This window comes from Kribbella antiqua (genome assembly GCF_004345665.1).
Classification (GTDB): Bacteria; Actinomycetota; Actinomycetes; order Propionibacteriales; family Kribbellaceae; genus Kribbella; species Kribbella antiqua.
In genome coordinates this window covers 397,354-450,743 of the sequence record NZ_SLWR01000007.1, presented here as the reverse complement: position 1 = coordinate 450,743, position 53,390 = coordinate 397,354, and the positions used below count along the sequence as shown (strand labels likewise).

Here is a 53,390-nt window from a genome sequence, read left to right as displayed (position 1 = left end):
ACGCCTCCACTGGCGCACCCCCGCCGAAGCCCTCGACAAGCTACTATCCGACCAGTCAAAACCACCCGGTGTTGCAACCACCGCGTGAATCCGCCGGGGTTCCCCGCCCGTATTCCAGCGGGGAACCCACAACCTCGTGGGCCAACCCACCAAATTTGGCAGACCTGGGTGGGTCAGGAGGGGGTGGTTTCGGTGGCGCCTTTGGCGGTGATGTCGTAGATGTGACCGCCGACTCGGAGGCCGGTCAGGCGAGCGTCGGGATCCAACGCGCTGACCTGCGGGGTCGCCGTGACAGTGCCGTCTAGTGAGACCTCGACACCGAAGACGCCCTCCAGAATCAGACTGACCCAGGCGCCGGACGACGAGCAGGACCAGTCGATCAGGTAGGGGAACTGTGGCGGCGACTTCCGCGCTCCACCGGCCATCGCCGGCGCTGCCTCTTCGACGAAGTGAGCCTGACCGCACGGACCCTGGTTGGCAGACCGGGCCAGCCCAGGCAGCCAGTCCAGTACGACGTCGCCCCGGCCGAGCGCGAACAACGCCCGCCCAGCGTCCGCCGGCCAGGCCGGATAGGCGCCGTTCCACTGGTGGTCCGGTCGCACGCTGAACGCGGCATCGGCGTCGTACGGCGACAGCGCCCGCATCCAGGTCGGTGTCTGCAACTCCCGCTGGAAGAACTCCACCATCTCGGTGCGCTGCGTCTCCGACAGGTCGGCGGCCATCGTCGTACCCACGATGTTGAAGTCGTAGCAGTGCCGGACCGGGATCAGTGAGCCATCCGGCTGGCGTGCGTGCCAGAAGCCGGCGCCCTCGATGTACAGCTCGTTGACGTGGCCGGCCTGCTCGTCCGCCTCCTTGCGCAACAACGCAGCCTGGTCAGCGTCGCCAGAGACCTCAGCAGCAACCCGCAGGCACCACACGTTGGCGGCATTGAAGCTGGCGACCTCGTGCACGTAGCTGCTCACGCACTCCAGCAGGTTGTCGATACCGCCGTAGTCGGCCAGTGCGTGGTCGCGCCGCAGGCCGCGCCACGCCGTCGCCCAGTCGTGCAGGTGGTCGGCCACCGGCTTGGGACCCACTGGAGTGCCCAGGAAGTCGGTGTCGCCAGTGAAGCGCACGTAGTCGCGCACCAGCCGCGTCATGGCGAAGTCGTTGACCGAGTACCAGTAGCCGACCGGGCCACCGGTCAGCCACTCGGTGCCGAAGTGCTGGTGGATGTCGAGGTCGATCCAGTGCTCGATGTGCTTCCGCATCGGCTCCGGGTCGAGCAGCGCGTGGGTCAGAGAGGAGAGGCTGTAGTCCCAGATGAAGGTCGTCGTCTGCCAGTACCGCGGCATCAACGTGTCGTACGTGCGTCCCAGGACACTCGCCGGGTTGTCCCGCCGGAACCAGATCACCCCGAGCACGCCCCACCAGTACAGCTTCCGCAGCGCCTCGTTCGACGTCTCCAGCACCGGCAACGACCCACTGAAGCCGTCACTCGAGTGGTCGAACGCGTCGGCCAACGCCTTGTCCCACAGCTGTTCGGCCGAAGCAATCACCGCCGACACGTCTGCGATGCACGCGTCGAAGTGCTCCGTCGCCTCGGGCAACGAGCCGGCCAGCACGTGGACGTAGGCGAGGCGCGCCCGCCCGTCGGCATCCAGCTCGATTGGTGCCTCAAGCATCGACCGGTCCGCGACCGCCGGGACGTCGAGACCCTGCAGACTGACTGCGGACGCGGACTCGCCCGTGCCGACAACCCGATTGTCGACAACCTTCAAGCTATTGGGTTCCGACGGCGGCTCCGGCTTCAGCCAAGCACTCGGCGATCGAGTCGCCGTGCTGTCCAGAGCGAGACCGAGGCGGACAGAACGGCCGGGCGTGCCTTCCAGATCGAGCTGTACAACGACAGCCGGGCGGCCGGGAGCGCAGGCGGTCGTCGTGCGGAGGGAGAGCCCGTCGACGGTGGTGGATCGGATGACGTGGTCAGGCCTCCACGCCACGTCCACGGTTCCGCCGTACGAGCGGGCCAGCCGGCCGTCGACGTACAGCTGACCGGTGATGCAGTCGCCGTGCGAGTACGGCGGGAAGTTCACCGACCGGATCGCGAACACGTCCAGGTCCACCTGCGCCGTACCGAGGAAGTTCGTCAGGCCCGGCGGGTTGAACATGTCGTCGTACGTGTGGGTCAGGACATCGCTGGCCAGATCGGCGCTGCGAGGAATGGTCATGAAGGGTCGGCCCAATCGGTGTTCGGCAGCAGCGGATACCAGTCCGGTCTGGCCGGGTCGCGGTCGTATGGGTACGGGCCGAGCTCGCGGAACAGTTCGGCGTACTCGGCGAGTTTGTCGCGATCCAGCTCGACACCGAGCCCGGGACCATCCGGTACGGCGATCGCGCCGTCGACGTACGGGAGCTTGCCGCCGGCAATGATGTCGTCGCGTAGATGGTGGTAATGCGCGTCCGCCGCGAACGACAGATTCGGTACGACGGCGCCGAGGTGCAGCATTGTCGACAATTGGATGCCGAGCTCGCCCGACGAGTGGACGGCGACGCCGAGCTGGAACGTCTCACAGACCCCGGCGGCCTTGATGCACGGCCGGATACCGCCCCAGAAGGTGGTGTCGAGCAGGATCACGTCGACAGCCGGGTCGCGCACGTTCGCGGCGAGCTGTTCGAAGTTGACCACCACGGTGTTGGTGGCCAACGGGATCGAGGTTTTCGACCGGACCCGGCGCATCCCGTTCAGACCCCAGGTCGGGTCCTCGAGGTAGTCGTTGTCGAGGTCCTCGATCCCGCGGGCGAACCGGATCGCCTCCTCGACGCCGAAGGCGCCGTTCGGGTCGAAGCGGACGCGGTGCCCGGGGAACGCCTCGGCCAGCGCGCGGAAGCATTCGCGCTCGTAGTCCGGCGGGAAGACTCCGCCCTTCAGCTTGTGCACGCTGAAGCCGTGCCCGTCGACGAGCGCCCGCGCGTGCTTCACCAGCTGCTCGGCGGTCCGGATCTCGCCGGTCCCGTCGTCGGCCGCGTGCCGGAAGAACAAGTAGCTCGCGAACGGGACTGTCGAGCGGACCTTGCCGCCGAGCAGCTCGTGCACGGGTACGCCGAGGTGCTTCCCCTGCAGGTCGAGACAGGCGAACTCGACGGCCGCGAGCAGCTGAGTGCGGTTGTTGTAGAGGCTGGCCGTCGGGTTGGCGAGCATCCAGCGCAGCGCTTCGGTGCGGGCCGGGTCGTGGCCGACGAGATACTGCTTCAGGCCCGTCACGGCCGCCTCGGCGCTCTGGCCGCCACCGCCCAGCTCGCCGAGACCGATCAGGCCGTTGTCGGCCTCGATCTCCACGACCGTCCGCACGAACCGGCCCCAGTGCGCGCCGTTGCTGTGCCGCAGCGGCGCCTCCAGCGGCATCGTCACCGTGGTCGCGCGTACGTCGACGATTTTCATCGGGCGTCCTCCGGCAGTACGACGGCCAGTCCCGCAGTGAGCCCGCCGTCGACTTTCACGTCCGCGCCGGTCACGAAGGCCGCGGCCGGCGATGCCAGGAAGTGGATGACCTCGGCAACTTCTCCGGGTGTCGCCACGCGGCCGAGCGGATGCGATCGTCCCCACTCCGCAACCACGTCGTCCGTCGACCGCCCGCCACCGAACTGCGCAGCCGACGTACGCAGCATCGGAGTGTCGACCGAGCCGGGGCAGACCGCGTTGACCCGGATCCCATCCGCCGCGTGGTCGACGGCCATCGCACGTACTAACGAAAGCAGCGCGCCCTTACCCATGGAGTACGCAGCGACACTCTTCTGCGCCGCGTAAGCCTGCACGGACGCGACTACCACCACGCTGCCGCCGCGCGACACCTTCGGCACGAACGCCTGACACGCGAAGAACACGCCACCGACGTTCACCGCCATCACCTCGTCGTACACCGAGGCAGGTGTGTCGACGACCGTCCCGTAGCGCTGGATGCCGGCGGCACACACCAACGCATCGACACTCGAGACCTCCTGCGCGGCCACGGCCAGCGAATCACGATCTCCGACATCCACGGCGACACCGCGAACGCCCAACTCGTCCGACAGAGCAGCCAGAGCGTCCGCATCCCGGTCGAGGACCACGACTTGATCGCCCTCGGCAACAAACCGTTCCACCGCACCACGGCCGATGCCCGCAGCTCCCCCGGTGACTACAACTGTGCGACTCATATCCGCCTTTCAGAACTGACCCAGGGCGAGGCCCCGGGAGAAGAAGTGTTGTGCGGCAAGGAACAGGACGACGGTGGGCAGCGAGACCAGGAGTCCACCCGCGAGTACGGTCGGCAGGGCGGCTCCGCCGTACGTGCTCTGCAGGCCGGTGAGCGCGGGCATGATCGGGCGGACCGACTCGGACTGACTCAGTGTCAGGCCGAGTAGCAGGTCGTTCCAGACGAAGGTCGCCTGCAGGATGAAGATCGCCGCCAACGCGGCCCCGGCCATCGGCAGGTAGATGCTGCGGAAGATGCGGAACAGCCCGCCACCGTCGACCACCGCCGCCTCGAAGACACTGCGGGCGATCCCGGTCAAGAAGTTGCGCATTACAAAGGCCGAGAACGGCACGCTGATCGCGGTGTAGACGATGATCATCCCGGTCCGGGTGTCGTACAGCCCGGAGTCGGCGTACCCGGAGAACAGCGGCATCAGGATCATCTGCAGCGGGAAGATCGTGCCGCCGAAGATGAACACGAACCACAGGAAGCCGTACCGCAGCTTCAGTACGACGATCGCGTAACCGGCCGCGGCACCGATCAGCACCGCGAGCACCGGCGACACCACGCTGTACAGCGTCGTCGCCACCAGCGTGTCACCGAGCGAGGCCTTGCTCCAAGCGTCCGCGAAATTCGTGAACAGCGCGAACCCGGCGGGCTTCCACACCGTCTTCGCGTCGTACTCGTCGACGGACTTCGACGCGTTCACGACGAGCAGGTAGACCGGCGCCAGCCACAGCAGCCCCAGTACGACGAGGACCGCGGTTCTAACCTTGCTCACGCGACTCCCCCAACTGGTAGCGCAGGTAAAGAATCGACGCCGCGAAGGTGACCAGGCTCAGGAACAAGGCGATCGCAGCGCCCTGGCCATAGTCGTTCAGCACGAACGTCTCCTTGTACATCGAGAGCGCGAGAGTCTCCGACGACGTACCCGGACCGCCCTGCGTCATCACCCACACCACGTCGAACGTCTTCAGGCTGCCCACGATCGACAGCCCCACCACCACGGTCGTGATCGGCCGCAGCTGTGGCCACAACTGATGGAAGAAGAGCCGGAAGCCTTCAGCGCCGTCCAAGCGGGCAGCCTCCAGCGGCTCGGCCGGGATGGATTGCAGCCCGACCACGAACAGCAGCGCGTTCACCCCGGCCGCCTGCCAGGTCACGGCCACGATCATCATCAGCGTGTTGCCCGGACCTGCCTGCAGCCACCCGGTGTGCTCACCAGGCAGTCCGAAGAAGCCGAGCGCCTGCCCAAGCGCGCCATCCGGCTGCAGCACAAACCCCCAGATGACACCGACGGCCACACCGGAGATCGCATACGGCAGCAGGAACGGCAGCCGCAGCCACGTCCCCCACCGATGCCCATACGTCAGTACGGCGACCAGCAGCCCCAGCACGACCGGCAACGTCACCATGCCGACGACCCACAGCAGCGTGTTGACCAGCGCCCCCACCAGGTCCGGATCGCTGAACATCGCCTTGTAGTTGGCCAGCCCGGTCCACACCGGCGACGCCAGCCCGTCGTACGACGTGAAGCTGACGTACGTCGTCCAGAGGAACGGCAGGTACAGCAGCAGCGCCACCACGGCCGCGGCCGGCAGCCCGAACAGCGGCGCCACCCGGGCACCGGTCCGCGCCGAACGCTCGCTGACCGGCCCCCGCTTCACAGGGGCCGGTCGCTGGAGAGTGGAGGAAGTCACTTCTGCTTGGCCCAGTACGCGTCCGCCTCGGCCTGGATCTTCTGCAGGCCCGGCATCGGGTCGCCCGGCTTGGTGACGAACGCGCCGAACACCTCGAGCGCCTTGTTCGCGACCGGCACTGGCGTCGCCTCGAACCAGCGGTTGATCAGCCGGTAGCCGTCACCGCCGACATCCTTGTTCAGCGCCGCCAGGCCCGGATCCTTGATCTCGGCCTTCGGGTTGAAGGACAGGTCGCCGCGGGAGTTGGCCCAGGCGGTCTGCGCCTGCGGGGTGACCCACCACTCGGTCCACTTCTTCACCGTCGAGGAGTGCTCGCTCTGAGCCGCCGAGCACACCGGTCCGGTTTCGAAGATCATCGAGGTCTTCGGCAGGGCTGGGTTCACGTTCGGGATGATGAAGAAGTCGTAGTCGGTGCCGGCCTTCATCTTCAGCGTGTTCAGGTTGCCGCTGAACCAGGTGCCGAAGTTCTCCATCGCGACGTCGCCGTTCTTCAGCTGTGCCTGCGGCTCGGTCTTCGAGCCCGGGTCGCTGAAGTAGCCGGCGTCGATCATCTTCTTCCAGTCGTTCATCACCTCGACCACGCCCGGGTCGGTGTACTTGGCCTTGCCCGCGGCCAGAGCGTCGTACAGGTCGGGGTCCTTGCCGGCCAGCAGGGTCTCGAACCAGACGAAGGAGAACAGGATGTTGGTCTGGTAGAACGGCTTCACACCGGCTGCCTTGACCTTGTCGGCGACCTGCAGGAGCTCGGCCCAGGTCTTCGGGGTCTGGGTGATGCCGGCCTTCTTGAAGACGGCTTTGTTGTAGTACATCACCCAGTAGCCGGCGTTCAGCGGGACGCAGTACTGCTTGTCGCCGAAGGTGAAGTACTGCTTGAGCTGCTCCGGGATGTTGCCGTCGGCAACCGCCTTGGTCCACTGGTCGGTGGTCTCGGCGACCAGGTTCTGGTCGACCAGGTCCTCCAGCTCCTTGCCGGTGTGCCAGGTGAACAGGTCCGCCTTCTCCTTGGTCCGGAACGACGACCGGATGAACGCGGTGTACGTGTTGGAGTCGGAATACCCGACGGGTTGCATCCCGACCCCGATGTCCTTCTTGCTCGCCGTACCGACCTGGGTGAAGGCGTCTTTCCAGCCGCCCTTGTCGTTGTAGAACTTCAGCGAGTCGACCGGCTTGTCCTCCGGCTTGGCGGCGTTCGACCCGCCGCCGTTGCCCCCACAGGCGGACAGCACGAGCGCACCGGCCACCGCCAGGGCGGTCAGCGCTTTCCGATTGGTGATGCGTTGCATTGCTGGGTCCTTTCAGCTTCAGGGGTGCTGAAGTCGTTCGTTGATGACGGCAAGGACTCCGCCGAGGTGCTCGCGGGTGAGGCGTTCGGCCAGTTCGGTGTCGCCAGTCCGGACCGCCTCGAGGATGGCCCGGTGCTCCTCCAGGTCGGTACGGCGATCGCCGTGGATCCGGAGGATCTCCAACTGCTCACGAACGTTGACGACGGTGACGGACTCGACCACCTCGGCCAGCGTCGCGTTCCCGGATGCCTGCGCGAGGTTGCGGTGGAAGTCCATGTTGACCTCGGCCAGCTGGGCATGATCGCCGGACGCGATCAGCTCGGCCGCCGTGGTGAGGTCGGTGTCCATCCGCTCCAGCGCCGCCTCGTTCCGATGCTGGGCAGCCAACGCGGCGACCGGCGGCTCGATCAGTGCACGGGCCTCCAGCAGCTCGACCAGACGATCAGCTGACGGAGTGGGCGCCAGCGGGTTGGCGAGAACCAGCCGGCCGATGTGCGGACCGACGTATACCCCGGATCCGTGCCGGAGCTCGACAGCACCGGTGGCCTCCAGCCGCCGTAAGGCTTCCCGGACAGTCGGTACGGCGACTTTGAAGCGGTCCGCAAGTGATCGAACCGACTCGAACTGGTCGCCGGAGGACAGCTTGCGGTCCGCGATCAGTGACAGCATCGACGTCGCCAGATCGTCCAGCAAGCTGCGGCGTACGACGCCCCCCGAGGCGCTCACTTGGCTGCCGCCAGAGTGACGGTCAGGAAGCGCGGGCGGTAGATGCTCACGTCGGTGTACAGCTCGTCGCTGACGAGGCTGTTCACGTTGTAGCTGACCAGGAGCTCGTTGCCGCGGCGCAGGTCCGTGTGCTCGTGCGAGTTGTAGGTGATGATGTTCCCGCCGGTCTCCGGCGTCTGGTAGAGCTCGACCGGGTTCACGAACGGGCCGGTCGGCGAGCAGGAGAAATACCCGAGGACGCGCTTGCTGAAGAGCTCCGTCGTGTCGTGGGTGACCAGGAGGTAGCCGTCGTTCCACCGGGTCACGCTGTGCTCGTTCGCGACACCCTCGAGGATGCGGACCGACGCGGTCTCGTCGGAGGACCAGCCGGAGCCGGTCCAGTACTCCCACGGCTTCGCCGTCAGGTCGTCACCGCGGACTCGTGCGACGTGCTGGTACTTGGACGCGCCCAGGTCCTCGACGCCGTAGATATAGGTGTAACCGCTGTCGCGGAGCAGCCACGCCGACCACTGCACGTTGGCCGCGGATGGGAGCGGGGTGAGCTTCTTCAGCTTCAGCGTGGCGCTGTCGAAGCGGGCCAGGTAGTTGCTGTGCCAGCGCCAGTCCCACTGGCCCGGGCCGGTCTTCTCGAACCGCAGCGCGACCACATCGAGGTTGTTGCCGGCGTTGCTGGTCTGGGCGGCGCCGAACCAGTACCAGCCGTGGGCCGGCGGTGGTACGAGCGCTGTCGGGTTGGCCGCCGTACCGCCGGTCACCGTCTTCAGCGCCGAGCCGCGCTGGACGACGAACGAGTTGTTGATGAACGGCGTGGTTTTGGGCCGGCTGCCGTCGGGGTTGACCGGGCCGAGGAAGGTGTCGGAGAAGATCCACGCCGTACGGCTGCCAGACAGCGGAACCGAGTAGGTGCTGTCGCCACCGGTCCAGCCCTTCCCGGTGTCGCTGTAGGCGTTGAGAAGGCCTTCGGGCGCAGCGTGCGGCTGGGCCTGGGCAGTCCAGTTGGTCTGCACGGCATTGCAGCTCGAAGGGCTGGCCGAAGCGGCAGGGACGGTGAGTCCGGCTGCCAGGAGTGACGACGCGGCTACCGCAACCAAGGGACGGAACATGAAAATGATCAGATCACTTGGTCATTTTGGTGTCAAGAGTCAGGGACCTCTCCGGGTGCGTCAGGGGATTGGGTGCTACCAGCCGGGTGGGAGGATCGACGGCATGTGGAACTTGATCATCAGGTTGTTCGCCAACGCGGTCGCCCTGGCGGTGGCGGCCTGGCTCGTCGGCGGGATCACCCTCGAGGGCGCGACGACCGGCCGGCGGGTCCTCACGCTGCTGATCGTCGCCGCGGTCTTCGGCATCGTGAACGCGGTGGTGAAGCCGATCCTGGAGTGGCTGTCCTGCCTGGCGATCGCGCTGACGCTGGGCCTGTTCCTGTTCGTCATCAACGCGGCGATGCTGCTGCTCACCTCGTGGATCACCGGGAAGCTGGACGTCCAGTTCCACGTCGACGGTTTCTGGTCCGCGCTGTTCGGCGCCGTGATCATCTCCGTCGTCGGCATCCTGCTGAACATCGTCCTGCCGGACAAGGCGGAGATCAAGTGACATGAGACGGGTCGAGATCATCTGCACCGGGAACATCTGCCGGTCGCCGATCGGTGAGGTCGTGCTGCGCGCGAAGCTGGCCGAGGCCGGGATCGACGACGTGGTCGTCACCAGCTCGGGGACCGGCAGCTGGCACGTGGGCGACCCGATGGATCCGCGCGCCGCGGCGGTGCTGAGCCGCCGCGGGTACGACGGTTCGGCGCACCGGGCTCAACAGTTCCGGCCCGGGTGGTTCGCCGAGCGTGACCTCGTACTGGCGATGGACTCCGGCCACCTGGCCGCGCTGAGGGGCGAGGCCCAGCTGTTCGCCGAAATCGACGTACCGGATCCGTACTACGGCGAGGACGACGGCTTCGAGGAGGTCCTCGACCAGATCGAGAAGGCGGCCGACCGCTGGGTCGACCGCCTCCGCCAGGCTGACTAACGCAAGACTGACTAGCCCAAGGCTGACTAGGCCTGGCCGATCTCGGCCTTCAAACCGACGAACCAGTCGACGCCCGGGTCGAACTCCTTGCCGCCGGCGATGCGCGGGAACTCGATCGCGCGCAGCTCGTCACCGCGCTCCTCGTCGTGCCCGACGACGCCGCTCTCGCCGCGCAGCGCCGCGTCGACCGCGTAGTCGGTGCACTCCTTGACCAGCGCCAGGTCGCGGTCGTTCGCGGCCGCCGAGCGGCTGAAGTAGCCGCTCTTCTGCACCATCGTCTTCTCCGCGCCGATCCGCTCGGCGAACTGCTTGGCGAACCATGCGCCCGGGTTGATGGTGTCCAGCTTGACGTGCCCGAACGGGTCCCGGCCGACCTCCTCGCCGCGAGCCTCCAGCTCGGCCACGATCGACTCCACGCCGGCACCTTCGGACAGGAAGATGTTGACGCAGTCCGTCTCGTCCATCACCTTGCGCAGCCGGTCCGCCTCGGCGTCCAGATCGATCGTTGCCTCCGGCACGTACACCGCGTGCACGTCCCAGCCGGCCGCGTCCAGACCGATGCCCGGGTTCCACTCCTGCTGCTTCCACCACTCCCGGTACGACTGGGCCGTTGCCGCGGTCAACCAGCCGCAGTTGCGTCCCATCACCTCGTGGACGATCAGCATCCGGGGGTTCGAGGAGTGCTCGGCGATGATGTTGCGTGCGTACAACGCACCTTGCTCGGCCGCGGTCCAGGCGCCCAGGCTCTGCCGGATCGGGATCACGTCGTTGTCGATCGTCTTCGGCAGGCCGACCACGGTCAGGTCGTAGTCGTGCTCGTGCAGGTACGCCGCCAGGTCCGCGGCGGTGGTGTTGGTGTCGTCACCACCAATGGTGTGCAGTACGTCGACACCGTCGGCGACCAGCCGCTCCGCGGCGACCTGGAGCGCGTTCTGGCCGTCGGCGATCAGACCGCGCTTCACCAGGTCCGCGGTGTTGGTCAGCTTGACGCGACTGTTCCCGATCGGGCTGCCGCCGAACTTGTGCAGCAGGCCGGCCTTCTCCCGTACCTCGGGCGTCACGTCGACGTACCGGCCGCTGAGCAGGCCGTGGTAGCCGTTCAGGTAGGCGATGATCTCCACATCGGGCGCCACCGCGGTGTAGCGCTCGATCAGCCCGCCGACGGCGGACGACAGGCAGGGCGCGAGCCCGCCGGCGGTGAGCAGAGCAACTCTGCGGACAGACTTGTCGGCAGCCATGGGTCAGGGTCCTTCCAACGTCGCTGAAGTCGCCACCAGACTAGTGATGCAGACCACTCCTGAGACTGGTTGGGGCCCATCCTTCGGACAGCGGATCAGTCCAGCGGGACCGAGCGGGGTGGCACCGGGGTCGAGACGATGAACGAGCTGGTCGTCTGGCCGTGCACGAGGAACTTGTCCAGGACGTCCTCGAGGCCGGCGATCGCAGCGACCTGGACGCGCATCAGAAAGCAGTCCTCGCCGGAGATCCGGTGGCACTCGACCACCTCGGGCGTCCGGGCGGCCAGCTCGATGATCTTCGGGATCTGCCCCGGCCCAGGCCGAAGCCGCACCCACGCGGCGACCGGCAGCCCGAGCGCGGCCGGATCGACCTCGAGCCGGTAGCCGCGGATCACGCCGGCCTCCTCCAGCCGGGTCACCCGCTCGCGGATCGTCGGCGCCGAGACCCCGAGCCGGCGAGCCAGCTCGGTGGTCCGCAACCGAGCGTCCGCCATCAGCTCCCGCAGGATCCTGGTATTGAGATCATCCAGGAGTCCAGCCTTCATTTCGGTAAGCAAGATCGCCTCTCAGGGTTCGTTTCGGCATGGCGATGTTCTCATTGTCTTTCTACCGTAGTCCGAGTGACTAGCATCGTGGAAGCTCCTCCGCAGCGCCTGGCGGCGACCGGCGCCGCGGCCGTGACCGTGGTCCTGTGGGCCTCGTCGTTCGTCGCCATCCGGCAGGCTGGCACCGAGTTCTCGGCCGGCGCATTGTCGCTGGCCCGCCTCGGGCTCGGCAGTGTCTTTCTCGGCGCACTCCTCTTCGCCCAACCCAGGCAGCCGCAGGTACGTCGGTGGCCCGCCAAGCGCGATTGGCCGCAGCTACTCGCCTGCGGCCTGCTCTGGTTCGGGGTCTACAACGTCGCCCTCTACGCAGCCGAGCGCCGCCTGGACGCCGGCACCGCCGCCATGCTCGTCCACATCGCGCCGTTGCTGATCGCCGTACTCGCCGGTCTGGGCCTGGGCGAAGGCTTCCCTCGGCAGCTCGTCATCGGCGGCCTGGTCGCGTTCGGTGGCGTCGTCTTGATCGGTACGTCGACGTCGACCGGCCGGGCGGAAACCTGGGGCGTGGTGCTGTGCATCATCGCGGCCGTCTCGTACGCCGTTGGTGTGGTCACGCAGAAGCCGTTGCTGAGCCGCCTCCCCGCCGCCGAGGTGACTTGGCTCGCGTGCACGATCGGAGCGGTCGTCTGCCTGCCCTTCGCGCCCGACCTGATCGCCGAGCTCCGCACAGCGAGCGCCGGGACGATCTGGTGGGTGATCTACCTCGCCGCTTTCCCCACCGCGCTCGGCTTCACCACCTGGGCCTTCGCCCTCCGGCGAACCAGCGCCGGCAAGATGGGCGTCACCGTGTACGCCGTACCCGTCGTCGCCATCGCCCTCGGCTGGCTCTTCCTCGGCGAAACCCCCGCCCTCCTCGCACTGGCAGGCGGCGCCCTCTGCCTCGCCGGCGTCGGGATCTCCCGGAGGACTCGATGAGATTCGGCGCACCTGCTGTCAGGTGAGGGTGGCGGCCTGGGAGCGGAGGTGTTGGTGGATGCCGTTGTAGGCCTCGGTGGCTGGGAGTAGGCGCTTGGGGATCTTGGTGGCGACGCTGTAGTTGGCGTCGACGACGTTGGCCAGGGGGACCTCGCTGATCTGGCTGAGGAGCTGGTAGGCGTCGAGTTTGTCGAGGCCGTACAGCGAGCCGAGCCAGCCGACCATGTCGACCTGGCCAGCCCGCCACGCGTCCTCGAGCGGTCGGCTCGAGCCGATGACGGTCAGGTAGTCGTCGTTCTCGATCCGCGGCCAGGCCGGTCCGGGCGTCTTCAGGAGCTCGACGATCAGTACGACGTTCATCGCGCCCTCGACCGCGGTCCCGCAGGACTCGCCCTCACCCTGGCGGTAGTGGCCGTCGCCGACGGAGAAGAGGGCGCCTTCGACGTTCACGTTGAGGTAGCAGGTCGCACCTGCTCGCATCTCCGGCGTGTCCATGTTGCCGCCGAACGTGTCCGGCACCAGCGACGAGCGGACCTCACCGGCCGCCGGGGCGACGCCGACCGTGCCCAGCATCGGCTCGATCGGCAGGGCGATCTCCAGGTCGCTGCCCTGGGCCTGGAAGCCGACGGTCTGCTTCGCGGTGTCGACCTCGTAAATCCAGGTCCGCTCCGGCAGCGGGTCCTGCAGGGTGGCTGTACGGTCGGTGCTGGTCAGGCCCCCGAAGAACGGGATGGTGGCCGACGCACCCCAGCTGCGGGCCGGGGTGAGCTCGACGAAGTGCAGGACCAGCGTGTCGCCGGGCTCGGCGCCCTCGACGTAGAACGGGCCGGTCTGCGGGTTGACGAACGGCATGGTGAGCGAGGCGCTGGCGAGATCCGTCGTACTGCGCAACGTCCCGCAGAACGCGTCCTCGGTCCACAACCGCAGCGCGGTGCCAGGCTTGATCCGCCGTACTGGCGCGGCGCCGCCGAAAGTCCAGGTGTAGTCGTTTGGCTCCGGGCTGAATTCGAGGACGTCCACTGCGCAAACTTAAGGTGCGCAGGAGGTGTTGGGGGAGCGATCAGGGGGTTCTCAGGCGATTCTCAATCAGACGGCCTAATCTCACGATGATGGAACTTCTAGCGGAGCGGGGCACGATCATGCGCGTACTGGTGGTGGACGACGACCGGGCGGTCCGGGACTCGCTGCGCCGTTCGCTGGAGTTCAACGACTTCGAGGTGGTGACCGCCTCCGATGGCGCCGAGGCGCTCGCGGTGATCGGCAACGTCGAGCCCGACGTCGTGGTGATGGACGTGATGATGCCGCGGCTGGACGGGCTGGAGACCACCAAGGCCTTGCGGGCCGCGGGCAACAACGTGCCGATCCTGGTGCTCACCGCGCGAGACGCGGTGGCCGACCGGGTAGACGGCCTGGACGCCGGCGGCGACGACTACCTGACCAAGCCGTTCGCGCTGGAGGAGCTGCTAGCCCGACTACGCGCACTGCTCCGCCGCAGCAGCACGCCCGGCGAGGGCGGCCAGCGCGGCGAAGTGCTTCAGTACGCCGACCTCGTCGTCGACGTGGACGCACACGAGGTGCACCGCGGCGACACCCCGATCCCGCTCACCCGGACCGAGTTCTCCCTGCTCGAGCTGCTGATCCGCAACCCACGCCGAGTGCTCGAGCGCGCGGTGATCCTGGACGCCGTCTGGGGTTACGACTTCCCCACCACCGCGAACTCCCTCGAGGTCTACATCGGCTACCTGCGCCGCAAGACCGAGGTGAACAACCTGCCGCGGCTCATCCACACCGTCCGCGGCATCGGCTACGTCCTGAGAGACACCCCGCCGTGAGCCCGTCCAACCCCGACTACCCCTCGTACACCGAACGTCCGAACCAACCGTCCGGCCAGTACCACCCAGGCCCGCAGTCAAGTCCGCAGCCAGGACCACGGCCCGGGTCGCCGCCAGGGCCGCGGCCGGGTCCGCCCGGTGGCCGGCCCGGTGGTCAGCCCATTGCTAATGGCAACCGGATGGCGGCGACCGCGGCCCGCACCCAAAGCTGGGCGCAGGAGAAGCTGCACCAGCTCAGCCTGCACGCCCGCGTCACGCTGCTAGCCGCCGTCGCGGTCGGTCTCGCCGTCGCGTTCGTGAGTGTGGCGGCGTACCTGACCGTCCGGCAGCAGATGTACCGGAACCTGGACGAGAGCCTGATCCAACGCTCGACAGCAGCGGCCAAGAGCGGCGTGATCACCGAACCCGACATCATGCGTCAGCTGCCACCCGAGGCGCTCGGCCTGATCGATATCCGGATGGGCCTGCTGGCCGCTGACGGCAGCACGCTGGTCGGCCCACGCTCGGCCACTCCGCCGATCGGCCCCGCCGAACTGGCCGTCGCGAGCTCGCCTTCGAACGGCGACGCCAGCATCCGTACGGCGGGCTCACCCAACAACCAGCACTATCGCGTCATTGCGATCCCACTCGGCGGTGACCAAGCTCTGGTAGTAGCCCAGTCGCTCGAGCCGATCGACCACACCCTGCACAACCTCGGCATCGTGCTGTGGTCAGTCGGGCTGCTCGGTGTCATCGGTGCCGCACTGGCCGGCAACGCCGTCGCCGCCTCCGGTCTGAGACCGCTCGCGCGATTGACGGGTGCTGCGGAGCACGTCGCTCGTACCGAAGACTTGAACCCGATTCCGGTCACCGGCTCGGACGAGGTGTCGCGCTTGGCGCAGGCGTTCAACGCGATGCTGGCGGCGCTGGCACGGTCGCAGGACCGACAACGCCGGCTGGTCGGAGACGCCGGCCATGAATTGCGTACGCCGCTCACCAGCGTCCGGACCAACCTCGACCTGCTCGCCCAGGCCGACAAGCGCGGCGGCCTCCGTCCTGAGGACCGCAAGCAGCTGCTGGACGACGTACGCGCGCAGATGGACGAGCTGACCACGCTGATCGGTGACCTGACCGAGCTCGCCCGCGACACTCCGCAGGTGCGCAACGCCGAGCTGATCGAGCTGGCGAACGTGGTCGAGGACGCGGTGATCAAGGTACGGCGCCGCGCGCCCGGGCTGGAGTGGGACGTCCAGCTCACTCCGTTCCCGGTGTGGGGCGACGAGCGGCTGCTCGGCCGGGCAGTGACGAACCTGCTCGACAACGCCGCGAAGTACAGCGTCCCCGAGGGCGCCATCCAGCGCAGCGATGGTCAGCCGGTCGGCCGGGTCACGGTCCGGCTGCTGGACGGCGTACTCACGGTGACAGACTCCGGGCCGGGTATCGCCGAGGCGGACCTGCCGCATGTGTTCGAGCGGTTCTACCGGTCCAGCGAGGCACGCAGCAGGCCGGGCTCTGGGCTCGGCCTGGCGATCGTGAAGCACGCGGCCGAGCAGCACGGTGGCATGATCTACGCCCGCAACGCTCCCGGCGCCGGAGCCCAGTTCACCCTGTGGCTCCCCCACGCCGCCACCCAAACCCGCTGATCATCCAATCAGTCCGGGATCCATCCGTACGACGTGCCGAGAACGGGTGTGGACCCGCTCGACCCCTGTCTCGTCAGGGAGTCAGCTCTCGTCGTCCGGCTCGCGCAGCTCCGCGTTGATCCGCAGTGCCTCAGCCAATTGGTCTTCCAGGATGATGATCCGGCACGCGGCGTCCAGGGACGTCCCGCCGTCGACCAGTTCGCGGGCGCGGGCGGCCAGACGGAGCTGGTAGCGGGAGTAGCGGCGATGTCCGCCTTCGGAGCGCTGCGGGGTGATCAGCTTCGCCTCGTCCAGGCTCCGCAGGAATCCAGGCGTCGTACCGAGCATCTCGGCGGCCCGTCCCATCGTGTAGGCGGGGTAGTCCTCGTCGTCGAGGTTGGTCGGCGGATTCTCGGGGTCGTCGTGCGTCATCGTCTGCTCCACGTGCTGGTCTGGGGTCATCGCACCTCCGTGTCGAGGGCCCCGGTGCCGAAGCACCGGGGCCCTGGGTTTGGATTCTCACCATCTACTGGCTCTCGAGCCAGCCTCTACTTCCGCGGTCCGCCCCTTTCGGGGACTGAGACGGCGGGGATCGCACATTGCGTAACCGAGAACCACCTTCCAATCACGATGGGACTGCGGTACCCGCCCGGCGAAACACAGCCACAGCGGGCGATCCTGATGATGTAATCCTCTCCTTCTCTCAGCGTTCCGACTTCCGACTGCGCCGGCCGAGTACTGCGACTTGCAACTTCGGTACTGCGACTTGCAACTTCGGTACTGCGACTTGCAACTTCGGTACTGCGTTACTTCTGACTGCTGAACTTCTACTTCGAACTCCTCGGCCGGTTCCTGCTGCAACTCCCGGAACCCCTTACCTTGAACGGTTCCGGCAGCGCGGTCCTGCGTACTGCTGGTACTGCTGGTACTGCTGGACGGTCGTTGGCCGTCCGCGTCGGCTTGCACTGTTCTCTCTTCGCAACGAGAAAGACCTTAGCCCGGTCATCCGCGAATGTCTACTTTCGCCACCATAGATTTTCGTAAGCCCCAGGTTAAGGTTTCCGCTCGACCGGTCTGACGGCGAGCTGACTGGACCTTCAGGGGATCTTCACAGAGTTCTTCGGTAGCTCTGACGGGATCTTCAGGGGGTTCTCAGGTGCGGCCAGCAAAGTACTCGTCATGACCGAGAACCAGCCGCACCAGCCGCGAAACCAGCCCGGCCAGGGCTCTCAGCCCGGCCAGAGCTCTTCTGCGCAGAATTCTGGGCAGCAGCCGGAGCGGACGCAGCAGCTGCCGATGTACGGGCAGCATCAGCAGCAGCAGTTCGCGCCGCTGGGTGGGCAGGAGCGGTCGGGTCAGCACCCTTCAGGTGGGAGCGCTTACCCGCAGTTCGGGGCGCCAGGGACGCATCAGGGGACGTCTCCCGGTCCGAGCTGGCCGTTCGGCCCGCCGCCGCCGTACTCCCAGTCAGCACAGCCCGCCAAGCCCAAGCGGCGTGGCGGTCTGGCTCTGGTCGCGGCGACAGCGTTGCTGGTCGGCACTGCCGGTGGTGTGGGTGGTGCGGCTGTGTACTCGGCGACCAACGAATCCAGCGCGAACAGCCCGTCAGTGACGGCGCCGCTGAACGGCAACCAGGCCGCGCCCGCCGCGGCACCGGACGGCTCGGTGCAGAGCGCCGCCGCGAAGGTGCTGCCGAGCACGGTGAAGATCGGAGTCGCGACGTCGCAGGGCGCGGCGACCGGCTCCGGGATCATCATCAGCAAGGACGGGCTGATCGTCACCAACAACCACGTCGTGGCCGGTGCCGGCAGCAACGCCCAGATCACGGTGATGCTGCACGACGGCCGGACGGTTCCGGCCACCATCAAGGGCACCGACCCGCTCACCGACCTCGCCGTGATCAAGGCGGACGCGACCGACCTCACCCCGGCCACCCTCGGCCAGAGCAGCAAGCTCGCCGTCGGGCAAGGTGTGGTCGCGATCGGCTCGCCGTTCGGGCTGGAGGAGACCGTGACCAGCGGCATCGTCTCGGCGCTGAACCGCCCGGTCACCTCGGGCGACGACGAGCAGGACAGTACGACGGTTTTCCCAGCAATTCAGACGGACGCCGCGATCAACCCGGGTAACTCCGGCGGCGCCCTGATCGACCTCGCCGGCCAGGTGGTCGGAATCAACAGCGCGATCAAGACCGCCGGCGGATCGGGACAATCCGAAGGCGGCAACATCGGCCTGGGCTTCGCAATCCCGATCGACCAGGCCAAGCCGATCATCGACGAGCTGGTGGCCAAGGGCAAGGCCACGCATGCGCGGCTCGGAGTACAGGTCGGCGACGCGCAGTCGTCCTCCGACGGGCTCTCGCAGGGAGCACGCCTCGGCGAGGTAACGTCCGGCGGTGCGGCGGACAAGGCCGGTCTGCAAGCGGGTGATGTGGTGACCGCTGTAGACGGCAAGGCGATCGCGTCAGGGGACGCGCTGGTCGCCGCGGTCCGTTCGCACCGCCCGGGCGATGAAGTGAAGATCACCCTCACCCGGGCCGGCAAGTCCATGACGGTGACAGCAACCCTCGGCTCCGACAACGGGAACCCCACCGGCTAAGCCACTCGTTCATCCCTTCCCTGGTTGGTACTGCGGCCGCCCACCGAGCGGCCGCAGTACCTCTTTCATTGCCGTCATCGGCAGGGCTGACAACTTTCTGGCCGGAGCGTGCATCGAGGTTGGTAAGACCACCTTGGAGGGGTTGCGATGTCCCGGTTGCGCACTGTCACGCTCGCGCAGGTCTTGTTCCTGGCGCTGGCCACTCTGGGCGTAGGCACCCCCGCCCACGCCGTCGACGAATGCCTGCACCCGCCGGTACTCGGTGACATTCACGCCCAGGGCGTGGTGCCCGACCTGCTGGCCGGCGACGGACAGGCGACGATGTTCATCGCCTACTCCGGTGACTGGTATCCGCCTGACTACTGCTCGGGGGTGACGGCCACCGTGCAGAAGACCGACGGGTCACTGCGCCGCGAGATCGCCTTCGACGGTCGCGACGGCACCGGCATGCCACCGGCGATCGCGATCACCGCGACCCTGCCGATCCCGCTCGTGAACGGCGCCGGGGACTGGGTCGTGACCAAGGTGACGCGCGGGGCCGAGTCGATGGCTGTGTCGGTGCCGTTCCGGATCCGTCGCGGCACCACCGCGACGATCGAGCAGCCGGCGCGGGTGACCAGCCCGACCAAGACCACGGTCACCGGAGTGGTACGCAACTACACATCCACCGGCAGTCTCGCGATCAGCTCCGGCCGCACGGTGCAGCTGTACGGCGGCGGGGCGCAGAGCGCCCAGCTGCACTTGCTCGGATCGGGCAGGACGGACACGACCGGGCGCTACCGGTTCCAGCTCCCGATCTCCGCACCCGTCCTGTTCAAGGTCGCGGTGGTCCAGAGCGCCGGCTACGGCCCGGCCGGGTCGGGCACCGTGACCGCGCGGGTGCTCGCGAGCCTTTCGCCGCTGATCGCTTCGACACGCGCCTACATCGGGGTGTGGTGGCGTGTCAGCGCCAAGGCCTTCCCGACGACGGTGTTCACCAACCTGCAGCGGTGGGACGGCGCGTCGTGGACCTCGACGCAGTCCTTCGGCAACCCGGCCGCCGATGGCACTTTCACGCGCTGGTGGAAGCCGGATACCGCCGGCACCTACCGGCTGCGGGTCGAGCTCGCCGGAACCGGCCCGGACAACCTGCCGATCGACCGTGAGGTCAGCCCGGTCACGGTCACCGCCCGGCCGGCGACCATCACCGGGTCCGCCCGCCCGACCAACGCGACGGTCATCCGGCCGGGTACGAAGATGTCGACGTACGGCCACCTGACGGCTATGTACACGACGGGTGCCACCGGCCCGTTCGCCGGTCAGCGGGTCGTAGTGCAGACCCGGCCGCACGGCCAGACCTCGGTTCCGTACAGCACGGTCGCCAGCGCGACGACGACCGGCACCGGGTACTACTACACGAACTGGTTCGCGCGATCCGACGTGGACGTGCGGGTCGCGTTCATCTCGCCGTATCAGTCGGTCGGCTCGGCCTTCCGCTGGCTGCGGGTGGTGGACGTCAGGTAGGGCGCACCAGCGGGACACAGACGACGAAGCGGGCACCGCTACCTGGGCGGTCCCCGGCCGAGACGGTGCCGCCGACCCAGCGGACGTGCCGGAGGCCGGGCTCTCGGGCCGCCACGACATGTCGGAAACTCGCCTCGTACCTTGTCTGTCATGGGTGTGGAGATCCGGCCGGCGGACGAGCGGTTCCGGACGTCGAGCGAGTGGCTCGACTCGCGGTATTCGTTCTCGTTCGGGCCCTACTACGATCCGGCGAACGTCGGGTTCGGTTTCCTGCTCGCGCACAACGACGAGACCGTTGCCCCCGGCACCGGTTTCGGCACGCATCCGCATCAGGACCTGGAGATCGTCACCTGGGTTCTGCAGGGCGCCCTGGCCCATCAGGACTCCCGGGGACACCGCGGCATCGTGTATCCGGGCCTCGCGCAACGAATGAGCGCGGGCTCCGGCATTCGGCACTCTGAACGCAATGACGGCACTGACCCGGTCCACTACGTGCAGATGTGGGTCCGGCCGGACCAATTCGACCTCGAGCCGTCGTACGCGCAGGCCGAGATCGATTTGTCGACCGGTGAGCTGGTGCCGATCGCGTCCGGACTGGCCAAGCACGCTTCGAGTACCGCGATCCGCATCCACCAGAAGTCCGCCGGGATGTCGGTGGCCCGGCTCGACCCGGGGCGGGCCGTTCAGTTGCCGTCGGCGCCGCACGTGCATCTCTTTGTTGCCCAAGGCACGGTCAGCCTGGAAGGCGCCGGCGACCTCGGTACGGCGGATGCCGCCCGGCTGAGCGGTGCCGACGGACCACGCGTCACCGCGGGGCCGGCCGGTGCCGAACTACTGGTGTGGGAGATGTACGACTAGTCCTGCTGCTCGCTCATGGTCCAGACGTGGCGGAGGGATTGGCCCGCGATGCCGTCAGGGTTCTTGGCGAAGCCCTCGACGAACTGGCTCATGTGCTGCTGCCAGCGCTGGTCGACCGGGTCGTCCTTGAGTTGTGCCACGGCGGCCTCGAAGTCCTCGCACTCGACCAGGTGGAAGAGGTCCCGGCCGCTGCGCCAGATGGACCAGTCGGTAATGCCGGCCGCGCGCATCACGGTGATCAGTTCCGGCCAGACGCGGGCGTGCTCGGTCTCGTAGGCCTCTTCGGTACCGGGGATCAGCCGGCTGTGCAGAGCTAGGCGGGTCACAAGTGAGCAGGATACGCCGGTGGGTGTTTGTCGCGCGGTGACCGAACCGTTACGCACTACGGCGCGCGGCTCATCTCGACGGAACCGTTCGGTTGCTGGCATTTTGGGGGGCTGATCAGGGATTCGGGGCTGATCAAGACTGCGGAGGACTGATGCGCGAGCGGACCGAACCATGGCCGGGCGGCACCCCCATCTGGGTCGCGATGGCTGCTGACGACCCGGCGACGGCGATGAAGTTCTACGGCGAGCTGTTCGGCTGGGACGCCACGTATCAGGGCGCCCGGGACTATTGGGTGTGCGCGCTGGACGGCCGCGACCTCGGCGGGGTCGGCCCGAAGCACGCCGGCACCGAACACCTGCCCAGCCGCTGGACGACGTACCTCGCGACCGAGCAACTCGAGCGCACTCTCGAGGCGGTGACGACGTACGGCGGCCAGGTCGTGGTCAAGCCACGCGATATCGATCAACATGGCCGGATGGCGCTCGCGACAGACCCGAGCGGCGCGATCTTCGGGCTCTGGCAGGCGGCCGAACACATCGGGAGAGGCCGTGGCATCGACCCCGGATCGCTCGTCTGGAGCGAGGCACTGACCGACGACTTCGATCGAGCCAAGGAGTTCTACACCGCAGTCTTCGGCTACCGGGCCGAGGAGATCCGCGACTTCGGCCCCCGGTACGCCGCCTTGTACGCCGGTGGCCAGCCGGTCGCGGGCATCGGCGAACTCCGCCCGGAGCTCCCGGCCGGGAATCGCCCGCCACAGTGGTTGCCGTACTTCGCGGCTGCGGGTGCGGACGCGTTTGTCGCCGATGTCCGGGCGACGGGTGGTGACGTGATCAGTCCTGCCTTCGACACCGACTTCGGGCGGGTCGCCATCCTCACCGATCCCGAAGCGGCGCCGTTCGGGATCATCCAGCTCGAGTGCTGAGCGATTCGTCCTTGCTCTTGCCGGCGATTCACTCGAGCGATCTGCCAACTCCCGCAGGCGTACGGACGTCGTACTTGCACTGGTTGAGTAGCGTGGCACGTTGCCACACGCCGAAGACTGTGCCCCGGTGTCCATCAATCGTCGTGCGAGAGTTGGGAATGTGAAGCGAACCACTGCGATCGTCTGTCTGAGTAGTCTGCTGATCACCGCCGGTTGTTCCGACTCCAAGTCGGGCAGCGACGGCAAGCCGGACCCGAACGACGAGAAGCAGGCGTCCGCCGAGGTGGTGCAGAAGTTCGCCGCCGCCTGGATAGCGGCCTGGGCACCAGATGGCAAGCCGGATGCGGCCGCGGCGCTCACCGACAGCCCGACGACGTTCGGCAAGCGGCTCGACGACGTCGACACCGCCCTCGTCGCCAGCACCGTGAAGGTGACGCCGCAGGGCGAGCCGAACTGCACCGATGGCAGCACGTGCACGCAGGAGCTCGCCGTCGAGGCGGTGCTCCGCGGTATCGGAACGATGAAATGGACCAGTACGGCGACCGCAGTCAAGGTCGCGGACGCGTGGAAGATCAAGGCCTCCGGCGACACGATCTACCCCGGCCTCGGCGACGCGAACTACCTCAAGCGGGTCCGCGCCGTACCCGCGCGCGCCTCGATCCTGGACCGCAACGGCACCGCGCTGACCACCAACCAGCCGGTCGTCATCGTCGGTGTCGCCTCGGGCAACGTCGCGACAGCGGCGACGTACGCCGCCTTCACCAAGAACCTGGACGTCGACGGCAAGAAGCTCGCTGCCCGCGCGAAGGCGTCGCCGGCCGGTCAGTTCGTCGACGCGATCACTATCCGCGCCGCGGAGTGGGAGAGGCTGCGGCCGACCATGGGCAAGCTGCCCGGGGTGCTGACGATGGGCGGCACGCAGTCGCTGGCCGAGTCGTCGTCCTTCGCCCGCTCGGTGCTGGGGACGATGGGTACGGCGACCGCGGAGACGCTGAAGAACGCGGGTCCGATGGCGTCGGCGCAGGACCAAGTGGGTGCGACCGGGCTTCAGTACGCGTTCCAGCAGCAGCTCGCCGGGACGCCGGGCGGGACGGTCACGCTGCGGGACGGCAAGACCAAGATGACGATCAAGGTCGTCTACCAGCAGAAGGGCACCGTCGGGAAGCCGGTCAAGACCACCCTCGACCGGAACCTGCAACGCGCTGCCGAGGCCGCGCTGGCGACGAGCAAGCTGCCCGCGTCGCTGGTCGCCGTACAGGCCTCGACCGGTCAGATCCTGGCCGTGGGGAACGGGCCGACGGCGACGAACTACAACCGCGCGTTCCAGGGCCGCTATGCGCCTGGGTCGACGTTCAAGATCGTCACCTCGGCGGCGTTGCTGGGCAGCGGCGAGACCGCCAACAGCACGCTGCCGTGCACGAACACGATCAACGTGTTCGGCAAGTCGTTCAAGAACTACGACGGACTGGCCGCGTACGGCGCCGGGACGATGCAGAAGGCGTTCATCAACTCGTGCAACACCGCGTTCATCTCACAGCACGGGCGGCTGCCGGCCGACGGGATGACGAAGGCGGCAGCGATGTTCGGGGTCGGGCGGGACCTGGACCTGTCGATCCCGGCGTACGGCGGTGAGGTGCCGGCACCGAAGGACGTCGTCGCCGAGGCCGCGTCGATGATCGGCCAGGGCACGGTCACCGCGAGCCCGCTCCAGGTCGCGCTGATCGGCGCGGCGGTGGACCGGGGCACGGCGATGAAGCCGGTGCTGGTGCCGGGCAAGGACGCAGCCGGACCCGCCGCCTCTCCGTTGCCTGCGGCAACGGTCGCCGCGCTGCGCACCTTCATGCGGGCCAACGTCACCGGAGGAACCGCCCGTGTCCTGGCCGGCAACGGTGCCGTTGCCGCCAAGACCGGAACCGCCGAGGTCGTCCAGAACGGCAAGGTCGTCACCAACGGCTGGATGGTCGGCTACCGCGGCGACGTAGCCTTCGCCGTCATCGTCGAAGGCGGCGCCTCCGGCGCCAAAGCCGCCGGCCCCATCCTGAAAAACTTCCTCACCCGCTTCAAGTAGGAGTGTCGGTAGCGCGTACTAGCGTGCGCGCCATGGAGGAGACAGAACTGGCCGGGCTCGCGACTCCCTGAGAGTTGCGCTCTGAAGTCCCTGAGAGTTCCCTTAAGGCGCGGCGTTGCGGGGAAATTGTCACCTAGGGTGGTCGGATGGAGAGCTTGATTTGTCCCAAGTGCCGTGGCGCGATGCGTACGTACGAACGCAGCGGCATCACCGTCGACCAGTGCGGTGAGTGCCGCGGCATCTTCCTCGACCGGGGTGAGCTGGAGCGGCTCGTCGACGCCGAGCTCCAGTACAACGCTCCGGCCGCGCCGCCGCCACCACAGCAGCACTACGAGGAGAAGCGGCACGACGACCGCCGCTACGACAACGATCGCCGCTACGACGACCGGAAGTACGACAGCGACCGACGCTACGACCCCCGCTACGGAAAAGAGCAATACCGCGGCAAGAAGAAGAAGTCCTTCTTCGAAGAACTCTTCGACTGACAGGCGGCAGCTCGCCGGTTCCTGGTGGTCCGGTGGTGTGGTCGTACGGCGTTCAGACGCGGCGCGCGTGGAGGACGGGTTCGCGTTCCTCTTCGGTCGTGCCGCCCCAGACGCCGTACGTCTCGCCGACGACCAGCGCGTGCTCGCGGCACTCCCGCCGTACGGGACACGTCCCGCAGAGCGACTTGGCGAGCAGCTCTCGGGCGTGTTTGCGGAGGCCGCGCTCGGATTCGGCGGCGAAGAACAGATCGGGGTCGACGTCGCGGCAGGCGGCCCGGTCCTGCCACGCCCAGTTCTCGATCAGCGGATACGGCAACCCGGCCGGCGCTTTCGTCACCGCTCCAGCGGGCGGCTTGCGCCGGCTCACGACGACTTCCTCAATGACGTCATCGCCAGACACCTCGGACTTCGGTCAGTCACCCGGGGCGGGGTGAGTCTCTACATTCCCCGGCCGCGCGACCCCATCCGCAACCGCGGGGTACCCCTCCTGGTACCCCGCCCCCAAACTCGCCCCACCACCATCCCAGCACCCCCGCCAGGCAACCCGACCTGGCCGAAGCCGCCGCTGTGGGCGGCGCGGGGGTGGGGATCGGGGCTAGGGTCAGGGGCGTGAGTACGCCTGGGGTGAGCCTTCGTCCGATGACCGAGGCCGAGTTCGAGGTCTGGAAGCGGCGTAATGCCGAGTCGTTCGCGGCCGGGGTGGGGCCGGCCCGCGGGCTGAGTCCGGAGAAGGCGATCGAGTTCGCCCACACCGAGGTGGCCAAGCTGCTGCCGGACGGCCGCGACACCGAGCACCACCTGGTCTGGATGGCGTGCGCCGGCGACGAGCCGGTCGGCAGCCTGTGGATCAGCACCAAGCCGCGCATCCCGTTCATCTACGGCCTCGAGGTCGACGCCGCCCACCGCGGCAAGGGCTACGGCCGCGCGATCATGCTCGCCGGCGAGGAGGAGATCCGTCGCCTCGGCCACACCCACCTCGACCTGAACGTCTTCGGCAACAATCCCACCGCCATCAACCTCTACAACTCCCTCGGCTACACCGTCACCTCCCAGCAAATGCGCAAACAGCTCTGACCGCTGTGGTAACCCTGAGGTAGCCGAGTGCGGAGGGGCGCGATGAGCTGGTGGGTCCTGCATGTGGACATGGATCAGTTCATTGCGGCTGTGGAGATCCGGCGGCGGCCGGAGTTGCGGGGGTTGCCGGTGGTGGTCGGGGGCTCGGGCGATCCGACGCAACCGCGCCAGGTCGTCGCCACAGCGTCGTACGAGGCTCGTGAGTTCGGTGTCCACTCCGGGATGCCGGTGCGGGCGGCGTACAAGCGTTGTCCACAGGCCGTTTTCCTGCCGTCGGACCCCGCTGCCTACGAAGCCGCTTCAACCGAGGTGATGGACACGCTGCGTGCTTTCCCGGTCGTGGTCGAGGTCTGGGGCTGGGACGAGTGCTTCGTCGGCGCCGAAACCGACGACCCCGAGCAGCTCGCCGCCGAGCTTCGCGCCGCCGTCCACGACCGTACGACGCTCACTTGCTCGATCGGCATCGGCGACAACAAGACCCGCGCCAAGCTCGCCACAACCTTCGCGAAACAGCCCCGGTCACACGCGGCGCCCTTCGAAGGTACGACGAACACGCGAGACGGCGTCTACCGCCTGACCGCGGAGAACTGGCGTCAGGTGATGGACCACCGACCGGTCCGCGAACTCTGGGGCATCGGCAGCCGGATGGAACGCAACCTCAACGAACTCGGCCTGGTCACCGTCGCCGACCTCGCCGCCGCCGACCTCGACGTACTCCGGAAACGCTTCGGCCCGAAGATGGGTGCCTGGTATGCCGCCCTCGGCCGCGGCCTGGGCGACACGGAAGTCACCGACATCCCCCGCGAACCGGTCTCCCGAAGCCACGAGGAGACCTTCCCGCAAGACCTGGTCGAACGATCGGACATCGAATCCCAGGTACGCCGGATCGCCCAGGAGGTCACCCGCGAGGTCGTCGCCGACGGCCGCACTATCCAGCGCATCTGGGTGAAGGTCCGCTTCACCACCTTCTACACCCCCATCAAGAGCCGCAAACTCGCAGATCCCACGCAGGACCCAGAGGTCGTCGCCACCACCGCACTCGAACTACTCGAGAAGTTCGAGCTCCGCAGACCCGTCCGCCACCTCGGCGTCCGCGTCGAGTTCGTCCCGAGCTAGAGGTTGTAGATCTGGGTGGCGGTTGTGGTGAAGACGGCCTCGCGCTCGTCGGCGGTCAGGGTGGCCGTCAAGGCTTCCGCGGTTTCGACCACGTCGGCGTAGCCGGCGGCGAGGAGGCAGACAGGCCAGTCGGAGCCGAACATGACTCGGGATGGGGTGAACGCGTCGAGCACTACGTCGGCGTAGGGCTGGAGGTCGGAGGGTTTCCAGTTGGTCCAGTCAGCTTCGGTGACCATCCCGGAGAGTTTGCACGTGACGTTGGGGAGCGCGGCGAGTTCGCGCAGTTGACCGGCCCATGGCTCAAGCGGATCACCGATCACCGGTTTGGAGATGTGGTCCACGACGAAAGTCAGCCCTGGCAGGGCCCGGGCGGTTTCGATCGCTGCGGGTAGGTGCGGCGTCTTGGTGAGCAGGTCGTAGACGAGCCCGGCGTCGGCGACCGCGGCCAGGCCGCGCTGGACGTCTGGGCGGAGGAGCCAGTTCACATCCGGCTCGTCGTGGACCTGGTGGCGGATGCCCTTCAAGAACGAGCCGTCTGGACGCTGCTGCAGGCCCGTCAACACGTCGGAGAGGTTTGGTGCGGTCAGATCGACCCAGCCGACCACGCCGGCCACCAGTTCGTTGCTAGCAGCAACTTCCAGGAACTCCACAGTCTCGTCGACCAAACCAACTGTCTGCACCAGGACGGTCGCGGTGATGCCGGCCGCCGCGGCCTGAGGCGCGAGGTCGTCGATGGCGAAGCTGCGCCGGATCGGATCCATCTCAGGGCCCGCCATCCAGCTCTGCTCGCGGACAGTCAGGTCCCAGATGTGGTGGTGAGCGTCAACTCTGTTCACTATCCGACCCTCCGATCGTCGATCGCATCAGCATTCCAGTCGATGCCGAGGCCGGGGACATCCGGCGCCACCGCGTGTCCGTGGTTGACTTCCAGCTCCGAGCGCGTGATCGCCCGCAGCTGGGGGATGTGCTCTACATAACGCCCGTTCGGTACGGCGGCCGCCAGGCTGACATGCAGTTCCATCAGGAAGTGCGGGCACACCTCGAGATTGAACGTCTCGGCCAGATGCGCCACTTTGAGCCACGGCGTGATGCCACCGACCCGCGCGACGTCGACCTGGATGATCCCGGCGGCCCCGGCGGCGGCGTACTCGCGGAACTGCGAGACGGAGTACAGGGACTCCCCCACCGCGATCGGGATCGACGTGGATGCGGCCAGCCGGACATGCCCGGTCAGATCATCGGCCGGCAACGGCTCCTCGAACCACGCCAAGTCCACCGCCTCGAAGGCCGCAGCCCGGCGGCGAGCCTCGGCGTACGTCATCGACTGGTTGGCGTCCACCATGATGTCCAGCGACGGCCCGACCGCCTCCCGTACGGCGCGCAGTCGCTCGAGATCTTCATGGACGCGGGGTTTGCCGACCTTGAGCTTCACGCCCGGCCAACCCGCCTTCTGCGACGCGAGCGCGCCGGCCACCAGCTGATCCGTTGTCAGGTGCAACCAACCGCCCTCGGTGTCGTACAGCGGCACCTGCTGCCGGTACCCGCCGGCCAGCCGCCACAACGGTTCCCCTGCCCGCAGGCAGCGCAGGTCCCACAGCGCGGTGTCGACGGCCGCCAGCGCGAGCGACGTGATCGCTCCGACCGTCGTCGCCCGGGTGGACGCGAAGAGGTCGTGCCACGTCGCCTCGATGTTCCGCGCATCCGCGCCGGCCAGCCGCGGCAGGAGGTTGTCCCGCAGCAGCGCCAGTACGGCGGTCCCGCCCGTGCCGATCGTGTACGAGTACCCCAGCCCGGTGAGCCCGTCGGTGGTCTCGAGTTCGACGAAGATCGTTTCCTGTTTGACGAAGGACTGCACCGCGTCGGTCCGGACCGTCTCGACCTCCAGGTCGACGAGATAGGCCGCGGCCCGGCTGATCTTCGGGGGCAGGGCGTTCATCGGGGCGGCTCCACGATCCTATAGGATATTGCGTAGCTGATGGTGCCGCCCTCACACTGGAGCCGTCAAGGGTCGGGCAGAATTGGGTGCTTCGGGAGGAGCGACGGTGACGGATGCGCATGTGGGTCTGGCGGGGCAGCTCACGCGCCTGCCCCAGCGACAGGTGCTGAGCGACGACGTCTACGAGACGGTGAAAGGCCTGATCATGGACAGCGTGGTCGAGCCGGGCACCCGGCTGAACATCGACGCGCTGACCCGTGAGCTGGGCATCTCGCAGACGCCGATCCGGGAGTCGCTGGCCCGGCTGGAGTCCGACGGCCTGGTGATCAAGGAGCCGCTGCGCGGTTACCGGGTGTCGTCCCGGCTGACCCGGGCGGAGTTCGAGGACCTGTTCGAGTTCCGCCTGCACGTCGAGCCCTGGGCGGCCGGCCGCGCCGCCGAGCGGGCCGGGCCTGAGGATCTGGCCCGGCTGAAGGACGAGATGCTGAGCTACACCGACGTGCCGGACCGGCCGGCGTACGAGAGCTACCGGGCGATGGCGGCGCACGACCAGCGCTTCCACGATCTGGTGCTGGAACTGGCTGGGAACGAGACGGCCCGGCTGTCCTTCGCCCGGACGCACTGCCACCTGCACCTGTTCCGGCTGTACTACGGTGGCGGCATCGCGACGAAGGCGTTGCGTGAGCACAAGGCGGTCGTCACGGCGGTCCGCAAGGGCGACCCGGAGGACGCGGCCGCGGCGATGCGGTCTCACATCGAGGCCTCCCGGGCCAGGCTGCGACCCATCTTCGACCAGGAATAACCGAACCAGGGAGAATTCTGTGGAACTGCTGCGCCTCGGCGCGGTCGGTGAGGAGCGCCCGTACGTGCGCGCCGCCGACGGCACCGTTCACGACCTGAGCTCCGTCACCCGTGACACTGGCGGCGAGATCGACGGCGCCTTCCTGGCCGCCGACGGCATCGCCCGTACGCGCGCCGCACTCGAGAGCGGCTCGCTCCCGGTCGCTGACGTCGAGGGCCTGCGGGTCGGCGCGCCGATCGCGCGGCCGGGCGCGGTGGTCTGCATCGGCCAGAACTACGCCGCCCACGCGGCCGAGTCCGGCGCCGAACCGCCGAAGCAGCCGATCGTCTTCTTCAAGCACCCGAACACGGTCGTCGGCCCGTACGACGAGGTCCTGGTGCCGCGCGGCGCGACCAAGACCGACTGGGAGGTCGAGCTCGCCGTCGTCATCGGCAAGCAGGCCCGGTACGTCGACTCTGACGCCGAAGCACTGGCCTGTGTCGCCGGGTACGCGGTCTCCAACGACGTGTCCGAGCGGGCGTTCCAGATCGAGCAGTCCGGCGGGCAGTGGTCGAAGGGCAAGTGCTGCGAGACGTTCAACCCGTTCGGCCCGGCGCTGGTCCCGGCCGACGAGGTCGGCGACCCGCAGGACCTCGACCTGAAGTCCTGGGTGAACGGCGAGCCCCGCCAGGCCTCGAACACCAAGGACATGATCTTCACCGTGGCCGCCCTGATCCGCGACCTCTCGCAGTACATGGTCCTCAGCCCGGGCGACATCGTGAACACCGGCACCCCGGAAGGCGTCGCCCTCTCCGGCCGCTTCCCGTACCTGGCCCCCGGCGACACGATGGAACTGGAGATCCAGGGCCTCGGCCGCCAGAAGCAGACCCTCGGCAAGGCCTGACCGAAAACTGTCCCCGGCCGGCTCTAAGGTCGGCCGGGTGACCGATCCCCTGGACGATATCCGGACCTCCTACAACACCGTCGCCGCGTCGTACGCCGAACTCGTGCAAGACGGTGCGGCCGACGAGCCGGCGAATCTCGACCTGTTCGCGAAGCTGGCCTCGGGCCCAGTCCTCGACGTGGGGTGCGGGCCGGGGCGGCTCGCCGCACTCCTGCATGAGCGTGGGCTGCAGGTGATCGGTATCGACCTGTCACCGAGCATGATCGAGATCGCCCGGCGGGATCACCCGGGCCTCGACTTCCGAGTGGGGTCGATGACCGACCTGGAGCTGCCGGACGGCGAGCTGGGTGGTGTCATCTCCTGGTGGTCGATCATCCACCTGCCGCGCGATGTGGTCCCCCAGGCATTCGCCGAGTTCCATCGCGTGCTCGCTCCCGGTGGCGTCCTCCTGCTCGGCTTCCACGTCGGCGAGGAGTCCACCCACAAGACCTTCGGGTACGGCGGTCACCCGATGAACATCTACGTTCACCGCTGGACGGCGGCCGCGCTCACCGAGATCGCCGTCGCCGCCGGCTTCACGCCGTACGTCGACGCGGAAATTCCGGGCGACCGGCTGTGTTTCCGGAAGTAGGGTCGGCGCATGACTTCGCACGTTCGTACCGTGACCTTCGATGCCCACGACCCTTATGAGCTGGCCGGATTCTGGCTGCAGGTGTTCAACGTACCGCGACCGGACGACGACGCTCCGGGTGATCCGTACGCCGCCGTGGTGACGGACTCGGTGACCTTGCTCTTCGAGCAGAACAACGACGAGAAGTTGGCCAAGAACCGGGTCCACCTCGACCTGGAGCCGGACGGGCCGCGCGACGAGGAGGTCGAGCGACTGCTCAAGCTCGGCGCCACCATCGAGCACGACCATCGCGAGCCCGACGGCACCGGCTTCGTCGTCATGCTCGACCCGGAAGCCCACGAGTTCTGCGTACTACGCAGCGCGGCCGAACGAGCCGCGACCAGCTAGGTATCGATCTCAGGGGTTTCGCCGGAGAGCGTGAGCCGCCACTCGCCGTCCCAGCCGTGGACGGCGACGTCGTACCCGTCCCGATGAGCGGAGACGCGGTGGTGGCCGCGCTCGACCGGTTCGACCTCGGCCTGCCACCCGCGGGCGGTCAGCTCGGCGGCAGCGGCCGCCACCTGACCGGCCGGATCGACCACTCCCGGATCGCCCGTTTCGACCGTGATCGAGCAGATCGTCTCCGGTCCACTGCCGTCGGACAGCACGTTCGGGTTCACCGGTCCGAGGTCGCGCGTCACCACCCCTTCCTGACCGGGTACGGCGGCAGCGGCCGCGGCGAGCAACTCTGCCCGGAGGAAGTCCCGGGCCTGGGCCAACGTCATCGAGCGGGTCCTTCCGGTCGTTGCGGGGAGCGGCGGTTCCGGGCTCCGTCGGTGGGCTTGTGCTTGGCGGGCACGCTGAGCTTGCGGGCCGCGGCGACACCATCGAACACCTTCGCGAGCGGCGCCGCCGCTTCGGACCTGGGCAGCCTGCGCATCGACTCGGCCCAGGAGACTCCGGGCAGCAACTTGCTCTCCTGCTCCGGCGTGGTCTGCGCGGCCCGCGTGACCGCGTCCAGGTTGCCGCTGATGATGCGGCCGAGGTTCCGCAGGGACTCGCTGTTCTTCCGGAAGTACTTCATGTGCCCACGGACCGGCACCGCCCCGCGCGTCTCGAACCGGAAGGCGTCGGGAAACGTGGCCGGATCCGGTCCGAACTGCTCCCCATAGGAGACGTAGTCCCACGGCGTGCGCGCCACGTAGAGCACCTTCCCCGGCGGGACGAGCTGGGCTGCCGAGTGCACGCTCGGTTCGACTCCGGGGCATCCGATCAGCACTGGACGATCAGGGTGTACGCCGTCCGGCGACTCCGGATCCATTCCGGCCAGCAGCGCCAGACCGACTACCTGAGAGCCATAGCTGTTCCCGATCAGGGTCCGCTCGGCTTCCGGCGCCATCACCACAGCGAGGCCGGCGTCGAAGCGGGACACCAGCGGCACGGCAGCGCGAGCACATTCCGTCGACATCGCCTCTTCCAGGGTGAGCGGCGCGTCGTACCCCTTCCACACCACCACTGCGGTCCCAGGGCCGGCCTCGTTCAAGAGGTCGTATCCCCGGTCAACCTGCGCAGCGGTCTTCTCCAGCGTGTTGTTGAGCCCCGGGACCAGCGTGGCCACGTTCTTCGCCTTACCCAGATCTTCGCCGAGCAGCTCGACCATCCGGCCCTGGCCCACCGGGTCGACGTACAGGAACCGCCGGTCGTGAACCACCTTGACCAGTCGCCCGTCGACATCCTCTGTCGTCGAGACCGGCTCGAGCATCGCGTCGAGCGTTCTGAACCGGGTGTCCTGGGCGCGCGTCGCCCGTCCGGCCGCGACCTTGGCCTGGAGCGTACGGCGTGCGTCGACCAGGATCCGGCGGTTTGCGACGTACCGCAGTTCCGGCGGCGCTCCATCGAGCGGTCCGACCTGCTCATACCGTTCCTTGGCCAGCGCGCGGGCTGTCGCCGGCGGCAGGTCGTAGAAGTGGCCGTGGACCTCTCGGGCCGCCACGTCGTACGGCAGGTTCTGGACATGACGGATCAACAGGTCGAGCTGCCCGGCCTGAGTCATGATCGACCAGCCAACCAGTCGGTGGTTAACACTCAGTGGAAGGCGAGTGACCAGGAGCCTTCGTGGAGGGAGAGGTCGACTGTGGCGAGCGGTCTGACGTCCATGTGCCGCAGCGACTCCGCCGGGGCGTCCAGTACGTACAGCACGATCGCCCGGACCACAGCCGGGTGTACGACGGCCACGACCGTACGGCGCTCCTCAGACTCCTGCGCGAGGTCGCCCAGCCAGTCAGCGACCCGGGTCAGTACGTCGTTCTCGGTCTCGCCGCCGGGTGTCGCGGTGTGCGGGCGCTCGAGCCAGGCGGCCACCCGCCCCGGCTCAGCGGCCAGCAGCTCCTCCAGTCCGCGGCCGGCCCACTCGCCGTACTCACGGTCCCGTAGCGCCGGCTCGACCGCTGGTGCGAGGCCAAGCGCCTCTGCCGTCCGTACGGCGGCCTGCTCCGGTCCGGCGTACACCGCATCGGCCTGCAGCTTCAGCTCCCCGGCAGCTTCGAGGCTCGCCAGGTCCGGCTCGACGTCACCGCCAAGGACCAGGCCGCGCAGCGCGGGTGTCAGAGCGTGTGCGACGAGCGTCAGCGCAATCAAGCGGCCACTACTTTCTGTCGGGACATCCGGGGGTCGACTGTGGCGGCGTACCCGAGACCGAGCAGGAGCCACAGCGTCGCCTGCGTACCGAGCGAGGCGAACCGGAACTGCCACAGCAGCGTAGCGGGGAACGACCCCGGAACCTCGTTGATTGCCGGTAGCAACAGATATGCCGCAACAATCGTGGCGAGGAAGGCGGCCGCGCCGACGGCCAGGCGGGCGACGACCCCCCAGCGATCGACCAGGCGATCGGCCCAGCGGGACGCGGCGACGCCGGCCCAGACGGCGAGCAGGCCGATCACGAGAGTCAGCAGATAGGTCACCGTCCGGCGGGTGATCGTGTCCGGGTTCCCGACCGCCGGCGGGTTCGGCGGGTACTTGAGGAACGGCACCAGCACGATGCCGATGAATCCGGCCGCGGCTAGGCCCAGAGCGGCGTACGGGTCACTGCTGGTCGGTAGCTTCCGCCGGAGCAGGGTGAAGGCGACCGCGAACATGCCGCCGAGCGCGACGCCGTACAGGGAGGTGGCGAGGAACAGGCCGGCCCGCTGGCCGTCGCGGCTGACGAGCGGCTCTTCTTCGGCAGCCTGAGTCGCGTCGCCAGAAGCATGGTCATGGGAGTGCGCGGCGCCGGCTTCCTCGATCGCGATCGCGGCGTCGATGTGCGGTTCGCCCATCACGTACGCGAACGTTCCGGCCAGCAGGCCGGCGAAGAGTCCGACGATCAGTCCGCGCACCAGGAGCGATCCGAAGGTGCGCATGCGACTAATGGCAGGGCACGCCGAGGAGGTGGCGCCCGTCGTGCATCAGCTCGTGCAGGTACATGCCCGACTGCGAGACGGCACCCTGGTCGAACGCCACCAGGTAACCGAGCAGGAGCATCAGGCCGACACTGAGCAGTGCGACCGCGAGCAGACGGGGTGAAATGGCCGGTACGGCGATAGTGCGGGCAGGAGCTGCCATCTGAACCTCCTGGGGAAGTGCGCGTCCCCTTCGAAAGGCTGCTGGTGCCCGAGCGTCCTGACTCACGAGCAGAGCTCGCTCACAGTGGCGCGGCCGTGCCGGACTCTCACCGGCTTCCCTCTTGGCACCGCAGGTTGTCCCCCGCACCGTAGCGGCCGCGTTGATCCACGGTCAACGCGTGACGGCGCGCCGGTGATGTATCCCACCCGCCGGATTCACAGGTGCGTCCTGGCGTGATGGAACTTACTCTGGGCAGATGCCGTCCGCTCATCACCTGATCGCGTTCGCGATCACCGCGTTCATCATCATCGTCGTACCGGGCCCGAGTGTGCTGTTCATCGTCGGTCGCGCTCTCGCGGCCGGGCGGCGCGAGGCGGTGCTGACGATGGTCGGCAACACCATCGGCGCCGCGGTCATGCTCGTCGCGGTCGCCCTCGGCCTCGGCACGCTCATCGCCGCCAGTGCGATCGCGCTGACCGCGGTGAAGCTGGCCGGTGCGGCGTACCTGATCTATCTCGGCGTCCAGGCCTTCCGGAGCCGGAAGTCGCTGGTGACGGCCATGACGAGCGGCGTGAAGCCAGGCAGCAGCCGCCGTACGGTCCGGCAGGGGTTCATGGTCGGGGTGACCAACGCCAAGACGGCGGTCTTCTTCGCCGCCGCCCTGCCGCAGTTCGTCGACAAGAGCGCGAGCAGCCCGGCCTGGCTCCAGATCCTGATCCTCGGCCTGATCTTCATCCTGATCGCGCTCTGCTCCGACAGCGTCTGGGCCGTCGTCGCCGGCACCGCCCGGGAGTGGTTCGCCCGCTCCCCGCGTCGGCTCGAGCTCGTGGGCGGCACCGGCGGGCTGATGATCATCGGCCTCGGCGCGAGCATCGCCGTGACGGGTTCTAAGGAGTAGCCGTACGACGACCCGCCTGTACGCCGAGCAGCGCCAGTACGGCGGGGAGCCCGAACGCGACGAGGTACGCAGTCAGCGCGGAGTGCGGCTCGAGCGCGGCGAAGAGGGAACCGCCGACGGCCAGAACAGTTGCCGTGGCCAACGAATCGCTGAGCTGAAGGGCTGAGCTGTTGGCGCCCTGCTCCTCGCGCTCGGAGTACTCGAGGACCTGCACGGATACGGTCGGGAAGACCGTGCCCATGCCGAGCCCGGCCAGACCCCAGCCGAGGATGCCGACCACAACCGGGACGTGCTCGTTGAGCGTCAACGCCGCCGTCACGATGCCGAGCACGATCGAGATCATGCCGGCCTGCAGGAAGACCGCGTGCGAGAACGGCTGGTTCGGGCGACCGCGGTACCAGGAGGCGGCGGTCCAGCTGAGTGCGCTGACCGTGAGTACCAGACCTGCAAAGGCCGGCGACAGGCCGCGTTCGCGGGTGAGCATCAGCGGGAGGAAGACCTCGGCGCCGAAGCCTGCCGCGGCGACCAGACCACGCGTGGCGATCACGGACGGCAGGCCCTTCTTGAGCGCGAAGGTACCGCTCGGCAGCAGCTTGGGCGCGAACGCGACAACACCGGCCAGTCCGCTGGCGAGCAGGATGAGCTGGAGCGCGCCGCGCTGCTGACCGCCGTAGTGGAGCAGGCCGACTCCAACCGCCGCCGCGACCGCCCACAGCGCTCGCTTGTCCCACAGTCGGCCTGGCCGCGCTTCGTGCGCGCTGCCGCGGGCGAGGCCAGGGCGCATGACCAGTGCGGCCGGGATGGCGATGGCCGGTACGGCGAGGAAGACGGCACGCCAGGTGGTGTGTTCGACGACCAGACCAGCGATCGCGGGGCCGACCAACGAGGGGACGACCCAGCCGGTGGCGAACGCGGCGAAGATGCGGGGTCTCAGCGCGGCTGGGTACAGGTGGCCGACGACGACGTACAGGGCGACCGTCAAGAGGCCGGAACCGAAGCCCTGGATGATGCGGCCGACGACCAGGATCTCCATGCTCGGCGCCAGGCCCGCGATGATCAGACCGCCCAGGAACCAGGCGGTCCCGTGCCAGAGCGGGCGGGTCGGGCCTTTGAGGTCACTCCAGGTGCCGGAGATGACCATGGCCACGACGCTGGAGGCGAGCGGCCCGCCGAACGCGAGGGCGTAAAGGTGGAGCCCGTCGAGGGCCTGCGCGACGGTCGGCATCGCGGTCGTCACGGCCAGGGACTCGAACGCGACCAGCGTGATCAGCGCGACCATGCCGACCGTCAGCGCTCGGTACTGCGGTGACAGCACGCCGCCGGACGGTGGTTCGGTACGGGTGCTCTGCTCGGTCAGGTCGTCGGCTGTCGTCGTCATGCCGAGAACCCTCGGACATCAAGTGCACTTGAAGTCAACTAGCTGACTTCAAGCTCAGTTGAACTTCATAGCACCGCGCGACAACCAGAGCTGCGCAGCGCCCCATTTCGTGGGTTCACCTACCAGCTTGTGGGTTACCGGCCGGAATACGGCGTGCGAACCCACAAGCTGATGGGTGAACCCATCAAACGTGGGTCACAGGACCGCGGCGAGGACCAGGGCGGCGATGGGTGGGGCGGCCTGGAGGGCGGCGGCTTGGGCCATCCGGCGGTCGGACGCGATCAGCACGATCCCGGCGCCGGCCATGCACGCGCAGGCGAACAGCGCGATGGCATGTCCCTTGTCGCCGCCCGCGATGAGGCCGCCGAGCGCACCAAGCGCCAGGAACAGGTTGTAGAAGCCCTGGTTGAAGGCCCACGGCCGCGCGACAGCCGCCTCGGTGTCATCCTTGACCCGGAACCGCTTGTACGTGCTCGGCTTCCGGAAGAGCAGACTCTCCATCGCGAACACCGCGAGATGAAACACCCCGGCCAGTACGACGAACACCTGCGCGATCACGCTCACGCAGGAACGGTACCGCCGTCTCGCCACTCCGCGTCTAAGGCGCGGGCCGGGTTGGTGGTGAAGATGGCGTCGGCCACCTCCTGGCCGAGGTGGCGGGTGATACGCGGGCGGAGGTGCGTCAGGAGATAGGGGATGCCCGGACCTTCGCCGGTCGCGGCTCTGGCGCGGGCGGTGGTCGTGTCACCGCCGAGCAGCAGTTGATCGGCGTACCCGTCGTCGACCATCCAGGAAAGGGACTCGAGCAGCCACGGATCGGTGGCGTGATTCGCCCGCGACGGCCCATCGAACGCCAGCCAGGCGCCGCGGTCGGCCAACTCCCCGTGCACGTAGTGATCCGGGAAGCGATTCAGGTGCCCGAGGATGACACTCGACGGCGGTACGGCGAGTTCGTCGACCAGCAGATCCAGTACGGCGTCCGCGCCCGACCCGTGCTCGTGATGAACCGCGATCGGCGCGCCGGTCGCGTGATGCGCCTCCGCCGCGGCCCGCATCACCAACTCGGCGTGCGCATCCAGCAGATGGAAACCGCCGGCCACCTTGATCAGCCCGGCCCGGACCGAACTGTTGCCGATGCCAACGGTCAGCTCTGTCACGAAGATCTCGGCCAGCCGGTCGCGGATGCTCTCGACGAAGCCCGGAGGGTAGTGCTCAGCCCGATGCAGCCCTGTCGCCGCGACGATCGAAACCCCTGTGCTGGTCGAGATTCCGGGCAACAGGTCGGCCCGTCGGCCCAGTCCGTGCGGCGTCCACTGCACGATCGCCTGCCCGCCCGCGGCCGCGAAAGCTCGCACCTCCGCGAGCGCCGCGTCCGCGTCGTCCAGCTCCTGCCCGGGCAGCATCGCCGTACGGAAGAACAGATGGTCGTGGGCGTCACAGACACCGAGCTGCTCCGGTGCGATGTCGCCCAGGACCGTTCTGATCATTGCTTCTCCTCGTCAGCGGGCGCGGCGGGACGGCCTGCTGTTGGCAGAGAAGGCGGCGGCGCCGGCCGGACGGGAGGTCGAACCGGGCGTGCTGGTGCTGTACGTCGTCGGGGCGTTCGAGCCGCTACGGGACTTCGCGCGCCCGCCACGCTTCGCACCACGCGGTTGGCTCGGCTCGCCGGAGCCTGCCGACCTCGGTCCAGCGGCGCGACCACCGCGACGGCCTCTGGCCGAACCGCGCCCCGCGGACACGGTGGCACGTTCCGGCTGCGGAGCCTTGGCCGGGGGCTCGACGAAGACGCGGTCGCCCGGAGCGAGCTCGGTCAGCAGCGGGTCGCCGGTTGTGAGTTTGGTGACGGTCGCGGCGATGCCGGCCTTGCGGGTCAGGTCGCGCACGTCGCGGACCTGGTCGTCGGTCATCAAGGTGACGACAGTGCCCTCGGCGCCTGCACGCGCGGTACGGCCGGAGCGGTGCAGGTAGGCCTTGTGCTCGATCGGCGGGTCCGCGTGGATCACCAGCGCGACGTCGTCGACGTGGATACCGCGGGCGGCGATGTCGGTCGCGACGAGCGTCTTCGCCGTACCGTCGGAGAATGCCTCCAGGTTCCGCGTACGCGCGCCCTGCGACAGGTTGCCGTGCAGCTCGACCGCCGGGACGCCCTGCGCGATCAGCTTCTTCGTGAGCGACTTGGCGCCGTACTTGGTCCGGGTGAAGACGAGCGTCCGCCCGGGCGCCGCGGTCAGGTCGACGAGCACCGGCAGCCGGCTGTCGGACTGAACATGCAGCACGTGGTGCGTCATCTTCGCGACCGGCGACTGCGCCGAGTCGACGCTGTGCGTGACGGGGTCGGTCATGAACCGCTGCACGAGTACGTCGACACCGGCGTCCAGCGTGGCCGAGAACAGCAGCCGTTGCGCGTCACCCGGCGTCGCCTCCAGGATCCGCCGTACGGCGGGCAGGAAGCCGAGGTCGGCCATGTGGTCGGCCTCGTCCAGCACGGTGATCTCGACCGCGTCGAGCTTCGCGTGACCGGCTTTGAGGTGGTCCTCGAGCCTGCCGGGACAGGCGACGACGATGTCGGCGCCCTTGCGCAGGCCGTTGATCTGCGGGCCGTGGCCGACGCCGCCGAAGATCGTCATCGTGCGCAGGTCGAGCGCGTCGGTGAGCGGGGTGATCGACGCCTGGATCTGGGTCGCGAGCTCACGGGTCGGCGCGAGGATGAGCGCGCGCGGGTGGTTCGGCCGGCGCTTGCCGCGGCTCGCGGCCAGCCGGGCCAGAACCGGAAGCACGAACGCGTACGTCTTGCCGGATCCGGTCCGGCCGCGCCCGAGCACGTCCTTGCCGGCGAGCGAGTCCGGCAGCGTCGCGGCCTGGATCGGGAACGGCTTCGACACGCCGGCAGCGGACAAGGCCTGCACCAGCGCAGCCGGTACGCCGAGATCCGCGAACGTGAGGTTGTCGGGGACAACCATCGGCGCGACCTCTTCGTACCCGCCGGCCGTCACGGCATCGTTGCTCTTAGCAACCTTTGGGGCCGCGTCGGGATTGTTGCGTCGGGCACCGGATCCGCGCCGGCGGCGCGGGCGGCCAGAACCGGTAGCTGAGTTGGTGGTGCGAGATTGGGTTTGCGTGGTTGTAGACGTGGGGCGGCGGGCCGCCATGTAGTACTCCAAAAAGTCGGGTGGTCGTCCTGCCCGGCGCGGCCGGTGGGCCGCGGCGCGTGGTAGTCGACTGCTGGCGCAGCGTAAATGCGCACACCGGCCCGAGGCAGAACTGGGCGGGCCGTCGTCAACAGTCTACGGCACCGCCAGGTCAGCTCCCTCCAGTGAGCTATCTTCTGCTGCGTGACCACAGAGTTCCGGACCGATCCGGCCACCGCCGCTGGTGAACGCGAACTGCTGCAGGGCTTCCTCGACTACCACCGCGGCACCCTGCTGTGGAAGGTCTCCGGACTGACCGGGGAGCAGCTTGTCCAGCGGTCGGTCGAGCCGTCGAGCATGTCGCTGATCGGCCTGGTCCGGCACCTGACCGAGGTCGAGCGCTACTGGTACCAGGTCTGTCTCGCGCAGCGACCGGTCCAGCCGACGTACTGGACCGACGAGCACCCGGACGGCGACTTCGATCTGGTCGATCCGGCGCGGGCCGAGCAGGATCTCGAGGACTACCGCGCGATCGTGCACCTCTCCGACGAGATCGTCGCCGGGTATGACCTGGACCACACGTTCACCCGGCCGGCGCGCGAGGGCGACTACTCCGTGCGCTATCTCCTCATCCACCTGATCGAGGAGTACGCGCGCCACAACGGCCACGCCGACCTCCTCCGCGAACGCATCGACGGCCTCACCGGCGAATAGCTCTACGGCCTGACCACGCCCCCGGACTGGTCGCCGAGCGGGTTTGGGGAGCGCTACCTACCTGAATTGACAGGTCAGACTCCCCAGTCCACCCCCGGGCCGGGGCGCGCGGGAGGATGGGGGTATGCGGGAGAAGCACCTCGACCGGTGGGTGGCGAAGTACCGGAAGGCGTGGGAGTCGAACGATCCGGCCGATATCGCGGCGTTGTGGACCGAGGACGCCGCGTGGTACCGGCGGCCGGACGAGGAGCCGGTGCTCGGCCGGGACGCGATCGTGAACGCCTGGCTGGAGGTCGCCGATGCACCGGGTGAGACGACGTTCGAGTACCAGGTGCTCGGGTTCGGCGACGGCGTCGGGTTCGTCCGCGGCTGGACGACGTACCTCACCCAGCCGCCGAGCGAGTTCAGCAACCTGTGGGTGGTCCGCCTCGACAAGGATCGCGCGCACGAGTTCGTCGAGTGGTGGATGGAACGGCCGCTCTGAGCTAGCCTTTCCCGGGTAGGCACTCAGGGTGCCACCGGTCCGCGGGAAGGGCTCAGCCCACCTGAACACGAGAGTTGTGCGGTAGTTGTTCACCTCCTTTCTCGCCTGACGACGCGGACAGCAGGCTCGTAGAGAGGAGGTCGCGATGGCGACCCGGAATCTCCCGGACGACCCGCACCTGGACCACCTGCGCAAGCAGGCCAAAGCCCTGCTCAAACAGGTCCGCGCTGCCGATCCCCAGGCTGTTGCCCTGGCTGACGAGTTCCATCCGGTGCAGACGCTGGCCGATGCGCAGCTCGTGATCGCCCGCAGCTATGGCTTCCCCAGCTGGCCGCGGATCGTCCGGCACCTCGAGCTGGTCGACCGCTACAGCCGTTCGCCTCATCGCCAGGAGGTCGGCGGCCCACTCGACACGCCCGAGCAACGCGCGGACGAGTTCCTCCGGCTGGCGACGCTGCACTACGGCGGCGACGATCCCGCGCGGCAACAGGCGGCCAGGCAGCTCCTCGACCGCTTCCCAGAAGTTGCTCTCAGCAACATTTACACCAAGGTCGTGGCCGGCGAGCTGGACGCCGTCCGGGACGAACTTCCCCGGCACGCTGCGGAGGAAGGCGGGCCGTATCGGTGGGAGCCGTTGCTCTACCTCACCTACAGCCGTCTCGACGCACCCCATCAGGTCGAGATCGCGCGGTTGCTGCTCGAGCACGGCGCCGATCCGAATGCCGGCTATCTGTGGCAAGGCCTACCGTCGCCGTTCACCGCGCTGACCGGTGTCTTCGGCCGCGGCGAAGGCGACCAGCCACCGCATCGCGACCGGATCGAGCTCGCCCGCGTGCTGCTCGACGCCGGCGCCGATCCCAACGACAGCCAGACCATGTACAACTGCGGTCCCGGCGCTCCCCCGCCGTACGACGACGTGCACCTGGAGTTGCTGCTCGAGTACGGCCTCGGCCGCGGCGACGGCGGTCCGTGGCATGAGCGCCTGACCACGGCCCACCCGACGCCTCAGCAGCTACTGGAGGACGAGCTGGTCTTCGCCTCCCACGAGGGACTGCTCCATCGTGTCGAGCTAGTGCTTGCCCAAGGCACCGATCCGGAGGGCCGCGGCACCGAACACCCGATCTTCGGCGGACATCGCCCGTACGAGCTGGCCGCCGTACAAGGGCATACCGAGATCGCCGAGTTGCTCCGCGCGCACGGTGCGGCGCCGCTGGACGACGTCCACGAGGTTTTCGCCGCAATCATGCGCGGCGAGACACCAAAGGTCAGCGGCGAACTCGCCGCGCGGGCCGTCGCGCGCAACCCCTACCTGCCGATCCGCGCCGCCGAGATCGGCCGGACCGAAGCCCTGGAACCGTTGAAGAACGTCGGCTTCGACCTCAACATCATCGGCATGTGCGCGCCGATCCACCAGGCCGCGCACAACGGCCACGTCGAAACCGTGCGCAAGCTCGTCGAGCTCGGCGCCGACCCGGAGCTGCGTGATCCGTCGTACGGCGGGAACGCGCTCGGCTGGGCCGAGCACGGCCGTCAGCAGGCGGTGATCGACTACCTCAAGGACTTACCGCGAGGAACAGGAACGCACTGAACACCATCAGATGTACGGCGCCCTGCAGCAGCGTCGCGCGACCGGTCGCCAGCGTCAGCATGCTGGTCACCACGGTCAGGGCGAACAGCACCATCTCCTTGCCACCCAGGCCGAGCACGAGCGGTCCACTGAGCCAGATCGAGGCGATCGCGATGGCCGGGATGGTCAGGCCGATGCTGGCGAGCGCCGACCCAAGCGCCAGGTTGACGCTGGTCTGGAGGCGGTTCCGCAGTGCCGCGCGTACTGCGGCAACCGTCTCCGGCAGCAGCACCAGCAGTGCGATCACGACACCGACCACCGCGAGCGGCGCGCCGGCCGATTCGACCGCCGATTCGAGCTTGGGCGACACGGTCTTGGCCAGGCCGACGACCGAGATCAGGCAGACGAACAGCAGCCCCAGGCTGATCAGGGCCACTTTGGTGCTCGGTGCCGATGCGTGCTCTTCGTCGTCGTCCTCCTCGACGACCGTGGCCGGGGCGTCTTCGAGGTCGCGGTGCCGACGGACTTCCGGCGTACTGGAAAGGACCGGCAGGAAGTAGTCCCGGTGCCGGATGGTCTGCACGAAGACGAAGACGCCGTACATCACCAATGAGGTCACGCCGGCGAAGGCGAGCTGGGCCGTGCTGAACTGCGGGCCGGGCGCACTGGTCGTGAACGTCGGCAGCACCAGGCTGAGTGTGACGAGCGCGGTCATCACCGCCAGCGCGCTGTTGGACGCGCGTACGCGGAACTCTTGCGTGCCGTGCCGCAGCGAACCGACGACGAGGGACAGCCCGAGGATTCCGTTGCAGGTGATCATCACCGCGGCGAAAACGGTGTCCCGCGCCAGCGACGAGGCCTTGTCACCGCCCGACGCCATCAGCGTGACGATCAGCGCCACCTCGATGATCGTCACGGCGAGCGCGAGAATCAGCGTTCCGAACGGTTCACCGACCCGGTGCGCCACGACTTCGGCGTGATGGACGGCGGCGATCACCGCCGCACCCAGACCGGCGCACACCAGGATCAGCAGGACTGCGCCGAGGTCACGACCCCAGGACAGCAACAGGACAACGAGAGCGAGCGGGGGCACGGCCAGACTCCAGCGCGGCATCCCATGCACCACCGTGTCAGTCATCCTCAGAAAGTCTATTGGTTCTGGACTAATGCGGTTGGCACCTCACCGCTGGACGGGTGATGCTTCTCGCATGATCAGGAACGCGACCGACGCCGATTGGCCGGCTATCTGGCCGTTCTTCCACGAGATCGTCACGGCCCGTGAAACCTACGCCTACGATCCGGACCTCACCGAGGAGCAGGCGCGCGCACTCTGGATGTCACCGTCGAGTGCCACCCTCAGCCGGACGACGGTCGCGGTCGATGCCGATGGCACCGTTCTCGGCAGCGCGAACATGTACCCGAACCGTCCTGGGCCCGGATCGCATGTCGCCAGCGCGAGCTTCATGGTCGACGCGGCGGCTCGCGGCAAGGGGGTCGGGCGTCAGCTCTGCGAGGACATGATCGACTGGGCTAAGCGCGAGGGCTTCCGGGCGATCCAGTTCAACGCCGTGGTCGAGACGAACTCGTCAGCGGTGCATCTGTGGCAGGAGCTGGGCTTCACCATCATCGGGACAGTGCCGGAGGCGTTCGAGCACCCGCTGCACGGGTACGTCGGACTCCACGTCATGCACCGCCCGCTCTGATGACCGGCAACCGGGCGCGGCGGATGTGGAAGACCCTCGAGCCAAACCACGCGATCACGTACTTCGCCCCGGACACCAAGCGGGAGACGGACGCGTTGGGTCTGCGTGGCGGCTGGATGAGCTACTTCGGCTGCCGCGCCGCTCCACTCGGCCCGGTTGGTCCGTCGGTGGTCGCGGCTGTGTTCTACAACTTCCATCCGGCGATGGTGGCTCGGTCACTGCCGGATGCCTGGGGTTACGCCTCGCCTGCACAATTGCTCGACGCCCGGTTGCGCGCGGTCGATTCCGCCGTACGACGACTGTTCCCTGACGCGTCGCTCCGTCGTACGGCCGAAGTGGCTCGTCGCGCTGCCGAATTGGCGCCCGTCGCGGGGAGACCGATCGCGGCGGCCAACGCGGCGTTGGAATGGCCTGACGAGCCGCACCTCGTGCTGTGGCAGGCAACGACGATCTTGCGGGAGTCGCGAGGTGACGGGCATGTTGCCGCACTGGTCGGCGCAGGGCTGAGTCCTTGTCAGGCCTGCGTGACGATCTCCGCCGCGGGAGGACCCTCGAAGAAGGTCTTCCAGGTCAATCGCCGCTGGAGCGATGACGACTGGGCCGCTGCATCAGACGATCTGAGGAGCCGTGGGCTGCTCGATTCGGCCGGTGCACTAACGGTCGCCGGCCGGGAACTCCGCCAGCAGGTGGAGGACACGACGGACGCCTTGGCCGACCAGGGTTGGCGCGCACTCGGCGAGGAACTGACCACCGAGCTGCACGACCTCGTCCACCCGTTGAGCGCTTCCTTGATGTCGTCAGGCTTGATCCCACCCGACAATCCGATGGCCATGCGGTGGGACTGAGCTACCTGAGGCCTTTCGCTGCTGCGCGTCGTACTGCTGTAGTGAGAGCGTCGAGGATGGCGGACTGCAGCTTCCAATGCTGCCAGTAGAGCGGGACGTCGATGTACTTGCCGGGGGCAATGTCCACCAGGCGGCCGGCGACGAGCTCGGGCTGGGCGACCTCGTCCTCGATCATGCCCCACCCCAGGCCGATGCGGACCGACTGATGGAACGCGCCGGGCGCCGGGACCGCATGCATCGGTGGGTTGAGTTTGCGCCGGGTCACCTTGCGGATCAGGCGATGCTGCAGTGTGTCCTTGGTGTTGAAGATCATCATCGGCGCGTCGGCGAGTGCCTCCGGCAACGGTTTCGTTGCCAGCCAGCGATCGGCGTACTCGGGAGTGGCGACCGCGAGGTAGCGCATCTTGCCGAGCGGCAGGACGCGACAACCCTGCACCGGGCGCGGGTCGGCGGTCACCGCGGCGAGGACGGTGCCGTTGCGCAGGAACTCGGCGGAGTGTTCCTCGTCCTCCTGATGTACAACGAACCTGGCGTCGTACTGCTGCGATACGTCGAGCATCGCGGGGAGGAACCAGTTGTTGAGCGAGTCCGCGTTCACCGCGATCGGCAGGCGGAGCGCGTCGACCGTGCCGCGGACCGAGGCAATCGCCTCCAACTCGAGCAGCGAGACCTGGCGGGCGAGCCGGAGCAGGGCTTCGCCGGCTTCGGTGGGTCGCGCTGGCTTGCCGCGCATCACCACGACCTGGCCCAGGCGACTCTCGAGCGCCTTGATGCGCTGACTGACCGCCGACGGTGTGACATTCAGCCGTCGCGCGGCCGCGTCGAAACTGCCCTCGTCGACCACGGCCGCGAAGGTGTCGAGCTGTGCGGAGTCGATTTGCATGATGAAGCAATGCTAATGGCACGTCAGAATCTTTAGCTGGCTTGAAGCGGTGGGCGCTGCCTACCGTCGTAGACATGCCCCTGCTTGCCGGCTTTGCCACCACCCTGACCCTGATCGTCGCGATCGGAGCGCAGAACGCCTTCGTCCTGCGCCAGGGCCTACGCCGCGAGCACGTCCTGCCAGTGGTGCTCGTCTGCTCGCTGTCCGACGCCTTGCTGATCACGAGCGGCATCGCAGGCCTCGGCGCCCTGCTCACCCGCAGCGAGCTGGCTCTCGACATCGCAAAGTACGGCGGCGCCACATTCCTCTACCTGTACGCCGCCTTCGCCCTCCGCCGCGCTTTCAGCCCCAGCTCGATCAGCCCCGCCGATCACGCCCCCGCCACCCTCCGCAGCGTCCTTCTCACCTGCCTTGCCTTCACCTACCTCAACCCGCACGTCTACCTCGACACCGTCGTCCTGCTCGGCTCCCTCGCCAACCAACGCGGCACCGACGGCCGCTGGATCTACGGCCTCGGCTCCGTCGCAGCCTCCTTCACCTGGTTCTTCTCCCTAGGCTTCTTCGCCCGCAAACTCACCCCCGTCTTCGCCCGCCCCCAATCCTGGAAATACCTAGACTCCACCATCGCCCTCCTCATGACCGCCCTAGCCACCTGGATGCTCCTCCCCTGACTTGTCCACAAGCAGCGAGCAGAGTCCGACGAACGCGCACAAGTCGGATAAACTGTCAGTACCAGACCAGCCCCTCTGCTCTCCGAGCACGGGCTGGTCGTCTTTTTCCGGGGTTTACGCCATCCACAGCCAGCAACCTGGAGTGCGATTGGACGGCCTGATAGGCGTAAACTGTTGACAACATGGCCAGCCCCTTTGCCCCTCAGGGCACGGGCTGGTTTTCCTTTCCCTGGGGACTCTCGTGACTGCCTACACCAAGCCACACCTGTCCTTCGATGACCAAGTTCAACTGCTGAAGAGCAGGGGCATGGTCATCGACGATCCTGCCGCGGCCAGCGATCTGTTGAGTGTCGTCGGGTACTACCGGCTAAGCGGGTATTGGTACCCGTACCGTCGCCGGCTCGGCCCGGCGCAGCGCGACGATCGCTTCGTCGAGGGCACGACGTTTGCCGCGGTCGTGCGTCTCTACGACACCGATCGACGACTCAAGCTTCACGTCCTCGACGCCATCGAGCGCGTCGAGATCGCGTTGCGCGTGATGATCAGCTTCACTCTGGGCAAACGCGGCGCCTACGCCCACCTGAACCGCAGTAACCTCGACGGACAGTTCACTCAAGCGAGAGGCAGGGAACCGAGCAGGTACGACGAGTGGGTCGCCAAGCTCGTCGGAGCACAAGCACGCTCGACGGAGGACTTCGTCGTGCATTTCCAGCAGAAGTACGACGGGCGCCTGCCGGTGTGGGTGGTCACTGAGATCCTGGACTTCGGCTCGACGGCACATCTCTACAGAGGCCTCAAGGCTGCAGACCGCAACGCCATCGCACGGGACCTCGACGTAGTCGATCAGACTGGCCTCGGCAACGGACATGCGTTGGGCAATTGGTTACGGGTGCTCAACTACGTCCGCAACATCTGCGCACACCATTCACGACTGTGGAATCGGCATCTGGTGTACAAGATCGCGTCACGACAGTTGGCACATGTTTCGGATCTCCGCCATCTGACCGCCCCGGACGTGCCGCCGCACCGGATCTACTCGATGCTCTGCGTCCTGGCATTCCTGGTAGAGCGAGTCGGGCAAGGCACTGATTGGGCGTCACGGCTACGGCAACTTCTCAGTATGGAGATTCCGGCCTGCGGTCGGAGCCTTGCCGAGTTGGGGTTTCCGGAGGGGTGGGCCGCGCATCGGCCATGGGCGAACGGAGGAGCTGCGCATGGACGTGACGGTGTTGTGTGATGCTGTGGCGGTGTTTCCGGAGAGGGTGGAGGAGGCGTTGCCGGGGTGGGGCGTTGAGCACGCGGGCTGGACCGCGAGTGTCGTGCCGGGGAACGTGCGGGCCGGTGGATGGTGGCTGCATTTCCATAGTTACTTGGTGACTGGGGATGCGGGCGTTGTGCTGGTTGATGCGGGGATCGGGCCGGCGGGTGGGGAGGCGGCTGAGTGGTTGGGGGTGGCGGGGCGGTTGCCGAAGTTGCTGGAGAAGGTGGGGGTTCGGGAGAGCGATGTCGAGCTGGTGGTTTTGACGCATGTGCATCTGGATCACGTGGGGTGGAACGCGGAGGGTGGGCGTCCGCGGTTTGTGAATGCGGAGTACGTCGTACAGAAGGATGAGCTGGAGCATGTGCGAGGTGGGACGACGTACGAGCGGATGATCCGGCCGATCGTGGAGGCCGGGCAGCTCAGGGTTGTGGACGGGGAGGCTGAGCTCCGCGGGATGCGGTTGTTGCCGACGCCGGGGCATACGCCTGGGCATCAGTCCGTGGTGACCGAGCGGGCCCTGCTCGGCGGGGATGTGCTGGTGCATCCGGCGCAGGCTCGGTGGCCTGAGCTGACTTATGTGTACGAGCGTGATCCGGCGAGGGCGGTGACGTCGCGGCGGGAGGTGCTGGCGTTGGCGGCCGCGTCCGGCATCCCGATCGCGGCCGCCCATCCGCATGCGGCGTTGTCTGGCGACGCTCGACCGCTGCCGACGCCAACTGATGGCAGCGAGGCGTGCCCGCCGTACAAGCTTTAGCGGTAGCCGGTGGTGTCGGTGGGCTTGCCCGGGTCCTGCACCTCGACGATGTAGCGCCACGCATCAGGCCGGCTCCCGTCCAGATCGGTGAAGCCGTAGACCTGCGCGAGTTCACCACTCGAGGTGGACTTGCCGTTCCAGCGCCGTACGTCGGGATCCGCGGCCAGAGCAGCCACAGCGCGACCGACGTACGACGGGCTTTCGGAGATCGCGAAGTGCGGGATCCGCTCGGTCGCGTCCTGCCAGTTGGCCTCCGTCACGCCGAAGGCTTCGAGCATCGCCTCGGACCGGAGCCAACCAGGCGTGAGCAGTACGGCGGTCGCGTCGTACTGGTCGAGCTCGTGCGCGAGGGCGAACGCGATCCGGCTGACCGCACCCTTGGCGAGGTCGTAAAAGAAGGAGACGCGGTAGTTCTCGGCGTTGTACTCGTTCGTGCCATCGGTCATCTCGATGACGAGCCCGCTGGGGGACTTGATCAGCAGCGGCAGCGCGAAGTGGCTGGTGATCACGTGCGTGTCGATGCCGAGCCGCAGCAGTCGCAGACCGCCGTCGAGGTCGCTCTCCCAGACGGACTTGTCCCATTCGGGTTCGCCGAACTGACCCCAGATGTCGTTGACCAGGATGTGCAGCGCGCCCTGTTCGCGTTCGATCCGGTCGACGAGAGCGCGGACTTGCTCGGGATCCAGGTGGTCCACCGGTACGGCGATGCCGCGCCCACCGGCACGGTCGACCAGCTCGGCGGTCTCCTCGATCGTCTCCGGCCGGTTCATCTCCGACCGTTGTGACCGCGTGCTGCGCCCAGTCACGTAGACGGTCGCACCTGCGGCGCCGAGCTGGACCGCGATCCCCCGCCCGGCCGCCCGCGTTGCACCCGTCACCAACGCAACCTTCTCCGCCAACGGCTTCATCACGGCTCCTTTCCATACGCTGTATGTTTATGTACCATACGACGTATGGTTAATGCTGGCAAGCGCTCCGGACGACCCCGCTTGGGCGAGGAGCGACTGAGCCGGGAGGCGATCCTGACCACGGCGCTGCGGATCGTCGACGACGAAGGGATCGACGCGCTGACCATGCGGCGGCTCGCCGCCACGCTCGAGGTCAACCCGATGTCGCTCTACCACCACCTGCCGAACAAGGCCGCCGTACTGGCTGGGCTCGCCGAATTGGTGTTCGCAGGTCTGGAGCTGCCCGATCCGGGCGATGCGGTGCCGTGGCAGGAGCAGTTGAAGGACGCGGCCCGGGCTTATCGCAATGCGCTTCGGGCGCATCCGAACCTCGCGCTGCAGGTGCTGTCCGACACCTCCGCGGTGTCCGAGGTCGTTGTCGTGGTGGTGGAGCCGTTCTACCGCGCGCTCGATCGCGGCGGGCTGTCACCGCGGCAGATCTTCGAGGCAGTGAACACGATCATCGACTTCATCCACGGCTTCGCCCTCGGCGAGACGTCCGTCCGCTCCGAGACGTTCGACCTGGCCCCAGACCTGCTGACCCGTGTGCAGGATCTGCCTGCCGGCAAGGCACCGACTCTCGCCCGCGTAGTCGGCGAGTTGGGACCCGAAGGTCTCGCCTACGACTTCGACAGCGGCTTCGAGTCCGGGCTGACCGTGCTCACCGCGGGCATCGCGGCCGGCGTCCGCCGCGGCCGATAGCGCGAGATCGCCACGCCGGCCAGGCAGAGCAGACCGCCGAGGTAGGCGAGCGGAGCCGGGCTCTCATCCAGCAGCAGCCAGCCGAGGAAGATCGTCAGCGGCGGGACGAGGTACGTCGTCGCGCCCATCCGACCGGCCGTCGTACGGGCCAAGGCGTAGGCCCAGGTCGTGAAGGCGATCGCGGTCGGGAACGCACCGAGGAACACGATCCACCAGAGCGTCGACGGCTTGGCGTCGGCCGATTCGCGTACGAGCGCCGGAGCGAACGGGAGGCAGCTGATCGCGCCGATCACGCACGCCAGCCAAGTGACTTCGAGAGCGGGTAGCCGGGCGAGCAGCGGCTTCTGCGAGACGACCCCGACGGCGTACGCGGCTGCGGCGACGAGGCAGAGGACCACTCCCCAGGTCTCGGCGCGCCCCTCGGATGAAGACAAGCCGATCAGTACGACGCCCCCGAACGCGGCGATGCTGCCGATCACCAACTGGCGCGGGAAGCCTTCGTGAAGCAGTACGCCGGCCAGCAGTGCGATGAGCAACGGGCCGATGTTGACGAGCATGGCCGTCGTACCGGCGTCGAGGCGTTGCTCGGCCGCGTTCAGCGCGAGGTTGTACACGCCGAACCACAACAGACCGCAGAGCAGGAGGAACTTCCAGTCGCTCCTCGCCGGCCAGCGGCGCGGACGAGAGAACACAAACGCGCCCAGCAGCACACTCCCGACCAGCAGCCGGCCCAACGACAGCGCACCGGGTGAGACCTCCTGGCCGACATGACGAATCGCCACGAAGGCCGAAGCCCACAACACCACGGTCACTGCCGCTGCAGCCGCCGCCAGCGCGCCCTGTCTCTTCATACCTCCCACGCTATGTGTCAGTTACTTCGGCGGACGCCGAATTCTTCGCCGCCGGAAGCGAGAACGGTACGACGATCGCCGTCAGCACGACCGGGATCGTCAGAGCGGCGACGAGGATCGACATGCTGAACCAGAGTGAGCCCAGCGCGAATCCCGCGTAGACCGCGACCGCGAAGACTTCGGCGAAGAAGCCGGACACCGACGTCACGGTCGCTCGGGCCGGTCCGGTGATCGAGTCCTGCAGTCGCGCCTCCGCGACCACGATGACGAGCTGCATCACGCCGTACCCGATGGCGATCGGCGCGAAGCCCCACGCCGTTCCGCTCAGCGCACCCCAGGCGATCAATGCGGCCGTCGCTCCGAGGCCTACCGCAAATGTTGCTGCTGGCAACTTGTAGGCCGGTCCGGCGAGTGCGCCTCCAATCGCTTGGGCCGCAACGGTTCCAGCGATCAGCAGCGGCACCAAGGTGGTGGACGCGCCGGCATCTCTGGCGAGCAACGGGAAGTACTCGTCGAACGCCAGGAAGCCGCCGAGCAAGGCCACCAGCGCCACCGCTCTACGCACGCCACGGCTGGTCAATGCTTCTGTCACACCGGCCCGGAGCATCGACCAATAGCCGGTGAGCGCGGCTCTGGTTGACGTCGGTTGCGGTTCGTCCTCCTCTGCTTGTGCGGGCTCGACGGGTGGGGCTTCCGGGAACGTCAGCGCGACAGCGGCCTGGATCAGGCAGCTGAGGATGCTGACGATGCCCGCGAGCGTGTAGCCGCCGAGGTCGAACAGTGGCGCGGCCAAAGCGGTCGCGGCCAGGTTGGCGACCAGAGCGGCCGATCTGGCGCGGCCGAGCAGGCCGGCGTACTTGGCGGTGCTCCCGCGCGCGGCGAGTTCGTCGTACACGAAGGCTTCGAACGTGCCGGAGATCAGCGCGGACGCCGTACCCCAGAGAACGAAGCCGAGCGCGAAGCCGGCGAACGACGGCAGCGCGATCCAGGCGGCGTAGCCGAGACCGCTGATCAGGGCACCGAGGACCAGCAGCTTGCGCCGCGAGTACGTGTCGGCCCAGGCGCCGGACGGCACCTCGAGCACGAACGCGGTCGTCGACCAGATGACGAACAGCATCGAGATCTGGGCGGCCGACAACCCGTGGTCGGCGAACAGCAGCTGGTACAGCGGATACAGCGGGATGAAGTCCTGCAGCGCCTCGTACGCGACGATGCGCCAGGACAGATTTCGGTCAGGGCGTCAAAGGTGTGGGCTCGTGTACCTCATGTCTTGAAAGATACGGCGAAATCACCCCGCCAGCAGGTCTTTTATCCCAGGTGTGGACAAGTGCAGGACCTGGTAGCGCGTGCCCGGGGTGACCGGCGGTTCTGGAGTCGCCCAGAGCGTGAAGTGAACCAGCTCCCAGCGCGCCGGGTCGACGGCGATCGCCGTCGTATGCGCCGCCGGCTTGGTAGCGGTCTGGCGAAGAAGAGCCTCGACGGCTTCAGTGACCGGGTCGGCCGGATCGACGTCCGGCGGGATCTGCTGGGTGTGCTTGGTCGCGCTCAGCGCAGGCTGGTCCGCGGCAGGACCGGACAAGGCTTCGACTCCGGTCCAGTGGCGGACCGGCGGCCGGCCGAAGGAGCTGCAGATGGCGGTGAAGAATCCGCCACCCCAGAGGAAGCGACCCATCGCTGCCGGGTCGTTCCAC

58 protein-coding genes and 1 riboswitch (1 of these 59 running past the window's edge) are annotated in these 53,390 nt (G+C 67.9%); of the genes, 27 read left to right on the top strand and 31 right to left on the bottom strand.

Features of this window, described 5'->3' with window-relative positions; genetic code table 11:
• Nucleotides 1-173 precede the first annotated feature (173 nt).
• From EV646_RS22280 to EV646_RS22245, 8 genes are read right to left on the bottom strand one after another with little or no spacing between them, the layout of a single operon-like run.
• Nucleotides 174-2,213 (bottom strand): glucosidase family protein, encoded by a 2,040-nt coding sequence (locus tag EV646_RS22280; protein ID WP_132151506.1) that lies wholly within the window; start codon nucleotides 2,211-2,213, stop codon nucleotides 174-176.
• On the bottom strand, nucleotides 2,210-3,424 hold the full coding sequence (locus tag EV646_RS22275) for an enolase C-terminal domain-like protein (RefSeq protein ID WP_132151504.1): 1,215 nt from the start codon (nucleotides 3,422-3,424) through the stop codon (nucleotides 2,210-2,212). The genes EV646_RS22280 and EV646_RS22275 overlap by 4 nt, the downstream gene beginning before the upstream one ends.
• Nucleotides 3,421-4,179 (bottom strand): SDR family NAD(P)-dependent oxidoreductase, encoded by a 759-nt coding sequence (locus EV646_RS22270; protein WP_132151502.1) that lies wholly within the window; start codon nucleotides 4,177-4,179, stop codon nucleotides 3,421-3,423. Before EV646_RS22270 ends, EV646_RS22275 begins: the two co-directional genes overlap by 4 nt.
• A gap of 9 nt (nucleotides 4,180-4,188) precedes the next feature.
• The gene (locus EV646_RS22265) at nucleotides 4,189-4,998 is read right to left on the bottom strand and encodes a carbohydrate ABC transporter permease (RefSeq protein ID WP_132151500.1); all 810 of its coding nucleotides are present in this window, start codon (nucleotides 4,996-4,998) and stop codon (nucleotides 4,189-4,191) included.
• The gene (locus EV646_RS22260) at nucleotides 4,985-5,884 is read right to left on the bottom strand and encodes a carbohydrate ABC transporter permease (RefSeq protein WP_132151498.1); all 900 of its coding nucleotides are present in this window, start codon (nucleotides 5,882-5,884) and stop codon (nucleotides 4,985-4,987) included. Before EV646_RS22260 ends, EV646_RS22265 begins: the two co-directional genes overlap by 14 nt.
• Nucleotides 5,885-5,913: 29 nt before the next feature.
• Nucleotides 5,914-7,200, bottom strand: coding sequence for an ABC transporter substrate-binding protein (locus tag EV646_RS22255; protein ID WP_199237117.1), 1,287 nt, complete (start codon nucleotides 7,198-7,200; stop codon nucleotides 5,914-5,916).
• Nucleotides 7,201-7,218: 18 nt separating this feature from the next.
• Nucleotides 7,219-7,926, bottom strand: coding sequence for a FadR/GntR family transcriptional regulator (locus tag EV646_RS22250; protein WP_199237116.1), 708 nt, complete (start codon nucleotides 7,924-7,926; stop codon nucleotides 7,219-7,221).
• Entirely contained in the window at nucleotides 7,923-9,029 is a 1,107-nt protein-coding gene (locus EV646_RS22245; protein ID WP_199237115.1) for a DUF4185 domain-containing protein, read from the bottom strand. Before EV646_RS22245 ends, EV646_RS22250 begins: the two co-directional genes overlap by 4 nt.
• Nucleotides 9,030-9,132: 103 nt before the next feature.
• Between EV646_RS22245 and EV646_RS22240 the strand changes: the two genes are divergently transcribed.
• Nucleotides 9,133-9,519 carry a phage holin family protein gene (locus EV646_RS22240; protein WP_132151494.1) on the top strand — a complete coding sequence of 129 codons (387 nt, stop codon included), beginning with the start codon at nucleotides 9,133-9,135 and terminating at the stop codon, nucleotides 9,517-9,519.
• A 1-nt stretch (nucleotide 9,520) separates the two neighbouring features.
• Entirely contained in the window at nucleotides 9,521-9,943 is a 423-nt protein-coding gene (locus EV646_RS22235; protein WP_132151492.1) for a low molecular weight protein-tyrosine-phosphatase, read from the top strand.
• A gap of 26 nt (nucleotides 9,944-9,969) precedes the next feature.
• On the opposite strand, the gene EV646_RS22230 is transcribed toward EV646_RS22235, so the two are convergent.
• The gene (locus EV646_RS22230; RefSeq protein ID WP_132151490.1) at nucleotides 9,970-11,181 is read right to left on the bottom strand and encodes a pyrophosphate--fructose-6-phosphate 1-phosphotransferase; all 1,212 of its coding nucleotides are present in this window, start codon (nucleotides 11,179-11,181) and stop codon (nucleotides 9,970-9,972) included.
• Between the two features lie 95 nt (nucleotides 11,182-11,276).
• Nucleotides 11,277-11,726: an Lrp/AsnC family transcriptional regulator gene (locus tag EV646_RS22225; protein WP_132151488.1), complete on the bottom strand. Its 450-nt coding sequence runs from the start codon at nucleotides 11,724-11,726 to the stop codon at nucleotides 11,277-11,279.
• A 75-nt stretch (nucleotides 11,727-11,801) separates the two neighbouring features.
• On the opposite strand from EV646_RS22225, the gene EV646_RS22220 reads away from it, so the two are divergent.
• Nucleotides 11,802-12,698 carry a DMT family transporter gene (locus tag EV646_RS22220; RefSeq protein ID WP_241996245.1) on the top strand — a complete coding sequence of 299 codons (897 nt, stop codon included), beginning with the start codon at nucleotides 11,802-11,804 and terminating at the stop codon, nucleotides 12,696-12,698.
• Between the two features lie 18 nt (nucleotides 12,699-12,716).
• Here the strand turns inward: EV646_RS22220 and EV646_RS22215 are convergent, their stop codons facing one another.
• A complete protein-coding gene (locus EV646_RS22215) occupies nucleotides 12,717-13,718 on the bottom strand; it encodes an acetamidase/formamidase family protein (protein WP_132151486.1) in 1,002 nt (333 codons plus the stop codon).
• 119 nt (nucleotides 13,719-13,837) lie between these two features.
• Between EV646_RS22215 and EV646_RS22210 the strand changes: the two genes are divergently transcribed.
• Nucleotides 13,838-14,530, top strand: a complete 693-nt coding sequence (locus tag EV646_RS22210) for a response regulator transcription factor (RefSeq protein ID WP_132151602.1) — start codon at nucleotides 13,838-13,840, stop codon at nucleotides 14,528-14,530.
• 179 nt (nucleotides 14,531-14,709) lie between these two features.
• Complete coding sequence (locus EV646_RS22205) at nucleotides 14,710-16,152, top strand: sensor histidine kinase (protein ID WP_132151484.1); 1,443 nt, start codon at nucleotides 14,710-14,712, stop codon at nucleotides 16,150-16,152.
• A gap of 81 nt (nucleotides 16,153-16,233) precedes the next feature.
• Here the strand turns inward: EV646_RS22205 and EV646_RS22200 are convergent, their stop codons facing one another.
• Nucleotides 16,234-16,593 carry a MerR family transcriptional regulator gene (locus tag EV646_RS22200; protein ID WP_241996244.1) on the bottom strand — a complete coding sequence of 120 codons (360 nt, stop codon included), beginning with the start codon at nucleotides 16,591-16,593 and terminating at the stop codon, nucleotides 16,234-16,236.
• Between the two features lie 717 nt (nucleotides 16,594-17,310).
• Between EV646_RS22200 and EV646_RS22195 the strand changes: the two genes are divergently transcribed.
• The 3 genes from EV646_RS22195 (at nucleotide 17,311) to EV646_RS22185 (ending at nucleotide 21,087) form a co-directional block, all read left to right on the top strand.
• Nucleotides 17,311-18,726, top strand: coding sequence for a S1C family serine protease (locus tag EV646_RS22195; RefSeq protein WP_132151482.1), 1,416 nt, complete (start codon nucleotides 17,311-17,313; stop codon nucleotides 18,724-18,726).
• Nucleotides 18,727-18,873: 147 nt separating this feature from the next.
• Nucleotides 18,874-20,229 carry a hypothetical protein gene (locus EV646_RS22190; RefSeq protein ID WP_132151480.1) on the top strand — a complete coding sequence of 452 codons (1,356 nt, stop codon included), beginning with the start codon at nucleotides 18,874-18,876 and terminating at the stop codon, nucleotides 20,227-20,229.
• Between the two features lie 150 nt (nucleotides 20,230-20,379).
• Nucleotides 20,380-21,087 (top strand): pirin family protein, encoded by a 708-nt coding sequence (locus tag EV646_RS22185; protein ID WP_132151478.1) that lies wholly within the window; start codon nucleotides 20,380-20,382, stop codon nucleotides 21,085-21,087.
• Here the strand turns inward: EV646_RS22185 and EV646_RS22180 are convergent.
• Nucleotides 21,084-21,413, bottom strand: a complete 330-nt coding sequence (locus tag EV646_RS22180) for an L-rhamnose mutarotase (RefSeq protein WP_132151476.1) — start codon at nucleotides 21,411-21,413, stop codon at nucleotides 21,084-21,086. The genes EV646_RS22185 and EV646_RS22180 overlap by 4 nt on opposite strands.
• 152 nt (nucleotides 21,414-21,565) lie before the next feature.
• On the opposite strand from EV646_RS22180, the gene EV646_RS22175 reads away from it, so the two are divergent.
• From EV646_RS22175 to EV646_RS22165, 3 genes are all read left to right on the top strand, one after another.
• A complete protein-coding gene (locus tag EV646_RS22175; RefSeq protein ID WP_132151474.1) occupies nucleotides 21,566-22,339 on the top strand; it encodes a VOC family protein in 774 nt (257 codons plus the stop codon).
• A gap of 160 nt (nucleotides 22,340-22,499) precedes the next feature.
• Nucleotides 22,500-24,407: a penicillin-binding transpeptidase domain-containing protein gene (locus tag EV646_RS22170; RefSeq protein ID WP_132151472.1), complete on the top strand. Its 1,908-nt coding sequence runs from the start codon at nucleotides 22,500-22,502 to the stop codon at nucleotides 24,405-24,407.
• Nucleotides 24,408-24,553: 146 nt separating this feature from the next.
• Nucleotides 24,554-24,892: a TFIIB-type zinc ribbon-containing protein gene (locus EV646_RS22165; protein WP_132151470.1), complete on the top strand. Its 339-nt coding sequence runs from the start codon at nucleotides 24,554-24,556 to the stop codon at nucleotides 24,890-24,892.
• A gap of 52 nt (nucleotides 24,893-24,944) precedes the next feature.
• Here the strand turns inward: EV646_RS22165 and EV646_RS22160 are convergent, their stop codons facing one another.
• Nucleotides 24,945-25,259, bottom strand: coding sequence for a WhiB family transcriptional regulator (locus EV646_RS22160; protein WP_132151468.1), 315 nt, complete (start codon nucleotides 25,257-25,259; stop codon nucleotides 24,945-24,947).
• Nucleotides 25,260-25,501: 242 nt separating this feature from the next.
• Here EV646_RS22160 and EV646_RS22155 point away from each other — a divergent pair, with 242 nt between their 5' ends.
• Both EV646_RS22155 and EV646_RS22150 read left to right on the top strand, forming a co-directional pair.
• Entirely contained in the window at nucleotides 25,502-25,966 is a 465-nt protein-coding gene (locus tag EV646_RS22155) for a GNAT family N-acetyltransferase (protein WP_241996242.1), read from the top strand.
• 42 nt (nucleotides 25,967-26,008) lie between these two features.
• Nucleotides 26,009-27,082, top strand: coding sequence for a DNA polymerase IV (locus EV646_RS22150; RefSeq protein ID WP_132151466.1), 1,074 nt, complete (start codon nucleotides 26,009-26,011; stop codon nucleotides 27,080-27,082).
• On the opposite strand, the gene EV646_RS22145 is transcribed toward EV646_RS22150, so the two are convergent.
• Nucleotides 27,079-27,918: an amidohydrolase family protein gene (locus EV646_RS22145; RefSeq protein WP_132151464.1), complete on the bottom strand. Its 840-nt coding sequence runs from the start codon at nucleotides 27,916-27,918 to the stop codon at nucleotides 27,079-27,081. The two genes, EV646_RS22150 and EV646_RS22145, sit on opposite strands and share 4 nt — an antisense overlap.
• Nucleotides 27,918-29,018: a mandelate racemase/muconate lactonizing enzyme family protein gene (locus EV646_RS22140; RefSeq protein WP_132151462.1), complete on the bottom strand. Its 1,101-nt coding sequence runs from the start codon at nucleotides 29,016-29,018 to the stop codon at nucleotides 27,918-27,920. The genes EV646_RS22145 and EV646_RS22140 overlap by 1 nt, the downstream gene beginning before the upstream one ends.
• Before the next feature lie 106 nt (nucleotides 29,019-29,124).
• Between EV646_RS22140 and EV646_RS22135 the strand changes: the two genes are divergently transcribed.
• From EV646_RS22135 to EV646_RS22120, 4 genes are read left to right on the top strand one after another with little or no spacing between them, the layout of a single operon-like run.
• Nucleotides 29,125-29,820: a GntR family transcriptional regulator gene (locus tag EV646_RS22135; RefSeq protein ID WP_132151461.1), complete on the top strand. Its 696-nt coding sequence runs from the start codon at nucleotides 29,125-29,127 to the stop codon at nucleotides 29,818-29,820.
• Nucleotides 29,821-29,839: 19 nt separating this feature from the next.
• The gene (locus tag EV646_RS22130) at nucleotides 29,840-30,703 is read left to right on the top strand and encodes a fumarylacetoacetate hydrolase family protein (RefSeq protein WP_132151459.1); all 864 of its coding nucleotides are present in this window, start codon (nucleotides 29,840-29,842) and stop codon (nucleotides 30,701-30,703) included.
• A 37-nt stretch (nucleotides 30,704-30,740) separates the two neighbouring features.
• On the top strand, nucleotides 30,741-31,334 hold the full coding sequence (locus EV646_RS22125; protein WP_132151457.1) for a class I SAM-dependent methyltransferase: 594 nt from the start codon (nucleotides 30,741-30,743) through the stop codon (nucleotides 31,332-31,334).
• 9 nt (nucleotides 31,335-31,343) lie between these two features.
• Nucleotides 31,344-31,721 (top strand): VOC family protein, encoded by a 378-nt coding sequence (locus EV646_RS22120; protein ID WP_132151455.1) that lies wholly within the window; start codon nucleotides 31,344-31,346, stop codon nucleotides 31,719-31,721.
• On the opposite strand, the gene EV646_RS22115 is transcribed toward EV646_RS22120, so the two are convergent.
• Genes EV646_RS22115 through EV646_RS22095 form a run of 5 tightly spaced genes read right to left on the bottom strand, consistent with a single transcriptional unit; the run spans nucleotide 31,718 to nucleotide 34,913 of the window.
• Nucleotides 31,718-32,098 carry a hypothetical protein gene (locus EV646_RS22115; protein ID WP_241996241.1) on the bottom strand — a complete coding sequence of 127 codons (381 nt, stop codon included), beginning with the start codon at nucleotides 32,096-32,098 and terminating at the stop codon, nucleotides 31,718-31,720. The two genes, EV646_RS22120 and EV646_RS22115, sit on opposite strands and share 4 nt — an antisense overlap.
• Entirely contained in the window at nucleotides 32,095-33,366 is a 1,272-nt protein-coding gene (locus EV646_RS22110; protein ID WP_132151454.1) for an alpha/beta hydrolase, read from the bottom strand. Before EV646_RS22110 ends, EV646_RS22115 begins: the two co-directional genes overlap by 4 nt.
• Nucleotides 33,367-33,398: 32 nt before the next feature.
• Nucleotides 33,399-33,950 (bottom strand): histidine phosphatase family protein, encoded by a 552-nt coding sequence (locus EV646_RS22105; protein WP_132151452.1) that lies wholly within the window; start codon nucleotides 33,948-33,950, stop codon nucleotides 33,399-33,401.
• On the bottom strand, nucleotides 33,947-34,711 hold the full coding sequence (locus tag EV646_RS22100; protein ID WP_132151450.1) for a CbtA family protein: 765 nt from the start codon (nucleotides 34,709-34,711) through the stop codon (nucleotides 33,947-33,949). The genes EV646_RS22105 and EV646_RS22100 overlap by 4 nt, the downstream gene beginning before the upstream one ends.
• Before the next feature lie 4 nt (nucleotides 34,712-34,715).
• Nucleotides 34,716-34,913, bottom strand: coding sequence for a CbtB domain-containing protein (locus EV646_RS22095; protein ID WP_132151448.1), 198 nt, complete (start codon nucleotides 34,911-34,913; stop codon nucleotides 34,716-34,718).
• A 34-nt stretch (nucleotides 34,914-34,947) separates the two neighbouring features.
• Nucleotides 34,948-35,079, bottom strand: a riboswitch (cobalamin riboswitch).
• A gap of 90 nt (nucleotides 35,080-35,169) precedes the next feature.
• Between EV646_RS22095 and EV646_RS22090 the strand changes: the two genes are divergently transcribed.
• A complete protein-coding gene (locus EV646_RS22090; RefSeq protein WP_132151446.1) occupies nucleotides 35,170-35,811 on the top strand; it encodes a LysE family translocator in 642 nt (213 codons plus the stop codon).
• Here EV646_RS22090 and EV646_RS22085 read toward each other — a convergent pair.
• The 4 genes from EV646_RS22085 to EV646_RS22070 all read right to left on the bottom strand — a co-directional run bounded on the left by EV646_RS22085 (nucleotide 35,801) and on the right by EV646_RS22070 (nucleotide 40,182).
• Nucleotides 35,801-37,189 carry an MFS transporter gene (locus EV646_RS22085; protein ID WP_132151444.1) on the bottom strand — a complete coding sequence of 463 codons (1,389 nt, stop codon included), beginning with the start codon at nucleotides 37,187-37,189 and terminating at the stop codon, nucleotides 35,801-35,803. The genes EV646_RS22090 and EV646_RS22085 overlap by 11 nt on opposite strands.
• 195 nt (nucleotides 37,190-37,384) lie before the next feature.
• Nucleotides 37,385-37,753, bottom strand: coding sequence for a DUF1304 family protein (locus EV646_RS22080; RefSeq protein ID WP_132151442.1), 369 nt, complete (start codon nucleotides 37,751-37,753; stop codon nucleotides 37,385-37,387).
• Nucleotides 37,750-38,676 carry a phosphotriesterase family protein gene (locus tag EV646_RS22075; RefSeq protein WP_132151440.1) on the bottom strand — a complete coding sequence of 309 codons (927 nt, stop codon included), beginning with the start codon at nucleotides 38,674-38,676 and terminating at the stop codon, nucleotides 37,750-37,752. The genes EV646_RS22080 and EV646_RS22075 overlap by 4 nt, the downstream gene beginning before the upstream one ends.
• A 12-nt stretch (nucleotides 38,677-38,688) precedes the next feature.
• On the bottom strand, nucleotides 38,689-40,182 hold the full coding sequence (locus tag EV646_RS22070) for a DEAD/DEAH box helicase (RefSeq protein ID WP_241996240.1): 1,494 nt from the start codon (nucleotides 40,180-40,182) through the stop codon (nucleotides 38,689-38,691).
• Between the two features lie 339 nt (nucleotides 40,183-40,521).
• On the opposite strand from EV646_RS22070, the gene EV646_RS22065 reads away from it, so the two are divergent.
• The 3 genes from EV646_RS22065 (at nucleotide 40,522) to EV646_RS22055 (ending at nucleotide 43,103) form a co-directional block, all read left to right on the top strand.
• Nucleotides 40,522-41,031 (top strand): DinB family protein, encoded by a 510-nt coding sequence (locus tag EV646_RS22065; RefSeq protein ID WP_132151438.1) that lies wholly within the window; start codon nucleotides 40,522-40,524, stop codon nucleotides 41,029-41,031.
• A 124-nt stretch (nucleotides 41,032-41,155) separates the two neighbouring features.
• Nucleotides 41,156-41,515 carry a YybH family protein gene (locus EV646_RS22060; RefSeq protein ID WP_132151436.1) on the top strand — a complete coding sequence of 120 codons (360 nt, stop codon included), beginning with the start codon at nucleotides 41,156-41,158 and terminating at the stop codon, nucleotides 41,513-41,515.
• 145 nt (nucleotides 41,516-41,660) lie between these two features.
• A complete protein-coding gene (locus tag EV646_RS22055) occupies nucleotides 41,661-43,103 on the top strand; it encodes an ankyrin repeat domain-containing protein (protein WP_132151434.1) in 1,443 nt (480 codons plus the stop codon).
• Here EV646_RS22055 and EV646_RS22050 read toward each other — a convergent pair.
• Nucleotides 43,069-44,220, bottom strand: a complete 1,152-nt coding sequence (locus EV646_RS22050) for a calcium:cation antiporter (protein WP_132151432.1) — start codon at nucleotides 44,218-44,220, stop codon at nucleotides 43,069-43,071. The two genes, EV646_RS22055 and EV646_RS22050, sit on opposite strands and share 35 nt — an antisense overlap.
• 70 nt (nucleotides 44,221-44,290) lie before the next feature.
• Here EV646_RS22050 and EV646_RS22045 point away from each other — a divergent pair, with 70 nt between their 5' ends.
• The gene (locus tag EV646_RS22045) at nucleotides 44,291-44,785 is read left to right on the top strand and encodes a GNAT family N-acetyltransferase (RefSeq protein WP_199237114.1); all 495 of its coding nucleotides are present in this window, start codon (nucleotides 44,291-44,293) and stop codon (nucleotides 44,783-44,785) included.
• Entirely contained in the window at nucleotides 44,785-45,630 is an 846-nt protein-coding gene (locus EV646_RS22040) for an SCO6745 family protein (protein WP_132151429.1), read from the top strand. Before EV646_RS22045 ends, EV646_RS22040 begins: the two co-directional genes overlap by 1 nt.
• 1 nt (nucleotide 45,631) lies before the next feature.
• On the opposite strand, the gene EV646_RS22035 is transcribed toward EV646_RS22040, so the two are convergent.
• Complete coding sequence (locus EV646_RS22035; RefSeq protein ID WP_132151427.1) at nucleotides 45,632-46,513, bottom strand: LysR family transcriptional regulator ArgP; 882 nt, start codon at nucleotides 46,511-46,513, stop codon at nucleotides 45,632-45,634.
• A gap of 74 nt (nucleotides 46,514-46,587) precedes the next feature.
• On the opposite strand from EV646_RS22035, the gene EV646_RS22030 reads away from it, so the two are divergent.
• The 3 genes from EV646_RS22030 (at nucleotide 46,588) to EV646_RS22020 (ending at nucleotide 49,199) form a co-directional block, all read left to right on the top strand.
• Nucleotides 46,588-47,184: a LysE/ArgO family amino acid transporter gene (locus EV646_RS22030; protein ID WP_132151425.1), complete on the top strand. Its 597-nt coding sequence runs from the start codon at nucleotides 46,588-46,590 to the stop codon at nucleotides 47,182-47,184.
• Between the two features lie 307 nt (nucleotides 47,185-47,491).
• Nucleotides 47,492-48,421, top strand: a complete 930-nt coding sequence (locus EV646_RS22025) for an Abi family protein (RefSeq protein ID WP_132151423.1) — start codon at nucleotides 47,492-47,494, stop codon at nucleotides 48,419-48,421.
• Nucleotides 48,399-49,199, top strand: coding sequence for an MBL fold metallo-hydrolase (locus tag EV646_RS22020; RefSeq protein ID WP_132151421.1), 801 nt, complete (start codon nucleotides 48,399-48,401; stop codon nucleotides 49,197-49,199). Before EV646_RS22025 ends, EV646_RS22020 begins: the two co-directional genes overlap by 23 nt.
• Here the strand turns inward: EV646_RS22020 and EV646_RS22015 are convergent.
• Nucleotides 49,196-50,107 carry an SDR family oxidoreductase gene (locus EV646_RS22015; RefSeq protein WP_132151419.1) on the bottom strand — a complete coding sequence of 304 codons (912 nt, stop codon included), beginning with the start codon at nucleotides 50,105-50,107 and terminating at the stop codon, nucleotides 49,196-49,198. The genes EV646_RS22020 and EV646_RS22015 overlap by 4 nt on opposite strands.
• 45 nt (nucleotides 50,108-50,152) lie before the next feature.
• On the opposite strand from EV646_RS22015, the gene EV646_RS22010 reads away from it, so the two are divergent.
• Nucleotides 50,153-50,848 (top strand): TetR/AcrR family transcriptional regulator, encoded by a 696-nt coding sequence (locus EV646_RS22010; RefSeq protein WP_132151417.1) that lies wholly within the window; start codon nucleotides 50,153-50,155, stop codon nucleotides 50,846-50,848.
• Here EV646_RS22010 and EV646_RS22005 read toward each other — a convergent pair.
• The 3 genes from EV646_RS22005 to EV646_RS21995 form a co-directional block, all read right to left on the bottom strand.
• Nucleotides 50,767-51,699 (bottom strand): DMT family transporter, encoded by a 933-nt coding sequence (locus EV646_RS22005; protein ID WP_132151415.1) that lies wholly within the window; start codon nucleotides 51,697-51,699, stop codon nucleotides 50,767-50,769. The two genes, EV646_RS22010 and EV646_RS22005, sit on opposite strands and share 82 nt — an antisense overlap.
• 10 nt (nucleotides 51,700-51,709) lie before the next feature.
• The gene (locus tag EV646_RS22000) at nucleotides 51,710-52,867 is read right to left on the bottom strand and encodes an MFS transporter (RefSeq protein WP_277875125.1); all 1,158 of its coding nucleotides are present in this window, start codon (nucleotides 52,865-52,867) and stop codon (nucleotides 51,710-51,712) included.
• Between the two features lie 120 nt (nucleotides 52,868-52,987).
• Nucleotides 52,988-53,390, bottom strand: the 3' portion of a protein-coding gene (locus EV646_RS21995; protein WP_241996238.1) for a DUF4865 family protein. The gene runs 209 nt beyond the window's last position; only the last 403 of its 612 coding nucleotides appear in the window; the start codon falls outside the window, past its right edge; the stop codon is at nucleotides 52,988-52,990.

Coding starts and splice junctions, on each gene's coding strand:
- EV646_RS22280 (WP_132151506.1), bottom strand. CDS start 2,213: ATGACCATTCCTCGCAGCGCCGATCTGGCCAGCGATGTCCTGACCCAC.
- EV646_RS22275 (WP_132151504.1), bottom strand. CDS start 3,424: ATGAAAATCGTCGACGTACGCGCGACCACGGTGACGATGCCGCTGGAG.
- EV646_RS22270 (WP_132151502.1), bottom strand. CDS start 4,179: ATGAGTCGCACAGTTGTAGTCACCGGGGGAGCTGCGGGCATCGGCCGT.
- EV646_RS22255 (WP_199237117.1), bottom strand. CDS start 7,200: ATGCAACGCATCACCAATCGGAAAGCGCTGACCGCCCTGGCGGTGGCC.
- EV646_RS22245 (WP_199237115.1), bottom strand. CDS start 9,029: ATGTTCCGTCCCTTGGTTGCGGTAGCCGCGTCGTCACTCCTGGCAGCC.
- EV646_RS22240 (WP_132151494.1), top strand. CDS start 9,133: ATGTGGAACTTGATCATCAGGTTGTTCGCCAACGCGGTCGCCCTGGCG.
- EV646_RS22235 (WP_132151492.1), top strand. CDS start 9,521: ATGAGACGGGTCGAGATCATCTGCACCGGGAACATCTGCCGGTCGCCG.
- EV646_RS22230 (WP_132151490.1), bottom strand. CDS start 11,181: ATGGCTGCCGACAAGTCTGTCCGCAGAGTTGCTCTGCTCACCGCCGGC.
- EV646_RS22225 (WP_132151488.1), bottom strand. CDS start 11,726: ATGAAGGCTGGACTCCTGGATGATCTCAATACCAGGATCCTGCGGGAG.
- EV646_RS22210 (WP_132151602.1), top strand. CDS start 13,838: ATGCGCGTACTGGTGGTGGACGACGACCGGGCGGTCCGGGACTCGCTG.
- EV646_RS22205 (WP_132151484.1), top strand. CDS start 14,710: ATGGCGGCGACCGCGGCCCGCACCCAAAGCTGGGCGCAGGAGAAGCTG.
- EV646_RS22200 (WP_241996244.1), bottom strand. CDS start 16,593: ATGACCCCAGACCAGCACGTGGAGCAGACGATGACGCACGACGACCCC.
- EV646_RS22195 (WP_132151482.1), top strand. CDS start 17,311: ATGACCGAGAACCAGCCGCACCAGCCGCGAAACCAGCCCGGCCAGGGC.
- EV646_RS22190 (WP_132151480.1), top strand. CDS start 18,874: ATGTCCCGGTTGCGCACTGTCACGCTCGCGCAGGTCTTGTTCCTGGCG.
- EV646_RS22185 (WP_132151478.1), top strand. CDS start 20,380: ATGGGTGTGGAGATCCGGCCGGCGGACGAGCGGTTCCGGACGTCGAGC.
- EV646_RS22175 (WP_132151474.1), top strand. CDS start 21,566: ATGCGCGAGCGGACCGAACCATGGCCGGGCGGCACCCCCATCTGGGTC.
- EV646_RS22165 (WP_132151470.1), top strand. CDS start 24,554: ATGGAGAGCTTGATTTGTCCCAAGTGCCGTGGCGCGATGCGTACGTAC.
- EV646_RS22150 (WP_132151466.1), top strand. CDS start 26,009: ATGAGCTGGTGGGTCCTGCATGTGGACATGGATCAGTTCATTGCGGCT.
- EV646_RS22140 (WP_132151462.1), bottom strand. CDS start 29,018: ATGAACGCCCTGCCCCCGAAGATCAGCCGGGCCGCGGCCTATCTCGTC.
- EV646_RS22120 (WP_132151455.1), top strand. CDS start 31,344: ATGACTTCGCACGTTCGTACCGTGACCTTCGATGCCCACGACCCTTAT.
- EV646_RS22115 (WP_241996241.1), bottom strand. CDS start 32,098: ATGACGTTGGCCCAGGCCCGGGACTTCCTCCGGGCAGAGTTGCTCGCC.
- EV646_RS22110 (WP_132151454.1), bottom strand. CDS start 33,366: ATGACTCAGGCCGGGCAGCTCGACCTGTTGATCCGTCATGTCCAGAAC.
- EV646_RS22100 (WP_132151450.1), bottom strand. CDS start 34,711: ATGCGCACCTTCGGATCGCTCCTGGTGCGCGGACTGATCGTCGGACTC.
- EV646_RS22095 (WP_132151448.1), bottom strand. CDS start 34,913: ATGGCAGCTCCTGCCCGCACTATCGCCGTACCGGCCATTTCACCCCGT.
- EV646_RS22090 (WP_132151446.1), top strand. CDS start 35,170: ATGCCGTCCGCTCATCACCTGATCGCGTTCGCGATCACCGCGTTCATC.
- EV646_RS22085 (WP_132151444.1), bottom strand. CDS start 37,189: ATGACGACGACAGCCGACGACCTGACCGAGCAGAGCACCCGTACCGAA.
- EV646_RS22075 (WP_132151440.1), bottom strand. CDS start 38,676: ATGATCAGAACGGTCCTGGGCGACATCGCACCGGAGCAGCTCGGTGTC.
- EV646_RS22060 (WP_132151436.1), top strand. CDS start 41,156: ATGCGGGAGAAGCACCTCGACCGGTGGGTGGCGAAGTACCGGAAGGCG.
- EV646_RS22055 (WP_132151434.1), top strand. CDS start 41,661: ATGGCGACCCGGAATCTCCCGGACGACCCGCACCTGGACCACCTGCGC.
- EV646_RS22050 (WP_132151432.1), bottom strand. CDS start 44,220: ATGACTGACACGGTGGTGCATGGGATGCCGCGCTGGAGTCTGGCCGTG.
- EV646_RS22045 (WP_199237114.1), top strand. CDS start 44,291: ATGATCAGGAACGCGACCGACGCCGATTGGCCGGCTATCTGGCCGTTC.
- EV646_RS22040 (WP_132151429.1), top strand. CDS start 44,785: ATGACCGGCAACCGGGCGCGGCGGATGTGGAAGACCCTCGAGCCAAAC.
- EV646_RS22035 (WP_132151427.1), bottom strand. CDS start 46,513: ATGCAAATCGACTCCGCACAGCTCGACACCTTCGCGGCCGTGGTCGAC.
- EV646_RS22030 (WP_132151425.1), top strand. CDS start 46,588: ATGCCCCTGCTTGCCGGCTTTGCCACCACCCTGACCCTGATCGTCGCG.
- EV646_RS22025 (WP_132151423.1), top strand. CDS start 47,492: ATGGTCATCGACGATCCTGCCGCGGCCAGCGATCTGTTGAGTGTCGTC.
- EV646_RS22020 (WP_132151421.1), top strand. CDS start 48,399: ATGGACGTGACGGTGTTGTGTGATGCTGTGGCGGTGTTTCCGGAGAGG.
- EV646_RS22015 (WP_132151419.1), bottom strand. CDS start 50,107: ATGAAGCCGTTGGCGGAGAAGGTTGCGTTGGTGACGGGTGCAACGCGG.
- EV646_RS22010 (WP_132151417.1), top strand. CDS start 50,153: ATGGTTAATGCTGGCAAGCGCTCCGGACGACCCCGCTTGGGCGAGGAG.
- EV646_RS22005 (WP_132151415.1), bottom strand. CDS start 51,699: ATGAAGAGACAGGGCGCGCTGGCGGCGGCTGCAGCGGCAGTGACCGTG.